The 57412-nt window shown below is 68.9% G+C and carries 53 protein-coding genes, 1 tRNA gene, 1 other RNA gene and 1 pseudogene (1 of these 56 only partly in view); 16 read left to right on the forward strand and 40 right to left on the reverse strand.

Annotation, left to right across the window (positions count from 1 at the left end):
• Positions 1-902, reverse strand: a 902-nt coding sequence (locus QSK31_RS41035) for a hypothetical protein (RefSeq protein WP_285690271.1), incomplete at its 3' end; no start/stop codon positions are given.
• A gap of 193 nt (positions 903-1095) precedes the next feature.
• Between QSK31_RS41035 and QSK31_RS41040 the strand changes: the two genes are divergently transcribed.
• On the forward strand, positions 1096-1737 hold the full coding sequence (locus tag QSK31_RS41040) for a response regulator transcription factor (RefSeq protein WP_285690273.1): 642 nt from the start codon (positions 1096-1098) through the stop codon (positions 1735-1737).
• Positions 1738-1754: 17 nt separating this feature from the next.
• Here the strand turns inward: QSK31_RS41040 and QSK31_RS41045 are convergent, their stop codons facing one another.
• The 7 genes from QSK31_RS41045 to QSK31_RS41075 form a co-directional block, all read right to left on the reverse strand.
• On the reverse strand, positions 1755-2162 hold the full coding sequence (locus QSK31_RS41045) for a hypothetical protein (RefSeq protein WP_285690274.1): 408 nt from the start codon (positions 2160-2162) through the stop codon (positions 1755-1757).
• 6 nt (positions 2163-2168) lie between these two features.
• Positions 2169-2993 (reverse strand): IS5 family transposase, encoded by an 825-nt coding sequence (locus QSK31_RS41050; RefSeq protein WP_352244547.1) that lies wholly within the window; start codon positions 2991-2993, stop codon positions 2169-2171.
• 165 nt (positions 2994-3158) lie between these two features.
• Positions 3159-4538, reverse strand: coding sequence for an EsaB/YukD family protein (locus QSK31_RS41055; protein ID WP_285690276.1), 1380 nt, complete (start codon positions 4536-4538; stop codon positions 3159-3161).
• A 30-nt stretch (positions 4539-4568) separates the two neighbouring features.
• Positions 4569-8585 carry a type VII secretion protein EccCb gene (eccCb, locus tag QSK31_RS41060; protein ID WP_285690277.1) on the reverse strand — a complete coding sequence of 1339 codons (4017 nt, stop codon included), beginning with the start codon at positions 8583-8585 and terminating at the stop codon, positions 4569-4571.
• An 8-nt stretch (positions 8586-8593) separates the two neighbouring features.
• Complete coding sequence (locus QSK31_RS41065; protein WP_285690278.1) at positions 8594-11377, reverse strand: right-handed parallel beta-helix repeat-containing protein; 2784 nt, start codon at positions 11375-11377, stop codon at positions 8594-8596.
• Positions 11370-12140 carry a hypothetical protein gene (locus tag QSK31_RS41070; RefSeq protein WP_285690279.1) on the reverse strand — a complete coding sequence of 257 codons (771 nt, stop codon included), beginning with the start codon at positions 12138-12140 and terminating at the stop codon, positions 11370-11372. Before QSK31_RS41070 ends, QSK31_RS41065 begins: the two co-directional genes overlap by 8 nt.
• Positions 12137-13876, reverse strand: coding sequence for a S8 family serine peptidase (locus QSK31_RS41075; RefSeq protein ID WP_285690280.1), 1740 nt, complete (start codon positions 13874-13876; stop codon positions 12137-12139). Before QSK31_RS41075 ends, QSK31_RS41070 begins: the two co-directional genes overlap by 4 nt.
• A 227-nt stretch (positions 13877-14103) precedes the next feature.
• Here QSK31_RS41075 and QSK31_RS41080 point away from each other — a divergent pair, with 227 nt between their 5' ends.
• A complete protein-coding gene (locus tag QSK31_RS41080) occupies positions 14104-14535 on the forward strand; it encodes a hypothetical protein (RefSeq protein ID WP_285690282.1) in 432 nt (143 codons plus the stop codon).
• Between the two features lie 46 nt (positions 14536-14581).
• On the opposite strand, the gene QSK31_RS41085 is transcribed toward QSK31_RS41080, so the two are convergent.
• From QSK31_RS41085 to QSK31_RS41100, 4 genes are all read right to left on the reverse strand, one after another.
• Positions 14582-15109 (reverse strand): hypothetical protein, encoded by a 528-nt coding sequence (locus QSK31_RS41085; protein WP_285690284.1) that lies wholly within the window; start codon positions 15107-15109, stop codon positions 14582-14584.
• 99 nt (positions 15110-15208) lie between these two features.
• Entirely contained in the window at positions 15209-15802 is a 594-nt protein-coding gene (locus QSK31_RS41090; RefSeq protein WP_285690285.1) for a sigma-70 family RNA polymerase sigma factor, read from the reverse strand.
• A gap of 1256 nt (positions 15803-17058) precedes the next feature.
• Positions 17059-17131, reverse strand: a tRNA-Ala gene (locus QSK31_RS41095).
• Positions 17132-17207: 76 nt separating this feature from the next.
• Positions 17208-17765 (reverse strand): YqgE/AlgH family protein, encoded by a 558-nt coding sequence (locus tag QSK31_RS41100; protein ID WP_285690286.1) that lies wholly within the window; start codon positions 17763-17765, stop codon positions 17208-17210.
• A 182-nt stretch (positions 17766-17947) separates the two neighbouring features.
• On the opposite strand from QSK31_RS41100, the gene QSK31_RS41105 reads away from it, so the two are divergent.
• On the forward strand, positions 17948-18754 hold the full coding sequence (locus QSK31_RS41105) for an S-methyl-5'-thioadenosine phosphorylase (RefSeq protein ID WP_285690287.1): 807 nt from the start codon (positions 17948-17950) through the stop codon (positions 18752-18754).
• Positions 18755-18954: 200 nt separating this feature from the next.
• Here the strand turns inward: QSK31_RS41105 and QSK31_RS41110 are convergent, their stop codons facing one another.
• Positions 18955-19911, reverse strand: a complete 957-nt coding sequence (locus QSK31_RS41110; protein ID WP_285690288.1) for a phosphotransferase family protein — start codon at positions 19909-19911, stop codon at positions 18955-18957.
• Between the two features lie 265 nt (positions 19912-20176).
• Here QSK31_RS41110 and QSK31_RS41115 point away from each other — a divergent pair, with 265 nt between their 5' ends.
• Positions 20177-21310, forward strand: coding sequence for an alpha/beta hydrolase (locus QSK31_RS41115; RefSeq protein ID WP_285690289.1), 1134 nt, complete (start codon positions 20177-20179; stop codon positions 21308-21310).
• A 129-nt stretch (positions 21311-21439) separates the two neighbouring features.
• Here the strand turns inward: QSK31_RS41115 and QSK31_RS41120 are convergent, their stop codons facing one another.
• The 3 genes from QSK31_RS41120 to QSK31_RS41130 are packed head-to-tail and all read right to left on the reverse strand — an operon-like array spanning position 21440 to position 24089.
• Positions 21440-22474 carry a hypothetical protein gene (locus QSK31_RS41120; protein ID WP_285690290.1) on the reverse strand — a complete coding sequence of 345 codons (1035 nt, stop codon included), beginning with the start codon at positions 22472-22474 and terminating at the stop codon, positions 21440-21442.
• Positions 22475-22499: 25 nt separating this feature from the next.
• Entirely contained in the window at positions 22500-22931 is a 432-nt protein-coding gene (locus QSK31_RS41125) for a hypothetical protein (RefSeq protein WP_285690291.1), read from the reverse strand.
• Positions 22932-22976: 45 nt separating this feature from the next.
• Positions 22977-24089 carry an NHL domain-containing protein gene (locus tag QSK31_RS41130; RefSeq protein ID WP_285690294.1) on the reverse strand — a complete coding sequence of 371 codons (1113 nt, stop codon included), beginning with the start codon at positions 24087-24089 and terminating at the stop codon, positions 22977-22979.
• Between the two features lie 116 nt (positions 24090-24205).
• On the opposite strand from QSK31_RS41130, the gene QSK31_RS41135 reads away from it, so the two are divergent.
• Entirely contained in the window at positions 24206-24775 is a 570-nt protein-coding gene (locus QSK31_RS41135) for a hypothetical protein (RefSeq protein ID WP_285690295.1), read from the forward strand.
• Here the strand turns inward: QSK31_RS41135 and QSK31_RS41140 are convergent.
• Complete coding sequence (locus QSK31_RS41140) at positions 24762-25280, reverse strand: CGNR zinc finger domain-containing protein (protein ID WP_285690298.1); 519 nt, start codon at positions 25278-25280, stop codon at positions 24762-24764. The genes QSK31_RS41135 and QSK31_RS41140 overlap by 14 nt on opposite strands.
• A 90-nt stretch (positions 25281-25370) precedes the next feature.
• Here QSK31_RS41140 and QSK31_RS41145 point away from each other — a divergent pair, with 90 nt between their 5' ends.
• Positions 25371-26495 (forward strand): epoxide hydrolase family protein, encoded by a 1125-nt coding sequence (locus QSK31_RS41145; RefSeq protein WP_285690299.1) that lies wholly within the window; start codon positions 25371-25373, stop codon positions 26493-26495.
• 212 nt (positions 26496-26707) lie between these two features.
• On the opposite strand, the gene QSK31_RS41150 is transcribed toward QSK31_RS41145, so the two are convergent.
• Entirely contained in the window at positions 26708-27091 is a 384-nt protein-coding gene (locus QSK31_RS41150; protein WP_285690300.1) for a DUF5615 family PIN-like protein, read from the reverse strand.
• A gap of 112 nt (positions 27092-27203) precedes the next feature.
• On the opposite strand from QSK31_RS41150, the gene QSK31_RS41155 reads away from it, so the two are divergent.
• Positions 27204-27443, forward strand: coding sequence for an MmyB family transcriptional regulator (locus QSK31_RS41155; RefSeq protein WP_285690354.1), 240 nt, complete (start codon positions 27204-27206; stop codon positions 27441-27443).
• Positions 27444-27753: 310 nt separating this feature from the next.
• On the opposite strand, the gene QSK31_RS41160 is transcribed toward QSK31_RS41155, so the two are convergent.
• The 3 genes and pseudogenes from QSK31_RS41160 to QSK31_RS41165 all read right to left on the reverse strand — a co-directional run bounded on the left by QSK31_RS41160 (position 27754) and on the right by QSK31_RS41165 (position 30223).
• Positions 27754-28782 (reverse strand): hypothetical protein, encoded by a 1029-nt coding sequence (locus tag QSK31_RS41160; protein ID WP_285690302.1) that lies wholly within the window; start codon positions 28780-28782, stop codon positions 27754-27756.
• 30 nt (positions 28783-28812) lie between these two features.
• A pseudogene (locus tag QSK31_RS48975) lies at positions 28813-28959 on the reverse strand (double zinc ribbon domain-containing protein); the annotation flags it as partial.
• A gap of 10 nt (positions 28960-28969) precedes the next feature.
• Entirely contained in the window at positions 28970-30223 is a 1254-nt protein-coding gene (locus QSK31_RS41165) for a M48 family metalloprotease (protein ID WP_285690303.1), read from the reverse strand.
• Positions 30224-30329: 106 nt separating this feature from the next.
• Here QSK31_RS41165 and QSK31_RS41170 point away from each other — a divergent pair, with 106 nt between their 5' ends.
• Positions 30330-30782 (forward strand): effector-associated constant component EACC1, encoded by a 453-nt coding sequence (locus QSK31_RS41170; RefSeq protein ID WP_285690304.1) that lies wholly within the window; start codon positions 30330-30332, stop codon positions 30780-30782.
• 631 nt (positions 30783-31413) lie between these two features.
• On the opposite strand, the gene QSK31_RS41175 is transcribed toward QSK31_RS41170, so the two are convergent.
• From QSK31_RS41175 to QSK31_RS41185, 3 genes are all read right to left on the reverse strand, one after another.
• The gene (locus tag QSK31_RS41175; protein WP_285690305.1) at positions 31414-32307 is read right to left on the reverse strand and encodes a pentapeptide repeat-containing protein; all 894 of its coding nucleotides are present in this window, start codon (positions 32305-32307) and stop codon (positions 31414-31416) included.
• A 781-nt stretch (positions 32308-33088) separates the two neighbouring features.
• Positions 33089-33340 (reverse strand): Txe/YoeB family addiction module toxin, encoded by a 252-nt coding sequence (locus tag QSK31_RS41180; RefSeq protein WP_285690306.1) that lies wholly within the window; start codon positions 33338-33340, stop codon positions 33089-33091.
• Positions 33337-33612 (reverse strand): type II toxin-antitoxin system Phd/YefM family antitoxin, encoded by a 276-nt coding sequence (locus QSK31_RS41185; RefSeq protein ID WP_285690307.1) that lies wholly within the window; start codon positions 33610-33612, stop codon positions 33337-33339. Before QSK31_RS41185 ends, QSK31_RS41180 begins: the two co-directional genes overlap by 4 nt.
• Positions 33613-33818: 206 nt before the next feature.
• Here QSK31_RS41185 and QSK31_RS41190 point away from each other — a divergent pair, with 206 nt between their 5' ends.
• Positions 33819-34235, forward strand: coding sequence for a hypothetical protein (locus QSK31_RS41190; protein WP_285690308.1), 417 nt, complete (start codon positions 33819-33821; stop codon positions 34233-34235).
• Positions 34236-34401: 166 nt separating this feature from the next.
• Here QSK31_RS41190 and QSK31_RS41195 read toward each other — a convergent pair whose 3' ends face one another.
• From QSK31_RS41195 to pruA, 10 genes are all read right to left on the reverse strand, one after another.
• On the reverse strand, positions 34402-35100 hold the full coding sequence (locus QSK31_RS41195) for an NADPH-dependent F420 reductase (RefSeq protein ID WP_285690355.1): 699 nt from the start codon (positions 35098-35100) through the stop codon (positions 34402-34404).
• A gap of 130 nt (positions 35101-35230) precedes the next feature.
• Positions 35231-35609: a transfer-messenger RNA gene (ssrA, locus tag QSK31_RS41200) on the reverse strand.
• Positions 35610-35680: 71 nt separating this feature from the next.
• Positions 35681-36304 carry a cellulose binding domain-containing protein gene (locus QSK31_RS41205; RefSeq protein WP_285690309.1) on the reverse strand — a complete coding sequence of 208 codons (624 nt, stop codon included), beginning with the start codon at positions 36302-36304 and terminating at the stop codon, positions 35681-35683.
• Positions 36305-36320: 16 nt separating this feature from the next.
• Positions 36321-36797: an SsrA-binding protein SmpB gene (gene smpB, locus QSK31_RS41210; RefSeq protein WP_285690310.1), complete on the reverse strand. Its 477-nt coding sequence runs from the start codon at positions 36795-36797 to the stop codon at positions 36321-36323.
• Between the two features lie 41 nt (positions 36798-36838).
• A complete protein-coding gene (locus QSK31_RS41215; protein ID WP_285690312.1) occupies positions 36839-38056 on the reverse strand; it encodes a M23 family metallopeptidase in 1218 nt (405 codons plus the stop codon).
• Between the two features lie 120 nt (positions 38057-38176).
• Entirely contained in the window at positions 38177-39052 is an 876-nt protein-coding gene (gene ftsX / locus QSK31_RS41220) for a permease-like cell division protein FtsX (RefSeq protein WP_285690313.1), read from the reverse strand.
• Positions 39053-39102: 50 nt separating this feature from the next.
• On the reverse strand, positions 39103-39783 hold the full coding sequence (ftsE, locus tag QSK31_RS41225) for a cell division ATP-binding protein FtsE (RefSeq protein ID WP_285690314.1): 681 nt from the start codon (positions 39781-39783) through the stop codon (positions 39103-39105).
• Between the two features lie 89 nt (positions 39784-39872).
• The gene (gene prfB, locus QSK31_RS41230) at positions 39873-40985 is read right to left on the reverse strand and encodes a peptide chain release factor 2 (RefSeq protein ID WP_285690315.1); all 1113 of its coding nucleotides are present in this window, start codon (positions 40983-40985) and stop codon (positions 39873-39875) included.
• Positions 40986-41039: 54 nt separating this feature from the next.
• The gene (locus tag QSK31_RS41235) at positions 41040-41555 is read right to left on the reverse strand and encodes a PadR family transcriptional regulator (protein WP_285690316.1); all 516 of its coding nucleotides are present in this window, start codon (positions 41553-41555) and stop codon (positions 41040-41042) included.
• A gap of 265 nt (positions 41556-41820) precedes the next feature.
• A complete protein-coding gene (pruA, locus tag QSK31_RS41240) occupies positions 41821-43449 on the reverse strand; it encodes an L-glutamate gamma-semialdehyde dehydrogenase (protein ID WP_285690317.1) in 1629 nt (542 codons plus the stop codon).
• An 85-nt stretch (positions 43450-43534) separates the two neighbouring features.
• On the opposite strand from pruA, the gene QSK31_RS41245 reads away from it, so the two are divergent.
• Together QSK31_RS41245 and QSK31_RS41250 are read left to right on the forward strand one after the other, a co-directional pair.
• Positions 43535-44515 (forward strand): hypothetical protein, encoded by a 981-nt coding sequence (locus QSK31_RS41245; RefSeq protein WP_285690318.1) that lies wholly within the window; start codon positions 43535-43537, stop codon positions 44513-44515.
• Positions 44512-45258: an alpha/beta fold hydrolase gene (locus QSK31_RS41250; protein ID WP_285690319.1), complete on the forward strand. Its 747-nt coding sequence runs from the start codon at positions 44512-44514 to the stop codon at positions 45256-45258. The genes QSK31_RS41245 and QSK31_RS41250 overlap by 4 nt, the downstream gene beginning before the upstream one ends.
• A gap of 142 nt (positions 45259-45400) precedes the next feature.
• Here the strand turns inward: QSK31_RS41250 and QSK31_RS41255 are convergent, their stop codons facing one another.
• Both QSK31_RS41255 and QSK31_RS41260 read right to left on the reverse strand, forming a co-directional pair.
• The gene (locus QSK31_RS41255; protein ID WP_285690357.1) at positions 45401-45904 is read right to left on the reverse strand and encodes a DUF6912 family protein; all 504 of its coding nucleotides are present in this window, start codon (positions 45902-45904) and stop codon (positions 45401-45403) included.
• 16 nt (positions 45905-45920) lie between these two features.
• Positions 45921-46304 carry a rhodanese-like domain-containing protein gene (locus QSK31_RS41260; RefSeq protein ID WP_285690320.1) on the reverse strand — a complete coding sequence of 128 codons (384 nt, stop codon included), beginning with the start codon at positions 46302-46304 and terminating at the stop codon, positions 45921-45923.
• Between the two features lie 93 nt (positions 46305-46397).
• Between QSK31_RS41260 and QSK31_RS41265 the strand changes: the two genes are divergently transcribed.
• From QSK31_RS41265 to QSK31_RS41275, 3 genes are all read left to right on the forward strand, one after another.
• Positions 46398-46838: an Lrp/AsnC family transcriptional regulator gene (locus tag QSK31_RS41265; protein WP_285690321.1), complete on the forward strand. Its 441-nt coding sequence runs from the start codon at positions 46398-46400 to the stop codon at positions 46836-46838.
• A gap of 99 nt (positions 46839-46937) precedes the next feature.
• Positions 46938-47150, forward strand: a complete 213-nt coding sequence (locus tag QSK31_RS41270) for a helix-turn-helix domain-containing protein (RefSeq protein ID WP_285690358.1) — start codon at positions 46938-46940, stop codon at positions 47148-47150.
• 612 nt (positions 47151-47762) lie between these two features.
• Complete coding sequence (locus QSK31_RS41275) at positions 47763-48539, forward strand: Rv3235 family protein (RefSeq protein ID WP_285690359.1); 777 nt, start codon at positions 47763-47765, stop codon at positions 48537-48539.
• A 994-nt stretch (positions 48540-49533) separates the two neighbouring features.
• Here the strand turns inward: QSK31_RS41275 and secA are convergent.
• Positions 49534-52434 (reverse strand): preprotein translocase subunit SecA, encoded by a 2901-nt coding sequence (gene secA, locus QSK31_RS41280; protein WP_285690322.1) that lies wholly within the window; start codon positions 52432-52434, stop codon positions 49534-49536.
• A 143-nt stretch (positions 52435-52577) separates the two neighbouring features.
• On the opposite strand from secA, the gene QSK31_RS41285 reads away from it, so the two are divergent.
• A complete protein-coding gene (locus QSK31_RS41285; RefSeq protein WP_285690323.1) occupies positions 52578-53663 on the forward strand; it encodes a GNAT family N-acetyltransferase in 1086 nt (361 codons plus the stop codon).
• On the forward strand, positions 53660-54772 hold the full coding sequence (locus tag QSK31_RS41290) for a GNAT family N-acetyltransferase (protein ID WP_285690324.1): 1113 nt from the start codon (positions 53660-53662) through the stop codon (positions 54770-54772). The genes QSK31_RS41285 and QSK31_RS41290 overlap by 4 nt, the downstream gene beginning before the upstream one ends.
• Before the next feature lie 125 nt (positions 54773-54897).
• Here QSK31_RS41290 and hpf read toward each other — a convergent pair whose 3' ends face one another.
• The 3 genes from hpf to QSK31_RS41305 form a co-directional block, all read right to left on the reverse strand.
• A complete protein-coding gene (gene hpf, locus QSK31_RS41295; RefSeq protein WP_285690325.1) occupies positions 54898-55521 on the reverse strand; it encodes a ribosome hibernation-promoting factor, HPF/YfiA family in 624 nt (207 codons plus the stop codon).
• A gap of 120 nt (positions 55522-55641) precedes the next feature.
• The gene (locus tag QSK31_RS41300) at positions 55642-56430 is read right to left on the reverse strand and encodes a ComF family protein (protein WP_285690326.1); all 789 of its coding nucleotides are present in this window, start codon (positions 56428-56430) and stop codon (positions 55642-55644) included.
• Positions 56427-57412: the 3' portion of an LpqB family beta-propeller domain-containing protein gene (locus QSK31_RS41305; protein ID WP_285690327.1), read on the reverse strand. Its footprint extends 832 nt past the window's final position; only the last 986 of its 1818 coding nucleotides appear in the window; its start codon lies off the right edge, out of view; the stop codon is at positions 56427-56429. The genes QSK31_RS41300 and QSK31_RS41305 overlap by 4 nt, the downstream gene beginning before the upstream one ends.

Below are 57412 nucleotides of genomic sequence, written 5' to 3' on the forward strand. Positions count from 1 at the left end.
TCCTGAGCAGGCTCACCATCCCGCCCCGCAACCACCCCATGCGCCGGCTTATCATCCGCAGTAAACCGATCAAAATCAGCATCACCCGAATGCATATGCGTCACATGACCATCAGCACCCCGATCAACCGTCGTACCATCCTTATACGACCACGTCGACCCACCACCATCATCATAGGAAATGGTCACCTCCTGAGCAGGCTCACCATCCCGCCCCGCAACCACCCCATGCGCCGGCTTATCATCCGCAGTAAACCGATCAAAATCAGCATCACCCGAATGCATATGCGTCACATGACCATCAGCACCCCGATCAACCCTCGTACCATCCGAATATGACCAGGTGCTGTTGTCACCCCGGTAGCTGATCTCGGCAGTGCCCGCGTGGTCGGGGAGGGTTGCGTGGGTGGGCCGATGGTCCGGGGAGAAGCGGTCGAAGACTGTGCCGTCGGCGGTCTGCTGGCGTAGGACGTCTCCGTCGCTTTCACGGACGATCGTGCTGCCGTCGCTGTACGCCCAGGTGCTCGTACCGTGCTGGTAGGTGATGTCGACCGTGCCCGCGTGGTCGGGCAAAATCGCGTGCGACGGGTTGCCGTCCTCGGTGAACCGGTCATAGACAGTGCCGTCGGAGGTCTCCTGGCGGATCACCGCGCCGTCGGCGTCTCGGGTCACTGTGGAGTCCGGGTAGTGCCAGGTGCTCTGCTTTCCCTCATACGTGATGTCGACCGACGTCTGCGGCTGGCCGTCGCGGCTCGGGAGGAGGGCGTGACCCGGGTTGCCCGCGCTGTCGAAGTCGTCGAAGACCGATCCGTCGGGTGTCCGCTGCCGGATCACGTGGCCGTCCTCGGCGTACGTGACGACCGAGCCATCCGGCCGGGTCCGAGTCATTTCACCTGCGGTCACAACGCCTCCTCGGGATGCACAGACTGCTGCGATCGAAGGCTAAGAAGCGTCCGGGCGGGGCTGCCAAGCCCTTCTTCGGGGGACGAGCTTGCGATTTCTTCGGGTTTCCGCGCCGGCCGTGAACCGGGGACTTCCCCTGCCCGTCGTTGTCGCTGACCTCTCCTGCACGCCGAGGAAAGCCATGGAGGAGCTCGTGTTCACAGTTGCCGTCGTCGCGGACCACCCGATCACCCGGGCGGGTCTGGAAAAGCTGGCTTCGGACGACGCCACCATGCGGGTCGTCGCCACCGTGGGTTCGGTGGCTGAGCTACACAAGACCACGGATCGGTACGACGTGGTCGTCCTCAGCATCCCGCAGATGGATGTGACCACCGTGGACGAAGTGGTCGAGGTGACCGAGCTGGGGCAGCCTTTGGTGATCTCCCAGTGGAGCGGCTCGCCCACAGTGCTCGCCACCGTCCGGGCCGGTGCCCGCGGCTGCATCAGCCGGTCGGCCGAGCAGCGGGACGTGCGGGACGCGATGCGGGTGATCGTGCGGGGCGGCTTCTATCTCTGCCCGCGAATGCTCGGGCAGTTCCAGATGGAGCTGGCCAACCGGGACACCGATGAGCAGAGCGGCCTGGCTCCGCGGGAGATCGAAACCCTGCGGTGGATCGCGTCGGGCTTCACCCACTCACAGATCGCCACCCGGATGGGCCTGTCACAGGCGACTGTCAACACGTACGCCAAACGGATCCGCGCCAAGCTCAACGTCAACAACAAGGCTGATCTGACCCGCATGGCCATCGAGCTGGGCCACTTCTCGCACAGCCGACGCCCGTCCTCAGCCGCCTGAGAGGGCGGTCCGGAAGGTTATGTCCGTTCCGGGTTGAGGGTGAATAGGCCGGGTTGACTCTCGGTCAGGATTTGCCGGTTGACCAGGCGTTTCAGCTTGGCCCGGATGCCTTCGGTGTCTTTGGGCTCGGTGCCGATGCCGAGTACACGGCACACGTCTTTGGCGCGCAGGCCACCGCGGTCGGGGGTGAACACGGCGAGGATCTGCTGGTAGGGCTCGCTGATGACGGCCGGCTCGGATGCGGTCACTTCATCTTCGAGGATCTTGGTCAGCGTCTGGCGGGTGGTGGCCAGGTCGGCCAGCTCTGCCTCGATGGCGGCCACCTCGGCGGCGAGCTTGGCCTGCTGCTGGAGTAACTCGTCGCGGGCAGCCGACGAGGCCGCCTCACGGGCGGCGATCAGGTCGAGAACGGTCGTGGTGTTCACGCCCGATCACCGCCAGGACGGTGTGCTCGTGCCGGTCAACCGGCGCACGAGGTTGGCCGCCGATGCCCACAGCGTGCGCGACACCGACGACTCCGGGCGGCTCTCGTACTCACGCACGAGACGCCGGTGCAGCATCAACGTGCCGTTGACCTGCTCGACCACCCACCGTTTCGCGATCGGCACGAACCCGGGCCTGGTGTCGGATCGCTTGACCACCTCGACGTCGACACCAAGCACAGCACCGTGGATGCCCAGGTCGTGCTTGAACCCGGCGTCCACCCACGCCCGGGTGACCGTCGGGGTGTGCTCGACGACCTTGTCGAGCAGGCGAACCCCGATCACGGTGTCGGTGACCGACGCCGCGGTCACCACCACCGCGATGATCAGCCCCAGAGCGTCGACGGCCAGCCCCCGCTTACGGCCTGGCACCTTCTTCCCGGCGTCCTTGCCGGTCGTGGCGGCCGGAACATGGTTCGCGGCGCGGATCGACTGGGTGTCCAAGATGATCGCGGACGGATCCTCCCGGCGGCCGGCTTTCTCCCTTGCCTGGCAGCGCAGCAGATCGTGAATGGCCTGGTCGGTGCCGTCGTCACGCCACAACGCGAAGTAGTAATAGGTTGCGGACTTCGGTGGCAAGTCATGCGGCAGATAAGCCCACTGACAGCCGGTCCGGTTCTGATAGAAGATCGAGTTCAGGATCTCCCGCAACGAGTAGCGGCCCTGATGCCCCGATACCGACGGATGCTTTGCCTTCCACGCGTCCAGAAACGGGCCCACCACCGCCCACTGCTCATCGGTGAGGTCGCTGGGATACGCCTTCCGCTCGCCCATGACCTGCTCAACCAGCACGCCCACCGATCCGACATCGGCGCAGCTCGAAGGTCACGACATCGAGCGATGACGAACTACGGAAAGCTCACAAACCGCCCTCTGAGAGCGAGGCCGCCGCAGAGCGAGGCCCCCTGAGGATGAAGCGGTCTTGAGTGTGAAGCAGCCTCAGAACAGTGTGCGCCCGAGCCAGATCAGGTCGCCGTAGACGCCGAAGACGCCGACCGTCAGCGGTGCCACCGCCACCGCGGTGATCCCGCCCATGACCTCGGCCCGGGTCCGTTTGCGCGGCTTGCGGGGCTGGTTCGGATCCGGCACCGGCTGGTCGGCCGGCGCAGCCAGCAGCAGGCTCATGCCGATCCCGATGGCCGCCACGGTCCCGCCTCCGACGAGCAGCAGCACCTCGCCCGCGGCCCCAGTCGCCCCGATCGCCGCCGAGATCGGGGTGAACAGGGAGAACAGGCCGGCCATGGCGACACCGCCGGACATCAGCAGCTCGTTGGTGAAGGCGGCCTGCCGCGCCCGTACCAGCATCGCCACCGTGAGCGTGGTCGCGACAGCGACCGCGAAGGCCTGGCCGGACAGAGCCAACACGGGCAGCGTGATGACCAGTGCGATCGTGGGCCCGGCCAGCACGACCGCGCACAGCCGTCCGGAGTACGCCACCAGGTTCGTCGTGGCCTCGGCGGCGGCGCGGCGGCCCTTCGGCATCCGCGTGCCCCACACGGTCAGCATCGCGGCGAGCCGGCGAGAGACGGCCGTCAGAGCGGCCGCGACCGCGGCGACCAGGGCTGCGGCTTCGATGTGGTCGGCCTCGAGACCGATCAGGAGTGGTACGAGGATCCCGGCGATGACCAGCTGCGCCTCCACGGCCAGCAGAACCACCCCGGGGGTGGCGGCGAGGGCCATCAGCGCGGCCAGGTTCGCGCCGGCGACGGCGCCCGCCCACCGGAGCCCAGCCCCGGCGATGTCATCGGCGATCAGCAGGCCGGACACCGCCAGGCAGGGCATGGCGAGCAGCACGACCACGGTCAGCAGCCAGTCGGGGACCGCGGAGGGGCGCTGGCGCAGGCCCCAGCCGACGCCCATCAGGGCCAGGCCGGTCAGCAACAGCGCGATCGCCGACCCGGTGCTTACCGAGACCCGCCAGCCGGCCAGGACGGCGGCGCTCAGCAGCCAGGCGAGGCCGAAACCGAGGACGACCGGCCCGGCGTGCATCCGCCGTCGCCGCATTCGTTCGGTCTCGTCGGCGACCACCTCGTCGACGTCCATGACGACGGGTGGGTCGCCCGGCTCGACCGCAGTGTCCCGCAGGTAGAGGACCTGGCCGTCGAGTACGCCGAGGTCGCCCAGGGTCGCCTCGATGGGGAACGCGGGTGCGTCGGCGGGGGCCAGGGACCAGGCCGGCGGCATCGTCGGTGATTCGTCGGCCCCGCACATCTCGGCCAGGCTAGGCGCGTACTCGCCGATGGGTGTGGTCGCCGGCACCGCGAGATCGACGCGCCGCTGGGGACCGACGACGGTGATCCGGCTCTGTTCCTTCGCCATGGGCGTTTTCCTTTCGTACGGATGAGTTCGTCAGCCGGTCGGTTCGGCGTCGGCGGTCGTCGCGACCTGGATGAGGCGGCTGGGACTGCCCCGGCGGACCAGGACACCACGGCCGGGTGGACGCTGGGCCGCGCGTTCATCGCCCAGGACGGGTCCTTCCCGGTGGTCGCCGGAGAGCACCAGCCCATGCGCCCCCATGTCCCGGACACGGGTCACCAACGTGTCGTTCATGGTCCGGGCGGCGCCGGCCACCCGGCGGCTCAGCACCAGGTGCAGACCGATTTCGCGGGACTGCGGGACGAACTGGGCCAGCGGGTACAGCGGTGACTGCGGCCCGGTGCCGATCATGTCGTAGTCGTCGGCGACCACGTAGATCTCGGTGCCCTCCCACCAGTCCCGGGCCCGGAGCTGCGCCTGGCTGATGCCGGGGGGTGGCATGCGTTCCTGCAACTTCTCGACGACCTGTTGCACATAGACCTGGGCGCTGTTGGCGTCGCCCGCGTAGGCGCCGAGGTGTTCCTCCGGAACCACGTCGAGCAGGGCATGCCGGTAGTCGAACAGCACCACCCGGACGTCGAACGGCGAGGTGCGCTCGGTGAGGCCGGTGAGGAATGTACGCAGCATTGTCGATTTCCCGGAGCCGGCGTCGCCGTACACCAGGAAGTGTGGGTCCTGGCCGGTAAGGTCGAGGCTGACGGTGGACATCTCCGGCTCGGCCAGGCCGATCGGCACCGCGACGCTGCCGGGCTCGGCCTCGAGCTCCGTGACCAGAAGATTTCTCGGCAACATGCGGATTTCGGGTGCATGGGCCCCGGTCCAGTGGCTGTTGATCTGCGCCAGGCTTTCGTTCTGGGCCTCTCGCAACCCCTCGGCCGTGTCCTGGCCGTCCAGCCGGGGCAGGACGATCTGGAAGAAGGCGCCGGGCGCGGTGATTCCCCGGCCGGCTACATTGGCCGGCACCCGGGCGGCGATCCGGCGGTTGATCTCCGAGTCGACCGGGTCGTTGAGGCGCAACTCGATCCGGGTGCCGATGCTGTCCCGCAGGGCGGGGCGGATCTCCTGCCAGCGGCTCGCGGTGAGGACCAGATGTACGCCGGCGCCGAGGCCCCGGGCGGCAACCTCGGCGATGATCGGTTCGGCGTGCTCGAGCTCGCCGCGCAGGGCGCCCCAGTTGTCGATGATCAGAAAGACGTCGGCGGCGCGTACGCCGGACGGCAGCTTGCCGGCCCGGCGCTGCTCTCGCAGGTCGCTGATGGAATCGAGGCCGAGTGAGCGCAGCAGTTGCTCGCGGACCAGGACCAGGTTTCTGATCTCGCTGAGCATGCGGTTGATCAGCTCGCCGTCGTGCCGTCCGGCGACGGTGCCGACGTGCGGCGCCTGGGCGAACGGGTGCAGGGTGCCGCCGCCGAAGTCGATGCAGTAGAACTGCGCCTCGTCCGGTGTGTGGGTGAGCATCGTGGAGAGCATGATGGTGCGCAACGCCGTGCTGCGCCCGGTGCGGGGGGCGCCGACCACGGCGATGTGACCGTGCGCCCCGCCGAAATCCATCACCAGGGTTTCCTGTTGTTGCCGGAGCGGCAGGTCGAGCAGTCCGAGCGGCACCGACAGCGTTCCGTTCATCGGCCACAGGCCGGCGGTGTAACCGCGGTTCTCCTGCGGCCCCGGCGGCCCGACGACGTGGTCGAGGGCGAGCGCACTGGGCAGCGGCGGCAGCCAGACCTGGTGCACCTGCGAGGTGACCGAACTGAGCCGGTCGACCAGGACGTTCAGCTCGGTGGGCCCGGTCCGTGCGCGCAGTTCGGCTTCACTGGGCTCGTGCTCGATCTGCTCGGTCGGGGTCCGGATGTCGAACGGCACCAGGGTGCGTCGCTCGGCGCCGCTGGCCGCGATCCGTTCGTCCACGCTGAGGTAGGGGGTGGAGATGTGCGCGACGCGCAGGCGTTCGTAGATCGACTCGTCGACCTTGAGGTAGGCCGAGCCGGGGATCGGCGGCAGCTTGTACGCGTCGGTGGTGCCGATCACCGCCCGGCTCTCGGCGGCGCTGAAGGTGCGCAGGCAGATCCGGTACGACAGGTGCGAGTCGAGCCCGCGCAGCTTGCCTTCCTCGAGCCGCTGGGTGGCCATCAGCAGGTGCATGCCGAGCGAGCGGCCGACCCGGCCGATCTGGGTGAACAGGTCGGCGAAGTCGGGCCGTCCGGAGAGCAGTTCGCTGAACTCATCGACGATGATCAGCAGGTACGGCAGGGGCGGAAGCTCTTGACCGTCGGGGTCCTTGGCGCCGGAGGCCCGCCGGATCTGGTATTCGCGGATGGTGTCGACGTTCCCGGCGTCGCGCAGGGCCTGCTGGCGCCGTTGTTGCTCGCCCAGCAGCGCCGCGAGCACCCGGTCGACCATGGCCGCGTCGTCGACCAGGTTGGTGATCAGGCCGGCGACGTGCGGCAGGTTGGCCAGCGGCGCGAAGGCGGCGCCGCCCTTGAAGTCGATGAGGACGAAACTGAGCAGTTCCGGTGGGTGCGTCAGGGCCAGACCCGTGACGAGGGTACGCAACAGCTCGCTCTTGCCAGAACCGGTGGCGCCGACGATCAGGCCGTGCGGCCCGGATCCGCCCTGGGCGGATTCCTTCAGGTCCAGGACGACGACCTCGCCGTCACCGTTGGTGCCGATCGGGGTTCGCATCAGGTTCGGATCGGTCGGCCCGACCCAGCGACCATCGACTGGCACGTTGAACGGGTCGGGTCCCAGAACCATCTCGCTCAGCGAGCCGATCCGGGCGAGCACCTGCTCGCGTTCGTCACTGAGCCGTAGCGGGGCCAGGCGGCGGGCGATCAGCTCGGCGAAGTCGGGCGTGACCGCGTCCGGTGCACAGGCCAGTGCGGGGGCCGTGACCAGGCCGAGGTTGCCTTCGGTGACCAGTTCTCCGCGGCCGTCCACCCGGATCCGCAGGTCGACCCGGCTGGGCTCATCGGCGTCCCGGTCGGCGAGGAAGATCAACGTGATGCCGTAGTTCGGTCCCGCGGTGTTGAGCAAGGCGCGCATCAGGTCGGAGCGGCCCCATTCGGATACCGGGGCGAACTCGGTGAACACCACGATGAGGCGCCGCATGCGCGGGGCCGAGCTGCCGGGGGCCTGCAGCCGGTTGCGGTTCTGGGCATCGGACCGCTGAGCCAGCTCGCCGGCGAGGAACGGAACCAGCAGTTCGGGCTCGGGCGTCACCAGGGACACGGTGCCGGCCTCACCGCGTACCCGCGGCTCGAAGGTGTGCGGCAGCCACTTCGCCCAGTCCCATTCCGGGGACTTGCCTGTCTCGACGGCGATCGTGACGTCGTCCGGGGCATGCAGCACGGCGATATGGCAGAGCAGGGCGCGCAGCAGCGGCTGGGTCCGCGCGCTTCCGCCGACCAGGCTCATCACCCCGGCGCTGCCCACGTCGACGACCATCGGCTGGTTGTCCACCCGGCCCATCCGGTCGATGAGCTTGGTGGCCGACTCCAGCGACTCCCAGTCGTAGTCGGTGAGCGGGTCGAGCCTGTCGTCGATCTGCATCGGCGTGGCCAGTTGGACGGCGCCGCTACCCAGCCGTACATGCAGAAAGTCGTTGTCCTCCTGGCGACGCTCCCAGACCCGGTGCCGGGTGGTGGCGATCGACCAGAGCCGGGCCGGTTCGGGATTCGCGAGTGCGGCCACCATGCGCTGGCTGGCCGCCACCACGCGCGCGCTGTCCCGGGACAACTTGAGGTGGGCGCGGTAGCGTGCCCTCTGCTTGCGGGCCGTCTTGCCGACCACACTGCGCTGATTGAACCGCATCGCGATCACCGCGCCGGCCGAAGTCACGAAAAACAGCACCCCGATGATGATCATGGCCGGCCGGCCGAAGGTGACCATGTAGGCGGCCATGCCGACGCTGCTGAGCAACGGCAGAACGAGTGACCAGGCGTTGTTCTGCGGATGCTCCTGAGGCTCCTCGGGCGGGGTCGGCAGGACCACCCGATCGGTCGGCAGGTCGGGCAGGAGAAACCGAGCAGGGCGGTGGAATGCCAGGCGGGACATGGTTCTCCTCAGCCTCGAGTGTCGACGTCGAAGTCGGCGAGATCGCTCGGTTCCAGGGTGCTCAGTTGCTCGTTGGTCGGATCGGGCAGCTCGGTGACGCGACCGGCATGCTGCTCGGTCATCTGCTGAAAGGCCTTGCGGGCAAACCGCCCGTTACCGAAGCCCTCGGCTCGGTCCACCGCGACGAACTTGTCCCACAGAGCCGTCCGGGCCGCCTCGGACAGGCGGTAATCGTGTTCGCGAGCCTGCGTCTCGACGATTTCCACCAGCTCACCGGCGGAGTAGTCGTCGAAGGTCAGCGTGCGGGAAAACCGTGAGGACAGGCCCGGGTTCGCGGCGATGAAGTGCTTCATGTGCTCCGGGTATCCGGCCACGATCACCACGACTTCCTCCCGGTGGTCTTCCATCAGTTTCACCAGGGTGGAAATGGCCTCGTGCCCGAAGTCGTTCCCATGTCCCTCCGGCACCAGCGCGTACGCCTCGTCGATGAACAGCACCCCACCCATGGCCCGGCGGAACGCCGCCTGGGTCTTGGGTGCGGTGTGTCCCACGTACTCGCCGACCAGGGTTCCCCGGTCGACCTCGACCAGATGGCCGCTGGACAGCATGCCCAGTTCGGCCAGGAGTTGGCCGTAGAGCCGGGCCACAGTGGTCTTGCCGGTTCCCGGATTGCCGGCGAAGACGAGATGGCGCGACATCGGTGGCGGCGACAACCCCGCCTCACGGCGCCGCTTGACCATCTGCACCAGCTTGACCATCGTGCCCACGTCCCGTTTCACCCGGGTCAACCCGACCAGGCCGTTGAGCTGGGCCAGCAGCCGATCCAGGTCGACCGCCCCGGGCGCCGTCCCGGTGACCGAGCCTTCAGGCGCGGCCGGCTCCGCGGTTGCGGCCGGCGGGACCGGCCCGGGCAACGTGCGGGCAGATGGGTCGGCGGAAGCGGGGAAGGTCGCGGACGCGACGCCGGCGCTCCAGCATTGCTCGAAGGTCGCGTCGGCGTCGTCGGCCGCGCTGATGTCCTCGGCGGCGTCCCGCACGTGGCAGCGCACCAGCACCGGATCCGCCTTCGAACCGAGGTAGACGGCCGGGTATTCGGTGTTCGAGATCTCGACGTCGGTCAGCGTCCCGTGCGCGCCGGCGCCGAAATAGATTCCGTTCTTCGCGCACTTCGACACGCGTGTCGCCGAGATCGTCGGCCGGGCCCCGGACCAGATCGCAATGCCGCTGCCTCCGGCTCCGGTCACAGTGCAGTTCTCCAGCCTCGGCTCGGCTCCCTCGTCGAGGAAGATCCCGGCCGCGCCGCTGTTCGAGACTCGTACATTGACCGCGGTGGGCGCGGCGCCGGCGGCGACCTCGATACCGGTTTGAGTGACATCGCGGATCTCACAGTCGCGGAGCAGAGGCCGGTGCGGAGTGTCGACGCGCACGCCCACGTTGCCGCCGGTGATGGTCAGTCCTTCGAGCACCGCGTCGGCGGTCGCACTGATCTGTACGCCTTGAAGCTCGGCGCCCTCGACGGCACCGCCTTGCACGCGCAGTAGTGCCCGGTCAATCGCCCGGATGCCGATCTCCGGGGTTCCGGCGACAACGCAACCGGCCATCGTGACTGATGCGTTGCCCAGGACGTGGACCGCGGTCAGGCCGGACCGCCGCAGTTCACAGTCCTGGAGCATCAGCCGGCCACCAGCTACGTACACGGCGTTGGCCGCGGAATCGAGGATCTTGCCGCTGATGACGTGGACCTGGGCATCGTCCTGAACCGCCAGCGCGGTCTGCACGCTGTTGGTGATCCGGGTGTCGACCACCGCGGTCCGTGAATCGCCTGTGGCGATCAGAGCCACCGTTCCGGTTCGTTCGAGGTCGGTGTCGGTCATCACCATCTGGGCGGCTTCGCTGAGCTGGACACCCGCACCCTCGGTCCGGCTGACCCGGCACCGTTCCAGCCGCACCCCGCCCTCGGTACCCGGATCGCCCGGACCGGACTCGGGCAGCCGCAGCAGCGGCAGGTCGGACCACCAGCCGGCCGGGAAGGGCGCGCCGCCACGAATCCGGACGCCGTCGCCGCGTACGTCATGGATGGCGGTGTCCCGCAACCACACCTGCCCGGCTCCGGTCAGCTCGACGGCTGCCGATCCGACGCGTCCGATGTCGCAATGGTCGAGTACGCCGACCGCGGTATTCGCGATGCGGACGCCGATCCCCGCCACTTCGTTGAGTGTGGTCTTCAGCAGCTCGATCCGGGAGGCTCCGACGGCCACGACCCCTGAGCCCTCCGCCCGCTCCAGCCTCAGGTCGGTTGCCTTCACCTCCGCGCCGTCGAGCACGGCGAGGCCGATCGCCGCGGTGTCCTCGATCGCGGACGACCGCAGGGCCAGCGTCGCCGCACCGCTGGCCTCGACCGAACCTCCGATGACGGTCGCGCCGTCCAGGGTCAGGTGGCCTCCGGTCACCGTCACCGCCGCCTGGTCCGGTTGGAGACCGCGTACCGTCAGTCCCCGCACCACCGCCGTGCCGGCCCGCACCGCCAGCACCGGGCCTTCCGTCGAGGTCAGCTCGACCGCACCGCCGCCCTCCTCGGCGACGATCGTGACGGACCGGTCGAGCACCAGCCGTTCCCGATAGACGCCGGGCGCCACCGATACGACGGAACCAGCCTTGGCCGCCCGCACCGCCGACCCGATCGTCCGATGCCGGCTCCAAGCGCGGGTGCTGACCCGTTCCATCCGGCCGGTCGCGGTGATGCCCGACTCCACACTGCCCGGTACCGGCGTACCGGCTCGGCTGTCAGGCATGACAATCCGCCTTCATCTGCCCCAGCAACAGGCGGCCGTCCGATCGGCCCCGGCTCTTCGCGGCGTCCAGACTCACTGTCAGCTCGTTCTGGACCGGGAAGGAGCCGGCCTCGACCCAGGCTCCCGCCTGGCGGGAGACATCGATGGTGAAGCTGGCGTACACCGCACCCCCGGACCCGGACACCGAATAGCCGACCGTCCCGGTCGGTACGATGCCCGGCGCCGCCGGTACGTGCACCGCGATGCGGCAGGTTCTCGCTTCCTTGGGGGGCTTGAACCACCAGAGAGCCGACCGGCGGGATCCCTTCTCGCGCATCACTTCCAGCGGCACGACGGCATAGGTTCCGTGGCAGCCGTCCTGGGTCCAACCGCCGGTACTCGCGGTACGCCAGTCACCGTCCCGCCCTTCCGCGGTGAACCCCCGGTCCGCGGCGGCCGCGCAGTCCCAGCCGGCCACACTCGCCCAGTTGACGACCTTCGGCGCCGGAGGCTTCACCTTCTGTCCCTGCGGACCCTGCTCCCCTGGCCGCAGCGGGTGGATCAAGCTCCAGAACACACCCACCACGACCGCACCGACCGCGACCAGCGCCGTGACCGTCATGAGCGTCGGCCAGCGCACTGTCAGCCGTTCACTGGCCGGCACCTCGGCGGCGTACTCGACGAACGCGCGCACGAAGCTGTTGCGCTGCTCCAGATCGGCGGACGGATTGCCGGTATCCCTCGGCGGCATCACCACCGGCGGCCCCGGGCGGCTGGCAGTCATGGCGTTTCGGGACGCTGCTGAGACGACCTGCCTCCGACCGATGCCTTCGGCGCGGCCTCGGCCTCATCGTCCCGGGGCTGACCGGCCGGTACCGTCACCGGAGCGCCATTGTCCGGCTCGTCCTCGACCGGCGGCGCTTCATGTTCCGGTTTGCGGGAAACCGTCGGAGCCAGGGGTGCGGCGGCCGGTGGCAGGTGGCCGGCGTAGGCCGGCGGTGCGGTGGCTACCGGACCGGGGCCGCCGCCGTCGTCATCGTCCTCATCGGATTGGTCCCGCAGCAGACGGCGGATCCGGAAGACCAGCAGCAGGGCGGCGGCCAGGGCGACCAGCGTGACGACGGCCAGCAGCGTGGAACGCGTGCCGGACGAGCCGGAAATCAGCTTCCCGGCATGCTCACGCGGCGCGCCATCGGTGTTCGCGACCTCCTGCGGCAACACCTTCGTCACCGCGGCAGCCGGATTGATCATGCCCCAGCCGAACCGGCCATCCGGCGGCGGACTGTCACTCAGCTTGTCGGATGTCAGCTTCAGGCGCTGCGCGACCTGCTGCGCGGTCAGGTCAGGGTAGGCGGCACGGACGAGCGCGGCGACGCCGGCGGTGAGGGCGACCGCATACTCGGTGCCGCTGCCGGCGACCGACCCCACGCCGGTGATTCCGATGCTGCTCACATTGATCCCGGGCGCCACCACGTCGATGCCACCGCTGCGGTAGTCCGCGGCACGCTGGCTGTCCATGCCGACCCCGGCCACCCGCAACACCCCGGCGCCGATCTTCGCATCCGGGTTGATCGGCACGGAGCCCAGCGAGGCACCGCTGACGACGACGACGTCCCGGTCCACGGCCGCCATCATGGCCTTGGCCACCTCGGGTTTGGCGGTATCGACGTACTTGCCCAAGGCGATGACAGTCGCACCAGCACCGACCGCGGCCTCGATGGCTGACGCGCCGTCGGCCGGCTGCGCCTTGGCGTCAGCGCCGGTGACCCGGACCGGCATGACGATGCAATCCGGCGCGACGCCCTTGACTCCGGCGCCCCCGCCCTGCTGGCCCACGATCAACCCGGCCATCGCGGTGCCCGACCCGAGGCAGTCGGTGTCGCCACGGCCGCTGCCGTTGACGATGTCCATGCCGACCGCGACGTGCCCGCTCAGTGGCGCGAGGCTACCGTCCACACCGGAATCGATCACTGCGACCCGCTGTCCTTTGCCGCGGCTCTGCGGCCAAGCCCGTTCGGCCGCCAGGCGCAGGCTCGCCCAATCCGAGCGGCCGCCCGACCCCCCGGTCGCGCAAGGCCCCTTCTTCGACGCTCGTGGCTGCTTCGGTGGTTTGCTCGGCACCTTGGAAGCGGCGCCCACCTGCGCCTGCGGCACCTTCGGAGGCGACTTGGGCGCGGACTTCTCCCGGTCGTTCTTCGGCTTGGGCTTGGTCGGCGCCGACGGCACTTTGTCGGGGAGTACGCCGTACTTCACTTCATCGCCGTATCCGTCCCACGGCAGCGACAGCACCCAGCCGGCACGCAGGCTCGACGCATCGGTCAGCCGCCCGCCATCCGGTTGTTTGCGCCCGCTGTTGAGGTTGAAGATCTCCACCGAACGGGCGCCGTCACCCAGGAACCGGCCGGCTATCTCGGTGAGGTTTTCCGGTTTGCCCTGGTAAGACGAATTGACCACGTAGTACTTCACGTAGTCGTCGCCGGCCGACGCCGGTGCGGCCGCTCCGCCGATCACCGCCGCCATAACGCCCACCGCGAGGCAGGCCCCACCCACCGACCGAGTAATCCAGGACATTCGCCACTTCCCCTTATCGTCGTCCAAGGCGGGTTCTGGTGCCGGTTGCGCTCGGCTCATCAGTTGGCCGGACGGTGCAGGTAGACCGTCACCACCGGTGGGCCGCCGACTGTTCGGATCCGCACCAGGTCGAGGTCGGCCAGCTTGCCCGGCACCTCGCCGTCCACTCGTGCCCGGTGACGGCCACCGTCATCAGCCCCGGTGAGCCGGCACCGGTCAGCGGGCCCACCACGAACAAGGTGCCGAACCCGGCGAACAGCAAGACGGACAGCGCCAGGGCGGTCCGCATGAGTGCGATCCGCTGGGTCCGGCCGCGGTGGCCCGGACCGCGGGATGCCGACGGCCCGGGCGGGCGCAACCGAACGGAGCCGGGCCGGCCCCGCCTCTTGGCGGGACCAGCCGAGATGCCCGTCCCGTCCGATCCTGGTGCGCTGTCGGCATCGAGCAGTGCGAGGGCGGCCAAGACCTCGCACACCTCCACGTCGGCGGCCCGGCAGACCGCGCAGGTGCCTGTCTACCGCATCGCTCTCCACCAAGCTCAGGGCACCCAGATGATGCGGACCGAGCAGTTCGGTCACGTGTCCGTCCCGGCCGGGAGGGTCGGATAGGCCCGGCACGCCGATCAGCGTCCCCGCCCGCCGGACCCGGCAGGCGTCACTGCTTCACGAATCGCCACTTCTGATCCCTCTGGTTGTCGTGTCGGTTCGTCTGCTCGACCCAGTAGCCGTTCCAGCTCGTACCGTCTTCCTTCTTGATTCCGGCCTGCTCGGCCGCGACAGCGGCCGGCCACAGGTCGCCGTCGAGCTTGGCGGCACGGAGACGTCCCACGTTCGCGCAGGTGCGGTGACCGAGCGCCAGGATGTTGGCCCGCCGGTCGCCGCGGCTGGCGTCGGTTGACGGCCGCCATTCGCCCCAGGCGTCGTTGTCGAGGCCGACGACCTGCTTGGCTGTGGCCGAGAAGGCAGAGGCGGCCATCACCTGGGCGGCCACCTTGGGCGGGTTGAGCGCCGGGCAGGAGAGTGCCGCCTCGACCACGGCGGCGACGTCGGCGGCGGGCACCGGCTTGCCTTCCAGCTTGTCCGGGTCCGCCGTTGCGGCCGCATCGAGTCCGGCCCCGGCGCAACCGATGATGATCAGGACGAGTGCCATGACTTCGAGGCGCTGACGGCCGGTCTTCGGCATGACTCGTCGCCACGGGCAGCCACGGACGATGGCTAGTGCGTTCATCGGCTCACTCTTGGTCTCGTCGTTCCGGGTGTGGTTCGTCGCGAACTTGACGGCTCAGAGAGACCGCCGGTTCAAGGACGTCAAGTTTTTTGACCCGCCGTCCGATGTATCGCCCCGCGGCCGCGGGTTGAACTCGAATCCCCGGCTGACGAGTGCTGCCCGGAGTGCCCGCACGGCGTGGAAGGTACGTGACTTGATCGTTCCCTCCGGGACCTCGAGGGCGTGGGCCGCCTCGGCCACCGAATGATCGCGGAAGTGGAGCTCGACGAGGGTGCTTCGCCACCGCTCGGGCAGTGAGTCGAGAGCGGCCTGCACCTCGCGCGCGTCGAGCATGCGTTCGACGGCGTCGTCCGGGTCGGGTTGCGCCTCGATGAACGTGATCGGAAGTTCCGCCGGCCGGACGTCGGCCGACCGCCGCTGGTCGATGAGGAGGCGCTTGGCCACAGTGAACAGCCATGGCCGGTTCCAGTGCCCATCCGCGTTCCGCACGTCCGGGTGCTGCCAGGCCCTCAGCAACGTCTCCTGCGCGATGTCCTCGGCCCGCTGAACGTCGCCCCGGGTCAGCCGGGTCAAAAAGCTGAGCAGGACCGATGCGTGCACCTGCTGAAAGTGACGCAGGGCGGCGACATCCGCCTCCGTCTCCGCCACGTACGGACCATCTTCGCTCTCACCCGAGATGAATCGCCCATGAATGGACGCCGCATCGGAGACGTCTTCAGGCGCGTTGCCGGACGTGGGTGAGGGCGACACGACGCCATTGTGTGGACTGGCCTGGCCCTCGATCCACGGCTGACCCGGCCGGAGGGCCGAACGCACCACCGCGCAGAGAACCAGGGCCAGCCGGATGCCACCCTGAGCGATCGCAGCATCGGCCCCACCAGGCAAACTGTTCCATCGCCAGTGCGCAGCATCGCATGCGACACCTGACCGGCCGGCACCGGTGTGAATCACATGCGGATTCGCTGCCTTACACGGCTTGGTGAGCGGCCCGGTTCACCGCTGCCGGAATCTTCCGCGGAACTATCCTTGCAGGTAGGCCGGGACGGCCCAGACCCGGCGATGCTGCTCGTCGTCCTGGTACAGGCCGAGCTTGGTTGGGACGAGAGGAGCCTTGCTCCCATCTGCACGGATGGGAATCACAGAGCAGCCCGCATCGAACCATGCCATTGCTTTCGAGAGGGTTTCTGGTGTGCTATTCACTTAGTCCCCATTGAGTTACTGCGCGCCATAGAAGATTCAGAACTGTCGGGCCGCTGGCGGCGTAGTCGCCGCTGGGATAGAGTCCTTGAGAGCCAGGCCGCAGTTTTATTGCAGCCAGGGAGGGGCGACCCCCACAGAAATTGTTGTGGGAGTCAGGCGCTTCCCGATGCTGGTCATTCGCGTAATTGGAGTTAGTCGTATGAACGCCCCGCGGTGCAGCCATAGGCCGGCCGTGGGGCTGCGCACCGTTACGAAGGTGTCTGCGGTTGCCAGTCGGAGCCTTGAGGAAGGTTGCTGCTGGCTCTTCCGAGCCTTGCCGACGCGAGAGGCCAGAGACAGGCGCGGAGGCCCTAACTGCGGCTGCCCGAGGCTGTCTCGTTGAAGATGAGCGGCCGGCCCCCGAGGCGGCCAGCAACGCCGGCGGGAGGCCTCCCAGGCTGAAGTTCCCGCAGGACCCAGATGTGATTTGGGCCACTGCCGCCCAGCATTCAGACAGCCCGCCTGGAGGCTCACACGACGGCCAAGGTTCCTGATCCTGGGACGTTTCCGCAGCTCAGAGCCTGTTCAAGCACTACAGTACGGCTCTTCGGCGGCAAGGCGCCTACCGCACCTCAAGATCATGAGGTGTGCACATGTGTGCGCAAAAAAATTGGCACCACCCAACTTGGAGAGTTGGATGGTGCGTTTTCCCTGCTCAAACGGGGTGGAGCTGAGGGGACTCGAACCCCTGACCCCCACACTGCCAGTGTGGTGCGCTACCAGCTGCGCCACAGCCCCTTGCTAAGCGCCTCAGGTCTCCCTGGGCACTTCCGGAATAGTACACACCTCCCCGAGCCCCGCGGGCGGGAGGGGTTCAGTTCAGGCTCGGATCGGGCGGGAAGTGGGCCACCGCGGCCAGGATGTCGCCCTGCCTGCGCAGGACCATGCCCCACAGGTCGTCCGGGCGGGTGACGAACGGGTCGCCGGGGAGGGCGTCGAAGACGAACCAGGACCCGGACGAGATCTCGTCCTCGAGCTGGCCGGGCGACCAGCCGGAATAGCCGGCGAAGACGCGGATGCCGGCCACGCTGTCGCGGAGGCGGTCGGGGTCGGCGGACAGGTCGACCGTGCCGAGCGCGCCGCTGACCTGATGGAAACCGGTCAGCCGCTTCTTGACCTCGGGACGGGTGCGGGCCAGGCAGATGGCCGACTCGGGCTGCACCGGGCCGCCCTCGAACAGGACCGCCGGGTCACCGGCCAGCTCGCCCCAGGCACCGAGCACCTCGGCGACCGGCACCTCGGTGGCTCGGTTGAGGACCACGCCCAGCGCGCCGCCGGTCTCGTGGGCGACGAGCAGCACGACCGTACGGTCGAAGTTGGGGTCCTTGAGCGTCGGAGTCGCAACCAGTAACTGGCCGGTCATCGACTCCATCGACCGACCTCCGATTCGCTGACCCTCGCTATGCACGATGCCTCCGGTGCGCACCCGCCACGGCATTGGTGGCAGGCGGCGGCGCGCCTGCCACGTCGCGCGGGGCAGGAGGCGGAGTGAGTGAGAGCAACGCCATGCATCGCACGATAGCCGCTGCTGTCGGCCACCGATAAGGTCTGCGCATGAACCATCCACCCTCAGCGGCAGAGATCGGCGTGATCGGCGGTTCCGGCCTTTACGCACTGCTCGACGACGCTCACGAGGTGGAGGTGTCCACGCCCTACGGTGCTCCGTCGGACCGGATCACCCTGGCCGAGGTGGGCGGGCGTCGTGTCGCCTTTCTGCCACGGCATGGCAAGGATCATCGGTTTCCGCCGCATCGGATTCCCTATCGGGCGAATCTGTGGGCGCTGCGGTCGCTCGGCGTGCGCCAGGTGGTCGCTCCCTGTGCGGTCGGCGGCCTGCGGCCGGAGCTGGGTCCGGGCACGTTCGTGGTTCCCGACCAGTTGATCGACCGTACGAGCGGGCGCGTGCAGACGTATTTCGACGAGGGCGCGGTGCACGTGTCGTTCGCGGACCCGTACTGCCCCGCGGGGCGGGCGGCGGTGCTGGCCGCCGCCGAGCCGGTCGCCGCGGTCGACGGCGGCACGATGGTGGTCGTGGAGGGTCCGCGGTTCTCGTCGCGGGCGGAGTCCCGCTGGTTCACCTCGATCGGCGGCACGATCGTGAACATGACCGGACACCCGGAGGCGGTGCTGGCCCGCGAGCTGGCCCTCTGTTACACCGCGATCGCCCTGGTGACAGACCTGGACGCGGGGGTCGAGGGTGATCACGGGGTGACGATGGACGAGGTGTTCAAGGTGTTCGCCGACAACACCGCCCGGCTGCGTGACGTACTGCTTGACGCGGTGACCCGGCTGCCCGCCGAGCGCACCTGCCCGTGCGGGCACGCCCTGGACGGCATCAAGGTGTCGCTGGAACTCCCCTGACCAGGTTCAGGCCGAGGTAGTCGGCTTCACTCCTCCGTGTCGCCGCCCCGTCGACCGACCGGATGATCCCCGGGCCGTCGGACGAGTTCGGCGACGAGCCGTTGAAGATCCGCGTTGTCCTCGGCGACACTCCGCCATTCCCTACCCGAGCAATTGCCGGTGGCAGGCATTCGGCAATCCGGCGGCCCCCGGCCCGGCCGCTATTCCTCGAGGGCCTCCGTCAGCCGGCTGCGGGCCCAGTCGTAGTGGTCGGCGCCGAAGCCGCGGTACGCCGTCTCGATGACCAGGATCAGCCCGAGGTGCACGTTGTACAGGCGGCGGCGCCGGCGTTCGTCCGCGGTGAGCTCGTTCTTGCCGTAGCCGCGCAGGTACGCCGACGGGTCGCCGAAGGCGGGCAGCTCCGTGCCGACGAAGATCGCCTCCATCAGCGGGTCGCCGTAGAACGCCCGCTCATGGTCGATGATGCTGACGATCCGGCCGCCCGAGATCATCACGTTGTTGGGATAGAGGTCCCACTCGACGAACCGCGGCTCGGTCACCGCGTCCAGGCAGTCGCTCCGCCCGGCCACGTGCGCGCGGATCCGGTCGTACTCGAATCCCAGATCGACCCCACGCCGCTCGCCGTCGCGCAGCAGGTCCTCGACCATCGCGGTGAAGCAGGCACGCCAGCTGTCCGTGCCCGGCCCGCCGAGCCGGCCGAACCTCTCGCCGCGGATCTCGTTGAGCTGCCGGGTCGCGCCGCCGAGGGCAACGTCGTAGGCGTCGTGCTCGTCCCGCGGAAGGTCGTCCCGGATCATGCCGTAGTTGTCGGCGTGGACGAACTCCATCATGAACCAGTCGGCGTCGCACAGCTCCCGGCTGAGGTCGGCGAAGTAGACCTCCGGCACGGGAACGCTCGAGTTCTTCCGGATCAGGTCGAGCGCGGCCAGCTCGGTGGCCATCGCGCCGCGCTCGTACGTCATCACCTCGACGGCCGCCGGCGGCGCGATCTTGAGCGCCGCCTCCCGGCCGTCCCGCAGGCGCAGCCGGTACGCCACGTTGAACCAGCCGTGGCCCAGCTCGGAGATCTCGTCGGGGCCCCGCTCCGGGCCGAAGGCCCGCTCGGTCATCGCCCGGAGCACGTCTGGCGTCTGCCGGTTCTTGGTCAGGCTCTCCACCCGCACATCATGACGCGTACGTGATGTCGCCGAACCGCGCCACGTCGCCGAGGTTGCTGTTCAGTCAGGTGGCGAATGGCGATGAGGCGTCTGTTCATGTCTGGTTGTGGACCCGGCGTCACCGGATGTTGCTTTACGGACGATCAATTTTGATTCGTGATCGTGGGTTGACCGAGCGTTGCCCCCTATGGAACCCTGCGTTGCGGCTTGATCACCATTCGTTGACGGGGGTTCTCCTTTGTCCGATACGCGGCGCAGTCCGCTGGTGGCGCGACTGCTGGAGGACCCGGACCGGTTCTGGGCCGAGTCCGGCAATCGGAGTCCCCTCGTCGAGCCGTGGGACGACGACCACGTGCTGGTCACGTTCCTCTGGCGCGGTGAGGCCGAGAGCACCAAGGCATGGTGGAACATCGACGTGCCGCTGGACCGGATCCCCGGCACCGACGTCTGGCACGGCTCCCAGGTCTTCCCGCGGGACCTGCGCACCACCTACTGCCTCACGCACGACGAGGCCGCTGGGGCGCCGCCGGCGCGGACGTACCAGGGTCCGTCGCATCTGGACCCCGGCAACGACCGGGTCATCGCATTCCCCGCGGACCCGTACGACCCCAGCGACTCCGACGGCTACCTGTCACTGCTGGAGCTGCCGGACGCGCCCGCCGACGCCTGGTACACGCCGCGCCCGGGGGTGACCGCCGGAACGCTGACCACCGAACGACTCCCCGGGGACGAGCTGCCGATCACCGTCTACCGGCCGGACGGAGCCGACCCGGCCGGCCTTCCGACGCTGGTGGCGTTCGACGGCTGGCTGGCGCAGGCGGTCATGCACATGCCCACCGCGCTGGACAACCTGATCGCCGCCGGCCGCGTCCCGCCGATGACCGCCCTCTTCGTGCACGCCCGCGAGGAGAGCCGCGACGACGACCTGATGCCCGGCCCGCGAATCCAGAGCCTGATCGCCGACCGGTTGCTGCCGTGGGCCCGCGACAGGTGGCGGATCGGTTCGCCGACCGGCGGCAACGTGGTGGCCGGCATGTCCCGCGGTGGCCTCGTCGCCGCGTACATCGGATTGTGCCGTCCCGATCTTTTCTCCGGTGTCATCGCGCACTCGGGCAGCTTCTGGTGGCCGGCGCCCGGCGACGGCGAGCCACGGCAGCTGATCCGCGACGTGCCCGGCCTCCCCCGGGCCGACGTGCGCATCTTCCTCGACGTCGGCCGGATGGAGACGATGGCCGGCCCCGGCGGGTCACCCTCGCAGCTGAGCGTCTGCCGGGAGATGAGAGACGCGCTCCGCGCCCGGGGGTACGCGGTGAGCTACACCGAGTTCTCCGGCGGCCACGACTACGTCAACTGGCGGCACACCTTCCCGGACGCCCTCATGGCGGTCACACACGGGTGAACTGGCGTACGGCATGCGTACCGTCCGGGTCCGCGTGACCGGCTCGGGCTGTGTCGGCGTCGACCGGGCGGAGGTCACGACGGCCGATCAGGACCCTCACCGCGAACGGTCTCTCAGCGCGCGACGGGGTCAGGTCGCCGGACGGAACGAACCCCCGGTGATCTGGCCCGGCGTCGCCTCGTTGAGCTTGGGTTCGGCGACCGAGAAGGCGCCCGGCGTGTTGGCCTTGATGGACGTCGCGCGGTTGTCCTCGAGCATCGCGCCCAGGGCGTTGAGCGCGTCGGCGACCATGCGCTCCTGCTCGTAGGTGTCGGCGTCCAGCTTGTTCAACGCCTCGCTGATCTTGACCGCGACCTCCGCGGCAGTCGGGGCGCTGAGGTCGTTGGTGGGCGGCGGGTCGGGCAGCAGTCCCTGGGCCAGGGTGCCGCCCGCGTCCAGCAGCACGGCGGTCGCGGCCAGGCCCCAGCCGCCGGTCACCGCGCCGAGGGCGGTGCCGATCGCGCAGGCGACGAGCGTGCCCCACAGCTCCGACTTGGGGTCGCGGGCGTTGTTGAGCATCTGGACCGCGTCGATGCTCTTCTTGAGGAGCTCGACGACGGCCTTGCGGTAACGCACGTAAATGATCTTGTTGCACTCGAGCTGGCCGCGGACCACGCTGAGCAGCTTGCGCTGGTTGGGCACCACGCTCTGCAGCGGCGTGAGGAAGTTGTCGATGAAGTTGTCCTTGAACGTGCCCTCCCACCCGGCCATCTCGACGCGGACGTCGTTGATGCGGCCGAGCGCGGCACTGGCGCCGGTGAAGTTCCCGGCGGTGTCCGCGCTGCCCTCGAACATGCCCTCGATGGTGCGCATGGTGTCGATGACCGGGTCGAGGTCGTCCGGGTCGGGCTTCAGCCGCTGCTCAAAAGCCGGGATGACCCACTCGAAGTACTCGTTCTGAACTTTGACCCGGTAGCCCTGGACCTCCTCGGGTGGGATGGGCGGACCCATCTGCTCACCGGGATGCGCCTGGGCCCACTCGTTCTCCACGGCCTTCATCCAGGACTCCATGTCCTCGATGGTCTGCTTGATCAGCTCGTCGTGGAGTTTCTTCGCCTGCTGGCGGACGGTGCCCTCGTAGGCGCCGCCGGCCAGGTCGGCGGGCGTGGTGACTTCGCCGGACATGAGATTCCCCGTTCTGGTACGGCTGTTACTCCGGCACCGGCTTGCCCGGGTCGTCGGCGGAACCGGCGACCGGCGGATTCGAGTTCGCGTCCGAGGGGTCGTGGTTGGCCGGGTTCTTCAGGTAGGCGTCGAACTTCGCGGCGTTCGCGGTGTCCACGTCGAGGTAGGCCTGCCGTGCCTCGCGGACACCTTGGGCCGCGTCGAGCACGGTGCTGCCGAGCTGCTCGGTCATGGCCTGGATGCCGGCTCGCACGCCCTCCCACGCCGCCCCGACGGAGCTGGTCATGACCGACGCGCCCGGGTAGGCGGGCGTGTTGCCGCGGAACGAGTCGCCGCTGTTCCTCCCCGGCCCGCCGATCAGGCGGTTGGCGTCGTAGAACACGTCCGCGACCCGCGGCAGGTGCACCTCGGACACCCGCCACAGGTGATAGAGGTCGCCCCCCGTCACATCCGCCACCACGGTCTCCTCCCCCTCAGGCCCGCCACCACGGTCTCCTCCCCCTCAGGCCCGCCGCCGGGCGACAACCACGATCAAGAGCACGATCAGGAGTACGAGCACCGCGCCGCCGACGAGCCACGGCCAGAGCGGCGCCTCGTCGGTGCCGCCGGGCGGCGTACCCGGATCTGCCGTGACCCGGACGCTGAGCACCCGGTGCCCGCCGGTGTCGACGATGTAGACCGGGCCGTCGGCCCCCGGGCCGACCGCCAGGTGAATCGTGCCGCGCGTGTCGGTCAGGGACGCCACGGTCGTGATCGTCCCGCCGGGCCCGAGCCGCAGCACTGCCCTCTGCTTACGGTCGAAGACGTACGGCCCGTCCTTGCCGGCGCCCACCGCCTCCACGTCGTTCAGCGGCTGGTCGGCCGGCGGCCACTGCGCGCCGTCGGCGGTCGCCCACGTGCCCGAACCCGGCGCCGTGACGGTCGCGATCCGCTGCGCGCGCAGCCGACGCAGCAGCAGGCCGCCGGAGATCCACACGTCACCGTCGCCGGACGCCGCCAGCGAGTTGGGCGCACCCACCGGGACCTCGGTCGCCGGACCGCCGGCCGCACTCGCGGTCACCACGCCGTTGCCGGCGGCCACGCTCGCCTTGCCGTCGGGGGTCACCGCCAGAACGCGGTTGTTCTCCTGGTCACCGACGTAGACCGTGCCGTCGCTGCCCGCGGCGAGCCCGGTCGGCGCCCCCATCGGGCGGGTCAGAGACGACGTACCGGCGGCATCCGCCCGGACAGTCAGCGTGCCGTCCTTCGCCAGGGCGTACACCCGGATGGCGCCGGCGTCGGCGATGAAGACCGTGCCGTCCCCGCCGACCGCGACGGCCGCCGGAGCGATGAGGGCGACGTCGGTCGCCTTGGCGCCGGCCGCGACGGTGGGTGCCTGCGTCGCCGCTTCACCCGAGCCCGCCACGGTGCTGATCGTCCCGTCCGGTGCGACCGCGCGAACCTTCCGGTTGCCGGTGTCCGCGATGTAGAGCGTCCCGTCCGCGCCCGCCGCCGCGCCCAGCGGGGCGTTCAATGTGGACTGTGCCGCCGGCCCGCCGTCACCGGTCGCTCCCGGCGAACCGGTCCCGGCCACCGCGGCCGGCGATTCCGGCGCGGCCGAGGCGGGCGTCGCCACTCCCAGGATCGCAAGGAGCGCCGCCGCTGATGCCGCTGTCGGTCGAGTCCACACGGCGCCTGTGTATCACACCAGCTCGCGGCTAGGCTGCCCCGAGACCAGCCGGAGGAGGCGGAATGACTATCGGTGACCATCTACGCACGATGACGGTCCAGGCCGAGTCGCCCGACGGCAACATCTGGTCCCGCGTCCACGACTACACCCGCCTCGACGTCGGTTTCCGACCTTTCGCGTACGAGCGGTACGACGAGCCGAGCCTCTCCTACCAGCTGGCCCGCCTCGGCCTGCTGACCTGGGTCGCCTGGTCCCGCGAGCGCACCGAGATCTACCGCCGCACGGTGAACCTCACCACCGACGAGGCCGGACGTGCCACCTGGACCGAGGACCCGGCCCGCCTGCGCTACGAGGCCGAGCTCAACGCCATCGAGGCCGCCGGCGTCTCCACCCACGGCGCCGTCCGCGTGCGCACGGTCGGCATGATGCAGTGGCAGGTCGACGTCGAGCCCGGCACGCTGCGCCGCCTCGTCGAGCCCACCTTCGCCGGCGAGATCCACGCCGCCTTCGACGCCCTGATGTCGGACCGCCAACGCCAGATCATCATGCTGAAGAGCGAGTACTTCGACCTGGGCCTCCCCCGCCGCTGGCAGGACATCATGACCGAGGCCCGCCGCCTCAACCGGTCTTAGCCCGGCGCTCCCGGTAGGTGCGGGTCTTGTGACGGTTGCCGCAGACCTCCATGTCGCACCAGCGCCCGCGGCCGCTGCGTGAGGTGTCGTAGAACGCCCACCGGCAGTCCACCGCATCGCACAGCTTGATCCGCTTCCAGTCGTCCCGGGCCACGCTCTCGGCCACCGTCTCGAGAACAACGTCCAGCCACGGCCGGCCGGAGCTTGCGGCGATCCGCAGCCCACCCGACGCATCCGGTGCGAGCCGCAGCGCATAACCCTCGAGAGCCGCCCCGGACTCCCCGCCGAGCGCCTGCCGCAGTGCGGTGCGCAGGGCGGTGGTGGCGCTCAGGTCAGCCGCCCGCAGCGTTGTCCCCGCAGCCGCCAGTTCGTGGGCGACCAACCAGTCCGCCAGCGCCTGCGGCGAGGTCAGTTGCTCACCGGCGACGTGCCTCTCCCCGTTCCGGACGAACGTTCTCTCGTCGACCGTGTTGAGGAACTCCTCGATCAGCTGCAGCGTGCTCACGACACCAGCATATCCCAATACTGGTGTTTGACGAACCGCCGACACTGGTATTAGCGTTCAATGGTGTCGCAACGATCTGAGGAGGAACCGATGTCAGTTCTCAACGTCCCCGAAGCCGACCTCGACGACCTGCGGGCACGCCTGCGCAACACCCGGTGGGCGACCTCATGGCCGATCGGCGCCTGGGAGGCCGGCACCGACGGCACGTTGCTGCGCCGCCTGGTCGACCACTGGGCGACGGCGTACGACTGGCGCAAGCACGAGGCGGACATCAACGCCCTGCCGTCCCACATCGCCGACATCGACGGCACGACCGTCCACTACCTGCGCTTCGACGCCGAACGCGCGGACGCCAGGCCGATCCTGCTGGCGAACGGCTGGCCCAGCACGTTCCTGGAGCTGACCGGCCTCGCCGACCGCCTGTCGTCCCCGTCCCGTTACGGCGGCAGCCCGGACGACGCGTTCACCGTGATCGTCCCGTCGCTGCCCGGCTACGGCCTGTCCCCGCAACGGCCGGCCATGGGCGGTCCCGTGCACACCCACGACCTCTGGCACCGCCTGATGCACGACGAACTGGGCTTCACCCGTTACGGCGCCCACGGTTCCGACATCGGCGCCGGCGACACGAGCCGCCTGGCACAGGCCTACCCCGAGTCGGTGATCGGCCTGCACCTGACGGATGTGGCCCCTCCGCCGGCGTACGACCCGGCCGACCTGACCGACGAGGAGCAAGCTTTCGTCGACGCGGAGGCGGCGTGGGCGGTGGCCGAGCGCGGCTACTCCCACGAGCAGATGACCCGTCCCCTGACCTTGGCCCAGGGCTTGTCCGACTCCCCGTCGGGCCTGCTCGCCTGGATCCTCGAGAAGTACCGGGCGTGGAGCGACTGCGACGGCGACGTGTCCACCCGCTTCAGCGACGACTTCCTGCTGACCCAGGCGTCCTTCTACTGGTTCACCAACGCCATCTCAACGTCGTTCCGCCCGTACTACGAGCGCCACAACAAGCTGGCCACCACCATCACCCGCGTAGAGGTCCCCACCGCCCTGGCCCTCTTCCCCGCCGACCTGGGCCCCCGCCACCCCAAAACCTGGGCCGAGCGCACCTACAACCTGACCCGCTACACCCCCATGCCCCGAGGAGGCCACTTCGCCGCCCACGAGGAGCCGGCCCTCCTGGCAGCCGACATCACAGAGTTCTTCCGAGCCCTCAGCTAAATCCTGAGATAGGTGCCGACAGGCCACCCCCGAGCGCCCCCACCGAGCGACCCACCACCGAGCGCAACCGAAAGACACCGTGGGGGTTTCCGGGGGCTCGGCCCCCGGAGAAGGAATGACGAGAGGCCCCGGTCCGCGCTTTTGCGGACAGGGGCCTACTTGAACCTCGGATCGAGCTGAGATGCCCGTGGGGATGCTCCGAACAGCATCGTTCAGACCTGGTGCAGCCAATCTTCAATGATCGGCAGTTCGGGCGGCCCTTTCGTCAGCCACTCGTTGAGCGCCTCAACCAGAGGACCGACCTGCCGCCGAGAACGCGGGACGGTTCGGCTGCTCGTGAACAGCAACCCAGCAATCGGCGCGCTCACTTGCAGGGCACGCAACTTTATCGGCTGAAAATCCTTGACATTCTCAGTCAGCAGCCAGCAACGCTGCGCAGCGGCCCACGCGAAGACTTCCTCGTCCGGCATGGCACGCATTTCTGGCTTCTCGACCAAGGCACCAACTCGATGCCCGTGCGCACGCAACGCCTCAGCGACCGTCGGCGAAAACATCTCATCCAGCAGCAACTGAACCAGTTCCACTGGTTCAGTCACGCGATCAACTTACTCTGAACAGCCCACGCACGCTCGGCACGCATCGAGGCCTCCTCGGCTGCCTCAATTTCTCTTGCGATCTCTACGCTGTAATCGCTGTAGTAGCTGACGGCTGAGGTTATCCGGCCGACATCACCCGCGCGTGACCCGGCTAGTGGCCGAGCTGTCGGAGGCCAGCCCGGAGGTACACGAGTGGTGGCCGCAGTACGACATCCAGTTCAGCCACGCGGGCCGCAAGCGCCTACGGCATCCCCGGCTGGGCGTGATCACCGTGTCCCACGTCGCCGAACGAACCGAGCAGACACTAGTGGTCTACCACCTCCCGGGCAGTACCGCCCCACGCGCTCACTGATGGGACAGCCCCAAAACAACGCATTGCTTAGGTAAATCTCACCCCGCGAGCCTTCTGGGGGTCAATCCGACCGGGCACTGCCCGGTCAGGGCGAGGCTCTCCACGGGGCAGGCTCGTCGCTGCCGACAATCTTTGGGAGCGGGAGTCAGGCAGACAAAGGCGGCGGCCCTGGGTAGGGCCGCCGCCTTTGATCTTGCGGTGGACGTGATGTCCGCCTACTTGAACCCGACCAGGCAGGTACGAAGCCTTCGTGCTGCCCTCCCCGACGCCTCACACACCTACTGACCAACAGGACTGGATCAACGGGCACCTAGCCATCTCCGGGCAGGTAGGTGATCGTCCCGCCCGATGCGGCGATTGTGCCGGTGACGGGAAACGAGACGCTGTCACTGAACGGGTACGTGCCGCCGAAGCCGGACACCGTTCCCCCGCTGACCTTGGCCGAGCCGTACCCCGTGGTGTCCAGGAGCAACTTCCCCTCGGCCCTTACCAGTTCGTACCGCGGGTACTCGGTGATCTTCCAGCGGATGCCGCGTACGTCGGCGTACGAGTAGGAGGAGAAGGGGCAGCCGGCTGGGGCGAGGACGGTCTTTTTTGCGCAGGCGTCCAGGTGGGCACGGATCCGCTTGTCGGCCGCCTCCCGCACACCGCTCTTGACGCTGGGTGCCAGCAAGACGAGGGCGGGGGAAACGCCATCCTCCGTGCCTCCCCCGACGTGAGCCTCAACGTCGGGCGCCTCCCACAGCGGTTGCTCGGGCAGACCGACCAGGTACGTCCCGGGGTATGCCGCCAACGTCACCGTTCCGTAGTCCGCGTTTCCCATGGAGGTCGGGACTCCCGCCACCGATATCGTGTCAAAACCATTGGCCCCCACGTCGAGCGGGAAGATGCCCTGCTCGATCCGCCAGCGATAGAAGACCCCGGCCGTCGCTGACGTGTCACGTATGAGCTGGAACACCTGTTGATACTGGTGGTCGCCGAGCCGGAAGTCGGCCTCGACTGTCGCCTTGTCGTCGGCGACTTCGGCCGTCCGCACCCGTACGCCGCTCGGCGGCGTGTAGCCGCCGGATCGGAGCACAGGTGTCTTGAGCAGAGGCCCATTGTCCGTTGCCGGAAGGGACAGCAGTGCACCTGCCGCCACCGCGTCCCGGTCGGCGAGTGCCTCGAAGAAGGCGACGACCGTGTTCCCCGGCCGGAAGTACCGCAGATCTACGATCTTGAGAGTTGTCACGAGCAGGACGAGCACTCCCAGGATCACTAGGAAGGCGGTCAGTCGCCGGGGAAAAGGCGGCGATTCCGGTACGACAGGCGGGATCGCGGGCGCCTCCCGGATCTCCATCGGGGCGTTCAGCGATCGACCGCAGCGTGAGCAGAACCGGTCTTGCCCGTCGTGCGGGTGTCCGCAGCCAGCGCAAACGTCCGTATGCGCTTCGACGGAAAGCCCGCAGTGCAGGCACGACGCTTGGCCGGGCAGGACGACAGTCCGGCAGTGCGGGCAGGCGGTCACTTTGGGCATCCGACCCTCCTCACTCCACGCGCGTCGCGTCGCTCAACAGCACAGGCAACGGCAGCGCCGGCGCATCCTCGTCCGGTAGCGGATAGTCGCGATCCGGCTCCTCCAGGCATTCCAGGCGTAACTCGTTCGGCGGATGCGAGGCGCAGATCGCCGCGACCCAACCGTTGCGCCCACCCTCGAAGGAACGGCGGAAGCGGGCGAGCACCCGCCGCATCCCCACCCGGTGCCCGGCCAGGACGGCGCCCTCGTCGGCGCGATACTCGGCCTGCCGGGAGTCGGCCGCCTGCATCGGCACCACGAAGTACCGCACGGTGAGGAAGACCGGCCAGAATGCCAGCCACACAAGGAACCGCAGAACGGAGCTGCGGGCGCGGGCGTGCAGCCAGCCACCGCCCGCCTGCACGAGATAGAGCGGCAGCGCCACGCCACGGACGAAGGCCGAGGAGAGCGGATCGCCGTTACGCCAGTGGACCAACTCGTGCGCGAGCACCGCGGCGATCGGCTCCCGCTCGTAGTTGAACTCATCGAGCAGGCCCTGGCTGATCACGAGGTGCCGCGTGTAGGCGAACGCGTTGGGATCCCGGCTGTCGTCGATGAGAACCGGCGGGTAGTTCCGGAGCCCGAGCCGTTCCGCCGCGGCCAGGACGAGCGGCATCACGTATTCGGTCTCCCTACGGCTCAGCCGCCGAGCACCGGTGATGGACAGGATGCGCCGCTCGAAGACCACCCGGTAGACCGTGTAGAGCAGCCCGACGACGATGCCCAAGACGACGGCACCGAGAACCGTGGCCGCCCCGTCCAGAAGTCCGTCCTGAAAGGGCCCCAGAAAGACCCAAAGTATCCCGATGACGAAACCAAGCAGGGCACCGATGAGCACACCGAGCACAGCCGCTTGGACGCCACTGGACCGCAGCAACAGATTCTCCATCGCGTCGCCGAGCAGGGGCACATCCCTCAAGTCCTGCGGCAACGTCCGCTCACCTCGGACTCCACTGAAGACATAGGCGGAACCGCCTGCCAGAAGCGCGAACACCGCAGCCGAGGCCAGCGCGGCCGGAACGTAGAGCCACGCCGCGACGAAGGCCGCACACACGCCGCGCGCATTGCGGAGAATGCCGTATCGAAACCATATGAGCGCACTGGGAAAGTTGCTCGGCCGTCCCGCAGCGAGCCGCTCCGTCAATCCCTCCGCTTTCCGCGCCTCACCAGGTGTGACCTCGTCTCCCATGCCGGCACCATCCTCCGGAGACTCCTGCGGCGCCATGATCGCTCCCACCCTGCATCGAGACGGTGAATAGTGACCCGTGCGAGTATGGTGCAAAGAAGGGCGGCGTCAACGCCCCGTCTCTCATTTGGACAAAGGAGCGCTGGTGCGAGTCACCGTGCGGTTGGACGGCGGCAGCAACACTCCCAACCCGCAGGAGAACGACCTGTCTGCCGCGCTGAACAACCATCCCCTGCTGAGGGGACGCGTTCGCCTGACCACCGAGCGGCATGACGCCTCGGGCCTCAATCCGTCCCTGGCCGCTCTGCTCGTGGACCTCAGCCCGGCCGCCCTCGGCGCCTTCGCCAGCATCCTGCTCACCTGGCTGCGGCACCGCACCGGTAGCACCCGCTTGACCCTGCGCCGCCCCGACGGCGCACGCCTGGAACTCTCGGCCCAACGAGTCCGCAATCTCAACGCCGCCGAGCTGACCACGCTGGCGACCCAACTGACCGAAGCTCTAGCCGGTCACTCGCAGCTGCCCGGGACAGACGAGCCCTCGACAGCTGGGCAGATCGCGGCGATAGGCGAGAAACCTGAGCCCAGCAAACCCGCCTGATCAACCCTGCTCGAGCGCTCGTCGGGCACCGCCGGTGGAAGCACCTAGCCTCCACGCTTCCCTACCGACCCGGCCCGCACGACACCCGGAAGACGTGATGCCTCGACCGATCGGCCGAGGCATCACCTGATCTTGCAGTGGAGGTCTCGTCCGCTTACTTGAATCTCGGCGGTCGGGCTCAGCAGCTGCGGGTGGCCCTTGCCAAGCTCTCCAGACCTGATGCGACGGCCGATGAGCCCGATCTCGGCAGGGCATGACCTGATCGACTTCCGTTAGTGCGCCGGACGGGTCCGGGAAGAGACAGCCTGGAACACGTCAGACAGGGCGCGATCAGGAACGAGCACGACGGCCTGAGGCCACTCATCAGCGTCGAAACAGCCTCACTCACGGGCTATCGAACGCCGCAAGCTGTGTTGAGCGGGTGGATTTGACGCCGAATGGGCCCGGCCGTGTCTGACTGCTGTCCGTACGGCGGGCTGCCATCCCCCGCGGTCCAGAGGAATGTCAGGCTCACGGCGACCCGGCGTCGGCCCACGATGACTGCAACGCTGGTGGAGGGCGTGTGGGGCCCCGGGCCGACTGCCAACCATGATCGTCTCGGAGTCAAGTCGCAAGCCGATGGCCTGGGCTCCTACTCCTGGCACATTGGGCTTTCAAGAGCTGCTGGGAGTGGGTGTGCCACCCCGGGCGGCAGCTTCGCAAGGCTGTCCATCTCCGTACACCTCAGATCTACATTGGCCAGGTTCGCGCTGCCCAGATCCACGGTGGTCAGGTCCGCGGCGTACAGGTCCGCTCCGGTCAGATCCGCGCCGCGCAAGTCCGCGCCGTACAGATTCGCGCGGCCCAGGTTAGTGGCGCGCAGGGACGCGTCGGTCAGATTCGCGTGGAACAGGTCTGCGCCGACCAGGTTCGCGCCGCGCAGGTTCCCAAAGGCCAGGTACGCGCCAAGCAGGTCCGCCCCACTCAAGTCCGCGCCGGTCAGGTCCGCGCCGCTCAGTTGCGTGTCCCTCAGGTACGCGTTGCTAAGGTTCGCGCCGGTCAGGTCCGCGTCGTTGAAGTTCGCGCCGGTCAAGTTCGCATCACGCAGGTCCATGCCGTCGAGGCCGAGCAAAGTGTTGCTGAAGTCAAGGTATGTGTGACCGCCCGGGTCGGGACGGCGGCTGAGGACTGCGAGAGCTGCCCGGACGTCAATTGGGGACCTGGGAACGTCTTTGGGGATGATCTTCGGGAGGGGGGCGTGGGTACGGACGAACGCGCACAGCACCTCGATGATTGTGTTCTCGTCGTTGGGGACGTCCCGCATGAGCGTTTCCAAGGCGTAGATTCCGCCGAGGCGGATGCCCAGCTGACTGTTGCCTTCCCGGCCAAGTTGGTCGATGGCCTTGGTGAACCGCTCGGCTCGCTGACCCTTGAGCGCTAGGTCCTGCTGCTGCAGCGCCAGGCTCTGCTGCTGCCGGGCGCGTTCCTGCTCAAGGCGAAATTGATCCCAGTTGAAGTTATTCGTTAGATACAGCCCGACCCCCACGAGGAGCACCGAGACGAGGCCCCCTATGGCAGTGCCGCGCTGCCATCTGTCGGGAGCAGTTGCCTTCGTGCGAGGCCGAAGCCGGCGCCCCTTCGAAGTTCTCGACCTTGCTGGCCGTGGCCGTCGCCCTGGCAGCATGCTTCCGGCGGTGTCCCACGCAACACGGGCGGCCCGATGACGGACCCAAAGACTCGACATGACTCATTGGACATGATTGCCGCAACTCAGGCCAGAGGCCGCCGACGGTGCAAAGAATCGACTGGATTACCCGCCAAGTGCCGGCGCACTGCGGCCCAGGCGGCCCGAAGTAGAAACGCAGCCCAAGTGCGGTGCTCTGCCACTGTCAGCCAGACAGGCTCCCAAGTTGCCCAGTTCCGGATCTCGACCATTGGTGAATCGTCCTTCAACGACCTGGCCGTGCCCGACAAACGAGTCTGCAACTCCATCGACCATTCGACACTTGACCTCTGACCAGATTGCTGCTGCCAGCAGCAACGCCTCGGCCGCCCACCCCGAGAGCGACTCGAATCCGGCCGTCTTCCCCTTCGAGCATCGGGCGGCTGCGACCCCCGTCCATCGCGTGTGCCGCGCCACGGGATCTGGCACGAAATGAAGCCCCGGTCAACGACCGGAGCATCATTTGATCTTGCAGTGAGGGTGCTGTCCGCTTACTTGAACCCGGCCGGAGACGTCAGATTGCTCCGCTCCGCCTCCCTTGGAGCCGCAATCCGGCACTCCAGAGCCTCCAGTTGCGGCCATCGACCGCGATGCTCGATTTTGCTCAGTAGTGAAAGCGTGCCTGAACGATGATCAGGTTCTCACCGCGGACGGTGTAGACGAGCCGATGCTCGTCGGTGATCCGCCGCGACCAGTATCCGCTGAGGTTCTCGGTCAGTCGCTCCGGTTTCCCAATCCCCTGCCCCGGGTCGCGCAACGCTTCCTCGATCATCCGATTGATGCGGCGAAGCATCTTGGGCTCACCTGCCCAGGATGTGTAGTCCTCCCAGCCGGTCTTGTCGAATGCGACGTTCACGACACTCGACGCTCCGTCTCCTCCGCGTCAGAGATCAGATCGTGCCGTTGGAACTCACCAGCCTCGACCCTGGCTACGCTGTCTAGCAGCCGCCGCGCGTTTGCCGGCGATCTGAGCAGATACCGCGTCTCCACCAATGACCGCCACAATTGCTCAGGCACAAGAAAGGCTGTGCCCGACTTCGAGACGATCTCGACTGCCTCTTCGTCGTCGTTGACCTGCTCGATCAACGGAAAGAGTCGCTTGCGCGCCTCACTCGCAGACAGCGCCATCGCCAGACTCCCCATGGTTGTACCAACACGTGGTACCACCTTATCCCTCCTCTGCAGCCCTCGCCATTCAGTCTCCAGAATCCCGCTGCTCACTATAGCGAACAGCGGCTTGCTATAGTGAGTCGGTGGCGAGTCGGGGCCTGCGGCGGCTCGCCGACCACTGCTGGCCAGGCCAACGCGAGCAAGCACCGACACGAGGAGGCCAGTTGAAGATCATCGAGGTTAGCGACGAAGCATTCGAAAAGATCTCGTTCGTCGCGAACGTAGCCGGGATCAGCGTGGCCGTGGCCGTCGACCGGCTGATCGCGAAGGCGAGCGAGCCACCGAGACAGACCCCGGATCCCGAGAGAACCTCCGAGGTAGACATGGAAGAGATCCCCGTCTCCGCGAGCTATCGCGGTCACGAGGTGTCAGGTTTCCTGAACTTGGAGACGGAACGACTCCGCATCACCGAAGCACCCAAGGCAGAACTGATCAGTTCTTACCGGTCACCGAGCAACGCCGCAGTCGAAGTAGTGCGCGCACTCAATCCCGCCCGGCAGCGCCCCGAGACGAACGGGTGGCGCTTCTTCAACGGTCCCGACGGACAGTCGATCGACCGACACCGTCGACACCGGCCCTAACGCCGCTGCACATAGACGTGGCGCCGACCCTCTGTCGGCGCCACGTCTATGATCTTGCAGTGGAGGTGCTCGCCGCCTACTTGATCCCGGTGGATCAGATACAGCAGCTGCGAGCCGAGCTGGCCGAAGTACGCATGCCCGGCGGTCCCTGAGCCGGAGGAAGGCTTCAGGCGGCGGTGCGCTTCGCCGCTGCCAGCGCCTCGCGTACGACCTGCGTGCTCGCCGGCGTACCGGGAAGCTCCCCGTAAACACCGTAGGGAGTCACGTAGACCGGGGTGTCCCGCTGGGCGCGCCAGTTCTCGGCGAGCGGGCCAGAGTCCACGGCGTCGAAGCCGAGGCTGTCGAAGAGCTCGCTGACCGCCTGCTTGGCGGCGTCGTCGTCACCGGCGATCGGCAGTGCCGACCGGTCCGTGCTACCCGCCGGCCGCGCCAGGGACCGCAGATGCCCGAACCAGATGTTGTTGAATCCCTTCACCACGCGGCTTTCCGGTAGGTGCTTCTGCAGCAGCTCACCAGTAGTACTGGAGCCGTCTTCCAACTCGTCGAAGACGCCGTCGCGCTCCGGGTAGTAGTTGTTGGTGTCGATGACCACCTTGCCCGCCAAGGGTTCCACCGGAACGTCCCGGTACGCCCGCAGCGGCACGGTCACCACCACGACGTCGCCAGCCGCGGCCGCCTCCGCAGGGGTTGCGGCGCGCGCCTTCGGCCCCAGCTCGGACACCAGGTCCTCGATGGTCTGCGGACCCCGTGAGTTGCTCAGCACCACGTCGTAGCCGGCGGCGACCGCCAGCCACGCCACTGTGCTGCCGATGTTGCCACTGCCGATGAGTCCGATCGTCGTCATGTCAGCGGGAACCTCGGCGATCCTCGACCGATTCCTCCTGGCGGCACACCGTGACAGGTGGCACACCGGCCGAACGGGTGGAGCGCGACCGGGCACGGCACGATGCGACCGAAGGCGCCACCTGTGAGAGGCGACGCCTTCGGTGATCTTGCAGTGGAGGTGCCGGGAATCGAACCCGGGTCCTTCGTTGTTTTGTCAGGGCTTCTCCGAGCGCAGCTCACTGTGCCTCTACTCGGCCCCACCAATCACGTGAGCAAGTTGGTGTGACGGGCCCAGTCGCTGATTAATCTCGCCGCGCGGACCCCGCGACCGGGTCCGGTTGGCCAACCTCCTAGCTGATGGTGGTTACTGGGCCGGAGGTACTCCCAGACCACCAGACTCCGCTACTCGCCTCAGGCGGCGAGAGCGTAAGAGTCAGCGCTATCGTTCTTGGCGCTTATTGTTTTCCGACGACCGATTCTCGAGACGACGTCGGCTTCCTCGGCTCGCTTCCCCTGTCTCCACGGACGAAGTCGAAACCAGTCACCCCCTAGAAGTGCCGCTCCCACGATGGGCGCGGACCCCAAGCTTAACGCCTCGACCACAGCGGATCATCCCGGTATCAGCGGCGTCCGCCGCCCGAGCAGCTCCGGCCGTTGATGCTGCAGCTCACGGGCCGGACGGAGGCGCCGTTGCGGGCGTCGCCGCCGAAGGAGAACATCGCGGTCTTGTCCGCTCCGAGGGAGCTGCCGTGGAAGACGGCCACGCTGCCGCTGGAGGACAGGGTCGCTCCGGAGGCCTGGGTGATGGAGACCCCGGATTCGAAGGTGAGGGTCATCGTCCAGCTCCCGGCGCCCTCGCCGGTGTTGGTGACCATGGCTCCGCCGCGTACGCCCTGGCGGGTCCGCTGCACCGAGTAGCGCGCGTAGATCGACGACGCGGGCTTGGGGGTGGCCGGCTTGGCCGACGGTGTCTTCGACGGCGACTTGGACGGCTTGGCCGATGGGGACTTGGACGCCGATTTCGACGCCACGGGGGTCTTGGGCAGCACCGACGGCGGCGCGGCGGCCCCGATGGGCGGCGCGTCCGACAAAGCCGGTGGGGGTGACGACAGTGCGGGGGAGATCATCAGGGGCGGACCGAGCGGGGGCTCGCGGGTCAGGCGGACGACCAGACCGGACACCCCGATACTGGCCATCACCAAGGCCACGACCAGTACATATCGATGCCGGGCGAGGAATGACACGCTGGCACCTTATCGGTCAGGCCATGCCTTTGCCACGTCGGCCCATCGCCTTGTCGATCTCTTTCTGGGCGTCCCGTTTCGCCAGGTCCTGACGCTTGTCGTACGCCTTCTTACCCTTGGCCAGCCCGAGCTCGACCTTCGCGTACCCGTTGTCGAAGAAAACCGAGAGTGGCACCAGGGTAACGCCGTCGTCGCGGAGCTTGCCCTGCATCTTCTGGATCTCGGCGCGGTTGAGCAGCAGCTTGCGCACCCGGCGCGGCTCGTGGTTGGTCCAGGTGCCCTGCGTGTACTCGGGAATGTGCATCCCGTGCAGGAACATTTCGCCGTTGTTCTCGTGGCCGAACGCGTCGACCAGGGAGGCACGGCCGGCGCGGAGCGATTTCACCTCGGTGCCGGTGAGGACCATCCCGGCCTCGTAGGTCTCGATGATGGCGTAGTCGTGCCGCGCTTTGCGGTTCGAGGCCACGACCTTGCGCCCCTGTTCGCGCGGCATGCCAATCACTCCTGGGAAAGAACGGGATTCGACCGCTCAATCTAACAGAGGCAGGACGGCAGGTATTTCAGCGGATTCTTCGGTTCGCCGTTGATCCGGGTCTCGAAGTGGAGGTGGTTGCCGGTGGACGCGCCGGTGGTGCCGACCCGGCCGATGATCTCGCCGCGGCGGACGTGCTGGCCGACGTACACCTGGATCTCGGACTGGTGGCCGTAGCAGGTGGAGAGCTTGTCCCCGTGGAAGACGCAGGTGTACTGGCCGTAGCCGCCGTACCAGCCGGCGCGGATGACCCGCCCGTCGGCCGCGGCCCGGATGGGTGAGCCGCCACCGGCCGCGATGTCCACCCCGGCGTGGAGCTGCCAGACGCGGTAGTAGGGGTCGAACCGGGAGCCGAACTCGCTGGATTTCCAGCCGTGCACAGGCATCAGCAGCATCCCGCCGTGGTACGACCCGCTGTAGCTGCCGCCGTTCTTGCTTTCCCAGTCCTGCAGCGCGGCCACGACCCGCTGTTCCTCGGCCTGGGCGGCGCGGTATTTGGCGAGCACCGCGGTCCGCTGCGAGTTGGCCACGCTGAGGGCTTCGCGCCGGCTTTCGGCGAGGGCGACGACGGCGGCCTGGGCGGCTTCGGCGGCGTCCTCCGCGCGGCGGGCGTCCTGCAGCTTGCCGGTGGCGTCCTGCTCGGCGGCCTCGGCGGCACGCTGGGCGAGCCCGGCCTGGTCCTGTTCGGTACGCACGTCGCGCCGCGCCGTGACCACAAGGTCGACGGTCTTCTGCTGTTTGCGCATGACCTGGCCGACCATGCCGAGCCGGTCCATCGCGTCCTGCGGTCCGGTCGCGCCGACGAGCACGTTGATCACGGCGATGTCCCCGCCCATGTAGCTCGCCGACGCGATCTCGTCGACCCCGTCCCGCGCCCGATCCACGCGACTCTGCGCGGCGGCGAAACGACCTTTGATCTTCTGGTACGCGGCCCGCGCCGCGTCCGCCTTCCGTCGCGCCGTGTTGGCCTGCGCCCGGGCGGCGGCGACGACGCCTCGCGTGGTGGCGACCTTCTGCTGGGCGACGGGCAGGGCGGCCGCGGTGGCTTCGAGGCGCTGGGCGGCGGTCCGCGCCTGTTCGGTGGCGGCCTCGAGCACCGCTTCGGCCCGGTCGGCGGCTCGGGCGGCGCGTTTGGCGTCGCCGCGCGGGTCGGCGGTCGCCGGTGCCGGCGCCACGAGCATGGACCCGGCCACGCAGAGCACGGCCAACACTCTGGTCACCCGGCTATGTCGACTGGACCCCACATCCGCACCGTACTCCGCCTAACAGCCCTTATGGCCTAAAACGCCCAATAGCCGCATCCCAGGCGGGATGCGGCTATCGAACAGGCTCGGCGAGCGCTAGACGCGCAGGTAGAACCGCAGCGTGACCCAGGCGGTGACCGCGCTTACCAGGGCCCCGACCCCGGCGAGCAGCGGCAGCATCAGCCAGACGTTGCCGTTCGGGATGGGTGTCAGCACGTTGGTGAGCGCCTGGAGCCGGCCGTCCAGCAGCACCACCTTGCTGATGAACAGGAAGACGAAGCCGAGGATCGCGCCGACCAGCCCGGCCGCGACCGCCTCCAGCACGAACGGCGCCTGGATGAACCAGTTGGAGGCGCCGACGAGTTTCATCACCGCGACCTCGCGCCGCTTGCTGTACGCCGCCACTTGGATGGTGTTACCCACCAGCAGCAACGCGGCCAAGGCCATCACCCCCGCCACGACCAGCGCCATCAACTGGATCGAGTTGAAGATGTCGAACACCTTCTTGAGGAGTTCGCGCTGGTCGACGATGTCCTGGATGCCCTGCATGCCGCGCATCTGGTCGGCGAAGGCACCGTACTGCTCCGGGTCCTTCAGCTTCACCCGGTACGACTCGGGGAGGCTGTCCGGAGTGACGGACTTGATGAAGTCGGGCGAATCGCGCCAGATGACCTGGAACTTCTTGAACGCGTCCTGTTTGCTCTCGTACTGCCGGGACTCGGTCAGCGCGTTGTTGGCGATCGCCTGGTCGATCGCCGACTTCTGAGCGTCCGTGACGTCGTCGCGGAGGAAGATCGAGACCTCGATCTCGCCGTAGTAGAAGTTCTTCATCTGATCGACCTGCATGTAGAGCAGGACGCTCGCGCCGAGCATCGTCAACGAGACCGACATGGTGATGATCATGGCGACGGTCATGGTGACGTTGCGCCAGAGACCGACCAGGACCTCGTTGAGGACGTATTTCAACCGCATCGGGGGTTTCCTTCAGTGGGAGAACGGGGCGGGCACGGGTAGGTGCTGGGTCAGCCGTAGACGCCGCGCGCCTGGTCGCGGACGATCCGCCCGCTCTCGATCTCGATGACCCGGCGGCGCATCTGGTTCACGATGTTGGAGTCGTGGGTGACCATGACGACCGTGGTGCCGGTGCGGTTGATCCGGTCGAGCAGCCGCATGATCTCGATCGACGTGTCCGGGTCGAGGTTACCGGTGGGCTCGTCGGCGAGCAGGATCAGCGGCCGGTTGACGAACGCCCGCGCCACGGCGACACGCTGCTGCTCACCGCCGGACAACTCGTGGGGGTAGCGGTGCTCCTTGCCGCCGAGGCCGACGAGTTCCAGGACCTCGGGGACGACGCGCCGCGCCACCGCCTTGGTCTTGCCGATGACCTCCAGAGCGAAGGCCACGTTCTCGTACGCCGTGCGGTTGGGGAGCAGTCGGAAGTCCTGGAACACGCAGCCGATCGAGCGCCGGAAGTGGGGGATCTTCCACGAGCGCAGCGTCGTCACGTCCTTGGCGTTCACCACCACCTTGCCGTTGCTCGGCGACACCTCGTGCAGCAGCAACTTGATGATGGTGGACTTGCCGGAACCGGAGGGGCCGATGAAGAAGACGAACTCGCCCTTCTCGATCCCGACGCTGACGTTGTCCAGCGACGGGCGAGACGCCTTGGGATACGTCTTCGTCACGTTCTCGAGCTGAATCACGGGAGCAGAGTCTACGCGGTGTAACGAAAACGCCAAGTCGGCTGGTCGGCGCGATGTGCATGGCTTCACCAGCCCCGCGCGGACCGGACTTACTCGGCCATCTGGCTCTGCTTGCGCCACCGGATGCCGGCCTGGATGAACTGGTCGAGGTCGCCGTCGAAGACCGAAGAGGGGTTGCCGACCTCGTACTCGGTGCGCAGATCCTTGACCATCTGGTAGGGATGCAGCACGTAGGAGCGCATTTGATCACCCCAGGAGCCGGTCGTGTCGTGCTTGAGGCCGGCCATCTTGGCCTCCTCCTCCTGGCGCTTGCGCTCGAGCAGCCGGGCCTGCAGGACCCGCAGTGCGGAGGCCTTGTTCTGCAGCTGCGACTTCTCGTTCTGGCACGTTACGACGATGCCTGTCGGAATGTGCGTGAGCCGGACCGCGGAGTCGGTCGTGTTAACGCTCTGTCCACCAGGCCCCGACGAGCGGTACACGTCGACGCGCATTTCGTTCTCCGGAATGTCGATGTGGTCGGTCTGCGCGACGACCGGCATCACCTCGACCCCGGCGAAGCTGGTCTGCCGCCGGCCCTGGTTGTCGAACGGGCTGATCCGGACCAGCCGGTGCGTTCCGGACTCGACGCTGAGCGTCCCGTACGCGTAGGGCACCTTCACCGCGAAGGTCGCCGACTTGAGGCCGGCCTCTTCCGCGTACGAGGTCTCGAAGACCTCGGTCGGGTAGCCGTGGCGCTCGGCCCAGCGCAGGTACATCCGCATCAGCATCTCGGCGAAGTCGGCGGCGTCCACGCCACCGGCGCCGGCCCGGATGGCCACCACGGCCTCGCGGGAGTCGTACTCGCCGGAGAGCAGGGTGCGGACCTCCATCTCCTCGACGGCCTTGTGCAGCGCGACGAGCTCCTGGCCGACCTCCGCCACGGAGTCCTCGTCGGCCTCGTCCTGGGCCATCTCGAGCAGCAGCCCGGCGTCATCGAGGCGGGTGCGCAGCTTCTCCATCCGGCTGATCTCGCCGGAGAGGTACGCCAGACGTGAATTGACCTCCTGGGCCCGGGCCTGGTCGTCCCACAGATCGGGGGCCGAGGCCTGCTCCTCGAGGACTGCCTTGTCCTTGCGCAGCTTGTCGAGGTCCAGGACGTTCTCGATGTTGCGCAGGGTGGCGTCGAGGGACTTGAGCTGTTCGGGGAAATCGGCTGAACTCACAACAGGTAAGACTACGCCGCCCGGCCAGCTACCTGGCCGGGCGGCTCTGGACCATCACTCTGCGGGCGCTACCTTCAGCCAGCTCAGGGCGGCCTTGTGGTAGGCGACGGCGAACTCGAGGGCGGCGGCGCCGTACTGGTCGCCGGCCTTCTTCGCCTCCTTGGCCTGTTCGCGGGCCATCGCGAGCGCCTCCGAGTGGTACTCGTTGGCACCGGTGTAGAGCGACTTCAGCTGGTTGCCGGAGTGCTGCTGGCCGAAGGCGACCCGCAGGGCGACCGGGTTACGGATCGCGTCACGGCCGGGCGACTCGGCGAGCCACCGGCTGAACGCACGCTTGCCGGAGGCGGTGATGGCATAGGGCTGGCTGGACCTTGGTCCCGGCTTGCCTAGTCGGACGAATCCCATCTCGGCGAGCACGGGTAGTTCGCGGTAGACCTGGCTCCGCGTCATCGACCAGTACGGCCCGAGACGGCGTTCGGCAGCCGCCATAAGCTGACCGCCGGTCATCGGGCCCTCGTGTAGCAGGCCCAAGAGGGCAGCAGCTGTTGGGTTGATCTGAGTGTCGGGCATGGCTTCTAAGCTGCCACTTTGTTCGCCCGGCGTCCAGGATATCGCCCGATCCGTCCATTTTGCGTCTCCACAAGCGACTGTCCCGCACAGACAGTCCGACCACGAGGGTCGTGACCGGGCGTTTTACCCATGTGGATCAGTGTCACGCGATAAGATGGCACAGTGATTCGCCCAGACGGCGATCGCAGTGAGTAATCGGGCATATGAGGCACGCCGCCGCGTCAACCATTCGTGGATTGACGCAGCGGCGCCTAAACTGGGGCAATCACCCCATGTGCGGGTATCGCCAGTCGACCGGGGGCTCGAAGGTCTCCTTGATGGTTCTCGGCGAGACCCACCGGTAGAGGTTCAAAACGGACCCGGCCTTGTCGTTCGTGCCGCTGCCCCGGGCGCCGCCGAACGGCTGCTGCCCCACCACCGCACCGGTCGGCTTGTCGTTGAGATAGAAGTTGCCGGCCGCGAACCGCAAAGCCCCCGCGGCGGCGTCCAGCACCCTCCGGTCGGTGGCGAAGATCGACCCGGTCAGCGCGTACGGCGACACCGCTTCCGCCTGAGCCACCACAGTGTCGAAGTCACCGTCCTCATACACGTACACACCGAGAATGGGTCCGAAGAACTCGGTCGTGAAGATCTCGTGTGTCGGGTCGGTCGACTCCACCAGCGTCGGCGCGACGAACCAGCCCTCCCGGTCGTCGGCCGTGCCACCAGCCAGGACGGTGCACGAGGCGCTGTTCTTGATCCGGTCCAGGGCGGACGCGTGCTTGGCGAAGGCCCGGCCGTCGATCACCGCGCCGCCGAAGATGGACAGATCGGTCACGTCGCCGTACCGGATGCTCGCGACCGTGGCCGCCAGCCGATCCCGCAGCCCGCCCTCCCAGATGGACCGCGGGATGTAGGCGCGCGAAGCGGCGCTGCACTTCTGACCCTGGTACTCGTAGGCGCCGCGAACCATCGCCGTGTGCAGAGCGTCCACGTCGGCGCTCGGGTGCGCGAAGATGAAGTCCTTGCCGCCGGTCTCGCCGACCAGCCGCGGGTACGACCGGTACCGCTCGATGTTCTCCCCCACCGTCCGCCACAGGTGCCGGAACGTCGCCGTCGAGCCGGTGAAGTGGATGCCGGCCAGGTCCGGGTCGCTGAGCACCACGTCGGACACCGCCAGCCCGTCGCCGGTGACCATGTTGATCACGCCCGGGGGCAGCCCCGCCGCCTCGAACAGCCGCATCGTGAAGTGCGCCGACAGCTGCTGCGTCGGCGACGGCTTCCAGATCACCGTGTTGCCCATCAGCGCCGGCGCCGACGGCAGGTTGCCCGCGATCGCGGTGAAGTTGAACGGCGTGATCGCGTAGACGAACCCCTCCAGCGGCCGGTGGTCGAACCTGTTCCACACGCCCACCGACGACTGCGGCTGCTCGCCCAGGATCTGCTGGCCGAACGCGACGTTGAAGCGCAGGAAGTCGATCAGTTCGCAGGCCGCGTCGATCTCCGCCTGCTGCGCCGACTTCGACTGACCGAGGACGGTCGCCGCGTTCAGCGTGTCCCGCCAGCCGCCGGAGAGCAGCTCGGCGGCGCGCAGGAAGACCGCGGCCCGCTCGCTGTACGGCAGCGCCCGCCACTCCGGCGCGGCCTTGCGAGCCGCCTCCACGGCCGCCGCGGCGTCCGCCTTGGTGGCGTTGCCGGTCTGACCGAGCACGTCGTGCCGGCGGTGCGGCTGAACCACGTCGATCCGCTCGCCGCCGCCCATCGTCTGCTTGCCGCCGATGGTCATCGTCAGGTCGAGCCGGTCGCCCTTCATCGCGTCCACCCGCGCTTGCAGCGAGGCTCGCTCCGGGCTGCCCGGGGCGTAGCCGCGCACCGGTTCGTTGTGCGGCACCGGCACGGAGATCTGGGCGTCCATCTCTTCGGTCTCCTATCTAGCTCCTTGTGGGATCGGCCTAATCCTCGCACCGGAGCGCGTCCGGCGGCGCGTACCCTGAGGCCTCATGAGCGCGCAGGAGGAGACAACCGTCACGACCGAGGGTGCCTCGTTCCGCGGGCTGGCGCTCGCCATCGCCGGATTGCTGTGGATGGCGGGGCTGCTGTGGTCGGCCCGGGCCACCATCACCGGCCGGTCGGACGTCTACATGGAGGTCACCTCCACGGCGTACGCGCTGCCCGGCGCCCTCTCGGCCAGCCTGATCGCGGGCGCGGCCGTCGCCCTGGCGGTGGTCGGCCTGATCGGTCGCCGGCGGCCCCTCGGCGCCACGACCCGCTTCGCGGTCGCGATCGGTGCGGGATTGCTGCTGGGCGTGCTGGGCGCGCTGGTCATGCTCACGATCAACACCGAGGGCTGGGTGTACGCCGTGGTCGCCGGCTCGATCGCCGCGGCCGCCACGATCGGCGGGGCGCTCGGCGGGATCCGCCCTCCTCGGGTCATCGCGGCGGTGTGCTGGGCCGGCATCCTGGTCTTCGTGGTCGGGGTGCTCCTGACCTTCGCGCAGGGCGTGGTGTTCGGCATGTTCGGCGCCGGCGACTCGCCCGCCTCGCAGGTCGGCGCGGCCAACGGCTACTCGCTCACCCAGGCGGTGCTCAGCGGGGTGGCGGCCGGGATTCTGGTCTACCGGCTGCTCCGCACCTCCGGGCTGCGGTGGACGTGGTTCGCGGCGGCCGGCGCCGGGCCCGGCTTGCTGCTGGTCGTCGGCGAGGTGCTGACGCGTACGGCCGGGGCCCGCGTGCTCGACCTGGCCGGCCGCGTCTCCGAACTGGAGAAGACCGTCCAGCAGATGCTCAGCGGCGCCCGCCTCAACAGCGCCATGATCATCCTCTTCGTCGGCGCGATCACGGCGACGATCGCGGTCGGCCGCACCCTCAAGCCCGCCGCCCCGGCCCTGTCGCCGCCTTCCTCTCCCGCATCCGATCCTGCCTCGCCTGCTCCCTCCGCTTCCCCCGCGGGCGAGGCCTCCCCCGAGGTGGTCCCGGAATGAGCCTTTACAGCCAGGTCCACGGGTCAGCGGTCGCCGGGACGGTGCCGTTGCTGCTGATCCACGGCGGCGGGTCGACGATCGAGACCAACTGGTCCGCGCTGCTGCCCGAGCTCACCAAGACCCGCCAGGTGGTCGCGGTCGAACTCCAGGGCCACGGCCGCTCCCCGTGGACCGGCGGCACGGTCACCTTCGAGAACTCCGCCGACGACGTCGCCGAGGTGCTCCGCGAGCTCGACCTGGGCCCGGTGGACGTGCTCGGCTTCAGCAACGGCGGCAACGTCGCCCTGCGTCTCGCCATGCGCCACCCCGGGCTGATCCGCCGCCAGATCGTGGCGTCCGCCTTCTACCGCCGCGACGGCCTCGTGGACGGATTCTGGGACGGCATGGCCCAGGCCACGCTGGAGTCGATGCCCCAGCTCTACCGGGACGCCGACGCCGCCCTCAACCCCGACCCCGCCCACCAGCAGCAGCTGTTCGACCTGGACAGCGGCCAGATGAAAAACTTCGTCGACTGGCCACCGAACGACCTGGCGTCGATCACCACACCCACGCTGATCCTGGCCGCCGACCGCGACGTGGCCACCAACGCCCACACGGTGGAGATGGCCGCCCTGATCCCCGGCGCCCGCCTGATGATCGTCCCCGGCACCCACGGCGACTACCTGGGTGAGGCGATGGCCGCCGCGGGCGACCTGACCGCCATGCACGCCACCCTGCCCTGGCTGCTCCGCTTCCTGGCGTGACCACGCCTGTGGACAGCCGCCCGAAATTGTCGTAGCCGACCCCTACGTTCGACCCGCCCAGTACAGGGGTGGGGGAGGTGGCGGTGCGCGCGCGAAACGCCAAGATCAACTCAGCGCGGAAAATCGGAAATCGGAAGCGAACTCAGAGCAGGTCGTCGAGCTCGCCGACCACGTACCAGGCGAGCTCGTGATCCTCCGCCCCGTCCACGGTGAACTGGGCGTCCTCGTCCCCCGCCTGGGCCTCCTCGACCACATCCACCGCCGCCGCGATGTCCTCGGCCGCCTCCGGGGCGTCGACGTGGATCGCGGCGACCTCCTTCAGCGAGACCGGCTGAGGCAGGCCCACCGTGCTCGAGCCCAGCTCGCCGCCCTCCCGCACCAGGGCGGTCGCGGGCACGTCGGCCGAGACCACGACCCGGCGGCGCGGGGCGTCCGGGTCGGCCCGGAGCAGCGACAGCGAGGCCTGGGCGGCACGGGTGAACGCGACGTACTCGAGCTCCTCCTCGTCACCCTCGGCGTACCACTCACGCAGCCCCGGTGTGACCGCGTGCGCGACCGACGCGCCGTCGCCGAGCCGCCCCGCGGCCTTCAGCTCCGCCAGCATGGGCAGGGTGGCCGGCAGGTAGACACGAACCAGGTCGGTGATCGGCACGCAGCCATTATCAGCAACCGCAGGCGGGCGCGGTGAGCGGGTCCGGCGAACGACGCGATTCGCCGTCCGCGGAGTCCACCGGGAAGCCCTCCCGGATCCAGTACTCGATACCGCCGAGCATCTCCCGCACCTGGTAACCCCGCTGGGCGAGAGCCAGCGCGGCTTTGGTCGCTCCGTTACAACCCGGACCCCAGCAGTACGTGACCACGGGCGTCCCGTCATCGTCGGGCAGATCGGCCAGCCGGATCGCGCCCGGGATGCGCCCCTGGTCCCAGGCCTGCGGGCTGCGGCTGTCGACGACCCGGATGTGTTCCCGCTGCTGCAGGGCCGCCCGCACATCGGCGACATCGGTTTGGAAGGCGAGGCGGGCTTCGAAGAATTCGGTCGCTTTCATGCGTACCAAATTATGGGGTTGATCTGCGTTTTCACATGCTCGGACGACGGCTTGGGGGTGCATTGACGGGGGAATCAACGGTAGTTTGGCGGCGTGACCGTGGATCGGACGGACTGGGCCTTGCTCGCCGCGCTGCAGGAGGACGGGCGGGCGAGCTTCGCCGACCTGGCGCGCACCGTGTCGATGTCGCCCAGCGCGGTGGCCGAGCGCGTGCGGCGGCTGGAGGAGGCGGGCGTCATCGCCGGCTACCGGGCGGTCGTCTCGCCGGAACAGGTCGGGCTGGGCGTGATGGCGTTCGTGCGGCTGCGCTATCCCACCGGCAACTACCGGCCGTTCCACGCACTGCTCGACACCACGCCGGAGATCATCGAGGCGCACCACGTGACCGGCGAGGACTGCTTCGTGCTCAAGGTGCTGGCCCGGTCGATGCGGCACCTCGAGGAGGTCAACGGCCGGATCGCCGGTCTGGGCTCGGTCACGACGAGCGTGGTCTACTCGAGCCCCCTCGCCGGGCGCGCCATCGCCGTGGACTAGTCTTGCGTCAAGGTTGGCACGGCCACCGGAGGCAAACGGTGGCAAACTGAGGTTTCGAGGCTGCTGCGCGAGGAGACGGGTTCGGTGGAGTCCAGGTTCATGCTGCTGTCCGATGTGGCGGCCGAGCTGAACGTCTCCGACTCGCAGGTCTACCACATGGTCCGCAGCGGCGAACTTCCCGCGATCAAGATCGGTGGTCGCGGTCAGTGGCGCGTCGAGCGCGCCAAGCTTGAGGACTACATCGAGCAGAGGTACGCGGAAACGGCCGACTGGGTGGCCAACAATCCGCTCTCCACTCCCGAGCCGGAGTAGCGTCCTCGCCGCTCATCCCCGCCCTGCTCCACCGAACCCCGCGTCGCGCTCCCCCAGCCCGCCGCGCCCTCGCCGCGCTTTTCCGGCTCGCCGCACCCCTCCCACTTTGCCGCACCCCGCACCGCGCTTTCGCCGCGCCCACTCCATTCCCGCGTTCGCGCCCTCCGCCTTGCCGCACGCTCCGGGATGGTCGGCGCCTCCTCGTCTGCTGCCATTTCGCACCTTTTGCCGCTTCCGGCCGAGCCGAACCAGGGTTATCCACAGGCATTGACCCGTGTCTCCGTCCGAGAAAAGCTTGGTTCTCGAAGGCAAACGTAGGCAAACGAAGGGTTTGATGCCGTCATGACGACCGTGGAGATCGCTCCGCACGGACCGCGACCCCCGATTCAGGTGCGGCCGCTGCCGAGTGTCGATCCGCCCTACGACGACGAGCTCGAACCCGGGGCCTGGGCAACGGCGAACCAGTTGGCCCTCGACTGGCCGACCCCGGGCCGCACGTGGCAACCACCCCCAACCCCAGCTGCCGAACAGTTGGCACGTCAGGTCGCCTCAGCCCGCATGGCCGCGGGCACAGCCGGCGACGCGAAGCTGGCCGTCCGAGTGTTCGTGCAGATGTTCGTGGAGGTGCTCAACGGCTACCGCCCGGCCGGCCACCTGGCCAAACTCACCGTCCCGAAACAAGCCGCCAACGTCGTCTCCGAAGCGGTAGCAGGCACCGCCCGAGTAGCCGAGATCCGCAAGGGATCGGGCCCCGGCGGCCTACGCCAGCGCCGGCCACCCCCCACCTCCGGCAGACCCCACCAAGGCAGCACCGGCGCGCGGCCCGGCCCGAGCGCGCAACCGGCCGCTACGCCGCAAGTGCCGGGGCCGCAAGTGCCGGGGCCGCAAGTGCCGGGGCCGCAAGTGCCGGGGCCGCAAGTGCCGGGGCCGCAAGTGCCGGGGCCGCAAGTGCCGGGGCCGCAAGTGCCGGGGCCGCAAGTGCCGGGGCCGCGAGCCGGCGGCGCACCACGAGTGCCAGGGCAGCGGGCCGGCGGCACTCCTCCCGCCCACTCGGTGCCGCAAGGTCGCGGCGCGGGGCAAGGCGAGGGGCGAGGCGAGGGGCGAGGCGAGGGGCGAGGCGGGTTCGTGCAGCGGGGTGGTTGCACGCAGCCTGCCGACGGCACCTCCAAGGGCCCGGTCGCTCACCGATCCGGCCGGGGTGAGGCCTCGCTCCGGCAGTTTCCGCGGCGGGGTGCGGTGGACGTGATGAAGTTCCACTTCTGCGAGCCGCGCCCAGGCGCCGTCGAGTCGACGATCCTCCTGCTCACCGGCGAGCGCACCTGGGCCATGGCGCTGCGCATGGAGTTGCAGGGCCGGAGATGGATGGCCGCCGCCATGCGACTGCTCTGACAGCCCACCGCAGGGTGGCCGCGTGGCCACCGGGCGGCGGCGACGAAGCCGAGCTGCGCGACTGCTCTGACCAACCCCCAGGGCTGCCGGCTCTGACAACCCCAGGGGGCCAGCCACACGCCTCTGACCAACCCCCAGGACGGCCAGCGACACGCCGCTCTCTGACCGACTCTCGGGGCGGCCGCGCCACACGGCTGCTCTGACCGACTCTCGGGGCGGCCGCGCCACACGGCTGCTCTGACCGACTCCCGGGGCGGCCGCGCCACACGGCTGCTCTGACCGACTCTCGGGGCCGCCGCCACGGGCGGCCGCTCTGACCGACCCCCGGGGCGGCCGCCGTGCACAGGGGCGGCGGACGTCCTGGGCCACACGACCGCCCGGCGCAGCACGTGCCCGTGGGCTGCGGCGGTGCGGGGTGTCGGGTGGCCCGTAGCGGTTCTTTACGGCGAGGGGACCGCCGGGCCGGCGCGCGCGAGGATGCAGGCCGCACCGCGCGACACCGACGCCGCAAGGCAGCAGCGCCCGGCCGATACCGGCCGGGCGCTGCTGTCACTCATGCGAACGGCCCGCCCGGAACAAGACCGGACGGGCCGCGTGGAGCAAGAACCAGACGCGCGGCCGGAGCAAAGCCGGACCCGCACCCGAGGGCAGCCCCCTGGTGCACCTGTTCCGGGGTCACGACCCGACGCGCGCCTCAACCAAGGCCGCGGACACCCGCTTCAAGGCCGAGACAGGCGCCCCAAGCAAGCCAGAACACGCGCCCAAGCAAGGCCCCCGGACACGCGCCCCGCGCGAGGCCCAGGCACGCGGCCCCGCGCAAGACCCGGACGCGCCTCAAACGACGTTTGGACCGACCGCCCGGGAAGGCCCGCCGGAGCGGGAGCCGCCCGGGCGGGCAGCGTCGGCGTCTGTCAGGCGGGAACGACGTTTGGACCCACCGCCCGGGAAGACCCGCCGGAGCGGGAGCCGCCCGGGCGGGCAGCGTCGGCGTCTGTCAGGCGGGTCCGCCGGGGGCGCCGTGGCAGCGCTTGTACTTCTTGCCCGAGCCGCAGTAGCAAGGCGCGTTGCGGGACGGGCCGTTCGACTCGGCCTGGGCCGGGTTGTTGCGGGCCGTCCGTGCGCGAGCGGCGCTGGTGTGGGCGGGGCTGGCCGGGACCGGTGAGCCCCCGGCGCCGATGCCCAGGGCGGGTGCCGACGGCTGTTGCTGGATGACGGGTGCGCCGTCGCCCGCTTCGCCGTCGATGGCGGGTGCCGTGTACTGCAGGTTCTGCGGGCGGCGGTCGCCACCGAGGCCCTTGGCGCGGACGCCGACCTCGGGGGCCTGGGCCGCCGAGCCGGGGAGTGCGACCGCCTGGCTGGGGTCGACGGTGACGGTGGGCTGCTCCTCGACCTGCACCTCGAGGTTGAAGAGGAAGCCGACCGCCTCCTCCTTGATGCCCTCCATCATCTGGTTGAACATGTCGAAGCCCTCGCGCTGGTACTCGACCACCGGGTCGCGCTGGGCGTACGCCCGCAGGCTGATGCCTTCCTGCAGGTAGTCCATCTCGTACAGGTGCTCGCGCCACTTGCGGTCGATCACCGCGAGCAGGACCTGCCGCTCGAGTTCGCGGATGCCCTCCTCGCCGAGTTCTTCCTCGCGCGTGCGGTAGGCCGCCTGGGCGTCCTGCTTCAGCTGCTCGATGAGGAAGTCGCGGTCGATGCTGCTGCGTTCGCCGCCGCTCTCCTCGACGATGTCGTCGATGGTGATCGTGACGGGGTAGAGCCGCTTGAGGGCGGTCCACAGCTGGTCGAGGTCCCACTCCTCGGCGTAGCCATCGGCGGTGGCGGCGGACACGATGTCGGTGACCACGTCGTCGATCATGTGGCCGGCCTGGTCGTGCATGTCCTCGCCGTCGAGGACGCGCTTGCGCTCGGCGTAGATCACCTGGCGCTGCTTGTTCATGACCTCGTCGTACTTGAGGACATTTTTGCGGATCTCGGCGTTCTGGCCCTCGATCTGGGTCTGCGCGCTGCGGATCTGCCGGGTGACCATCTTCGACTCGATGGGCACGTCGTCGGGGATGTTGAAGCGCTCCATGACCGCCTCGACCGCACCGGCGCGGAACCGCTTCATCAGGTCGTCCTGGAGGGACAGGTAGAAGCGGGACTCGCCGGGGTCGCCCTGCCGGCCGGAACGACCGCGGAGCTGGTTGTCGATGCGGCGGGAGTCGTGGCGTTCGGTGCCCAGGACGTACAGGCCGCCGGCGGAGATCACCTCGGCGCCCTCGGCGTCGCAGGCCTCCTTCCAGGCCGGCAATACCTCCTCGAGTGCCTTCGCGTACTCGTCGGGCGACTCGACCGGGTCGAGGCCGCGCTGGGCGAGCTCGGACGAGGCGAGGAACTCGGGGTTGCCGCCGAGCAGGATGTCGGTGCCGCGGCCGGCCATGTTGGTGGCCACCGTGACCCCGCCCTTGCGACCCGCCTGGGCGATGATCGTCGCCTCCTGCGCGTGGAACTTCGCGTTCAGCACGCTGTGCGGGATGCCCCGGCGGCGCAGCAGGGTGGAGAGGATCTCCGAGTTCGAGACGCTGACCGTGCCGACGAGCACCGGCTGGCCGGTGGCGTGGCGTTCGGCGATGTCCTCGATGACGGCCTCGAACTTGGCCTTCTCGGTCTTGTAGATGACGTCGGGGTGGTCGATGCGGATCATCGGCCGGTGCGTCGGGATGCTGACGACGCCGACGTCGTAGACCTTGTTGAACTCGCCGGCCTCGGTCTGCGCCGTACCGGTCATGCCGCCGAGCTTGTCGTACAGGCGGAAGTAGTTCTGCAGGGTGATGGTCGCCAAGGTCTGGTTCTCCTGCTTGACCTCCACCCCTTCCTTCGCCTCGATGGCCTGGTGCATGCCCTCGTTGTACCGCCGGCCGTGCAGAATGCGGCCGGTGAACTCGTCGACGATGAGGACCTCGCCGTCCTCGTTGACGATGTAGTCCTTGTCCTTCTTGTACAGCTCCTTGGCCTTGATGGCGTTGTTCAGGTAGCCGACCAGCGGAGTGTTCACCGACTCGTACAGGTTGTCGATGCCGAGCCGGTCCTCGACCCGGGCGACGCCGCGCTCGGTGATGGCGACGGTGCGCTTGGCCTCGTCGACCTCGTAGTCGAGCTCGCCGTCCTTGCCCTTCTGCAGGCGGCTGACGATCGCGGCGAACTCGCCGTACCACCGCTGCGAGTGCTCGGCGGGACCGGAGATGATCAGCGGGGTCCGCGCCTCGTCGATGAGGATCGAGTCCACCTCGTCGACGATGGCGAAGTTGTGGCCGCGCTGGACGAGCTCGGCGGCCGACCACGCCATGTTGTCGCGCAGGTAGTCGAAGCCGAACTCGTTGTTCGTGCCGTACGTGATGTCGCACTCGTATGCCGCACGGTGCTCGGCCGAGGGCCGGTTGGGCAGGATCACCCCGACCGTGAGGCCGAGGAAGACGTGCACCCGGCCCACCCACTCGGCGTCGCGCTGGGCGAGGTAGTCGTTGACCGTGATGATGTGCACGCCCTTGCCGCTCAACGCGTTGAGGTAGGCGGGGAACACACCGGTCAGGGTTTTGCCCTCACCGGTTTTCATCTCGGGGATGTTGCCGAAGTGCAGCGCGGCGCCGCCCATCAGCTGGACGTCGTAGGCACGCTGACCCAGCACTCGCCGGGCCCCCTCGCGGGCGGTGGCGAACGCCTCCGGCAGCAGTGAGTCGAGCGACTCGCCGTCGGCAATGCGCTCCTTGTACTGCTGCGTGAGGTCCCGCAGCTCGTCGTCGGTCAGATCGACGTAGTCATCCTCAATCGAGTTGACCGCGTCAGCGATCGCCTTGAGCTTGCGCACCATGCGGCCTTCGCCGGCGCGCAGGACCTTTTCAAATATCGACACGGGTCAGCGCTCCCCTAAACAGTCTGCCGAACCATGGTAGGCGTCTCATGGTGCCAGGCGTGAGCCGAGCCCCTTGTTAACCGCGCAAATGGCACCAAACGACACTGGCAGTTCGCTGAGAGCGGAGCGGGCATGATGGCCGCGTGGATTCCTTGGAGATCCCGGCCGGCGATCTGCTGCTGCGCTCGTGGCGCCCGGCGGACGCCGCCGACGTGCATCGTGCCTGCCAGGACCCGGTGCTGGCGCACTGGTCCCGGTTGCACCGGCCGTTCCCGCGGGCTGACGCCGAGAAGTTCGTGGCCGACATGATCGATTTGAACGGGCGGGACCGGGCGGTCGCCGTCGCCGTGGTGAACGCCACCGACGGCGCGTTTCTCGGGAGTGTCGACCTCCGTGGGCTGGATCTCGAACGTGGCGTCGCCGAGCTCGGTTACTGGTCGGCACCGTGGGCGCGCGGCCGGCGAGTCTCCGAGCATGCCTCGCGAGCGCTGCTGACCTGGGGTTTCGGGCATCTGGGGCTGGCCCGGGTGGATTGGCGGGCGACCGTCGGCAACCACGCGTCCCGGCTGGTCGGGCTGCGGCTGGGCTTCGCCATGATCGGGATACGTCCCGGGCGCGTCGAGGAGTGGATCGCTGCGCTCGTACCCTCGGAACTCACCGGGGCCGGGCACGAACCGGACCCGGCGGTGCGCCGCCAAGCGAGGATCTTCGGCGCGGAGCAGCCGACCCTGGACGCCGGGCCGGTGCGGCTGCGTCCCCCGGCGGAGCGGGACCGGGCGGCGATCGACGTGGCCTACGCCGACGCGGGCAGCAGGCGGTGGTACGGCGCCGGTCAGCCGGTGGACGACGCGCCGCTGGAGTGGGCGCGCGGACGTGAGGCGATCTTCGCGGTGACGGATCGTGACGACGCCTGGGTGGGCACCGCCGATCTCCGCGTGGACGGCAAGGACCCGGCGATCGGCGAGGTGGGATTTCTGGTCGCGCCGCGGGCCAGGCGCCAGGGGTACGCCTCGGCCGCGCTCCGTGAGCTCGCCCGGTGGGGCTTCGCCGAGCTGGGGCTGGTGCGCGTCCAGTGGCGCGCGGAGGTCGGCAACGAGGGATCCCGGCGGGTCGCGGAGCAGGCGGGCTTCACCGTGGAAGGCTTGCTGAGGCAGTCGCTCGCCGAGGACGGCCGCCGTTATGACTGCTGGGTGGGTTCGATGCTGAGCACAGACAAGGCGGCCGCGTGAGCGTTCCGGAGATCAACGGCAGTGAGATCAACGGCACGGGGGTACGCCTCCGTCCGCTCGCCGAGGCCGAGCTCGCCGAGCTGGCCGGCCTGGCGGACGGCCCGTTCCCGCCACCGGCCGACCGGGCCGGCGCGGCGGCGTTCAAGGAGGCCGCGCCGGGCATGTTCGGCGCCGGCGGCGGACTGTGGGCGATCGCCGACCCGGCCACCGACCGGCTCCTGGGCAGCATCGCGCTGGATCACCCGGACCGGGGACGCGGGCAGGCCGAGACGGGCTTCTGGGTGCTGCCGGAGGCCCGCCGCAGGGGTGTCGCCACCGCCGCGCTGATCGCGCTGAGCGGCTGGGCGTTCGACGAGGGCGGCTGGGCTCGGCTGGAGCTGATCACCCGGTGGGACAACTCGGTGGCGCAGCGGGTCGCGATCGCGGCCGGCTACCAGCGCGAGGGCGTACGCCGCGCCGCTCTCCCCGACGGCGACGAGCGGGTGGACGCGGTCGTCTGGACCAGGCTGGCCGGCGACCCGCCCGGTGCCACGCCGCGGTTGCTGCCGGACCTCCCGGGCGGCGAACTGACCGACGGCGTGGTGACGCTGCGTTCACTCGGCCCGGCGGACTACGACTTCTACGCGGCCCTGCACAACGTGCGCGACGTGATCGAGACGAGCGTGCCACCGGTGGCGCCGTCGGCCGCCGCGATGCGGCACCGATGCGACTCGGCGGAGGCCCACTGGCTCGCCGGCATCCGCGCCGACCTGGTCATCGTCGACGCCGCGACGGGCACGCCGACGGGTGGGATCGGCCTGTTCTACATGGAGCCGCCGACCGGCCAGGCGATGATCGGTTACAGCCAGCTGCCCGAGTGGCGAGGCCGTGGCTACACGACCCGGGCGGCCAAGCTGCTCTCACTGTGGGTGTTCGCGGAGACCGGCATCGCCCGCCTGATCGCGGGGACCCTGCCGACCAATCTGGGTTCCCAGCGGGTGCTGGAGCGGGCCGGTTTCCACCGGGAGGCCTTCATGCGTTCCCGGCTGCCCAACGCCGACGGCACCCGCCAGGACGACCTCCAGTACGTCCTCCTTCCCGAGGACGTACTGAAAGAGGTGGGGATTTAGCCGCCGGTGCGATGGCCCGCGGTTTTCCGCCGTCCGCCGGGTTTGCGGACGACGGAAAACCGCGAGTCATCGCACCGGCTACAAGGCGAAATCCGCGGAGCGAAGCGGAGCCGGTCAGCTCAGCGTCAGCCGGTCTGTTCCAGGGAGAGGATGCCGTAGTCGTAGCCGCGGCGCCGGTAGACGACGCTGGGCCGGCCGCTCTCCTTGTCGTGGAACAGGTAGAAGTCGTGGCCGACAAGCTCCATCTGGAAGAGGGCGTCGTCCACCGTCATGGGGTCCGCGGGGTGTTCCTTCTCGCGGACGATGCGCCACGGCTGTGCGTCGTCGTGTTCCGCGAGCGCGGCGGGAACCTGCTCCGCTTCTTGGGCGGGCGGTTCGAAGTCGGGCAGATCGGTCGGCAGCCCAGCGGTGGCCTCTGCCACCGACACTGGGGCGTGGCGCCCGCGGTGGACGCGCCTGCGATCGGCGGCGCGGCGCAGCCGGGCGTCCAGCTTGCTGATGGCGGCGTCCAGGGCGGAGTAGAAATCCTTGGCGCAGGCCTCGGCGCGAACCACGGGGCCCCTGGTGGCAACCGTGATCTCGACGCGCTGGCACTTGTCGGCCTGCCGCGGGTTGCGTTCGTGGAAGAGCTCCACGTCGGCTCTGATCAGCTTCTGGTCGTACCGCTCGACTTTGCTCAGCTTGTCGGCGACATGTTCCCGGTAATGCTCGGGAACCTCTACGTTGCGGCCCTTGACGACAATGTCCACTCGTGACCTCCCCCAACGTTGGTGCAGAGACGCGACTGCGGAAGAACCTCGTTCCGGGTGGCGGGTAGGAACTCGTGCCTACCCTCGTCATCAAGACGCTAACCTGCCGACGCTCCCGCGTCACCCCTCGTTGGGAGAACCACCCGCATGGCGAGAGTGTCCGGGCACCCGACGGGACGCCCGGCCGGCGGGCGGCTGCGGCACTGTCTTCCGCAGCCGGGTGGCGGCAATGACCGCGGCGCCTGCGACCTGCATGTTCGCCTCCTCAAGCCGGCTCGCCGCTGAGGCGAGCGTGGCCCCGGTGGTGACGATGTCATCCACCACCACCAGCGTGCTCCTCATCGTGTTCCGGCGGGCCGGAACACCGATTCGGCTTTGCCGGATTCGCAGCGAATTCTCAGCCGCAACCCGCCGTGCGGATGCGTCCAGTGACGCGGAGTCCGGACGGGCTTCCGCGCGCAATGGTTGCGCGACCGAAGCCTCCCAGCCCGCTGCGCGGAGACGACGGACAGCGTGGGTGGCCAGTCGCGCCATGTGGTCACCGAAACGCTCACGCCGCGCTGCGGCGGTGGACGGCACGGGCACGAGGAGCAACGGCCGGCCGCGCTCCGGGGCGATCTCGGCCACCGCGCCGGCCAGCACGGCGCCCAGCGGACGCGCCAGGCCGTGCCGGCCGCGTTCCTTGTACGCCAGCAACATCCCGCGCACCGCGCCACCGTAGGCACCGGCCGTCACGCAGTACGGCATCCCGGGCGGCGGCGGGACCGGCGCCGTCGCATAAGGCCGCAGCCCCTCCACCTCTGCCACGCACGTCGCACACACCCCGTGACGCAACGGCACCCGTTGCGCGTCACACCCTGCACACGAACCCGGCAGGACCAGGTCGGCAAGCTCGCGCAGCAGGCTCAATTGAGGAAGAACGGCGAGGTCGGCAGCTTGTCCTTCGGCGGGTTCGCGATCTTCTCGGCGAGGTCGTCGACCGCCATCCGGGCCGTCTTCTGCTCGTCGTACGCGGCGCTGCCGATCATGTAGGCGACCGCGCCGGAGTTCTCGTCGCTGCGGGCCGCGTTGGCCGGCCGCGAGGTCAGGTTGGTCACCGGGTTGGAGCCGAGGTCGTCCTGGCGGTAGCTGTACTCGGAGCCGTCGATCGGGACGTCCATGATCGCGTACCGGTCGGCGTCGGGCTTGAGACCGGACAGCGTGAGCCACTCCTGGCTGCTCCAGGTGACCGCGGTCAGGTTTCGCAGCTCGGTACGGATGGCGCGCGGCGTGATCACCTGGAGGACGCCGTCGCCCAGGCCGAGCCCGGCCACGTAGAGCCGGCCCCCGGCGATCAGCGCGATCCGGTGCGCGTCGGGTGCGACGGCCACCGCGGTGACCGCGGCGAGCGGGCCGTCCGGCCACTGCACGGCGGTGAGGCCGGGCCGGCGCGAGGAGAAGCCGCCCGCCGGGAAGCTGAAGAGTTTGCCGCCCATCGTGATCAGCCCGTTGGTCCCCGGATCGGTGCCGTTCGGGGACCTGGCCCAGACCGGGCGCCCGGGCGTGCCGGAGAGTCTGGCCCGGGTCAGCGTCACCTGATCGCCGGTGCCGGCCGCGCCGACCTTGAGCGACTGCTTGCCGTCCCGCTCGCTGACCACCAGCGCCGCATAGGAGCGGCTGCCGGAGACCACCAGCGCGGCCGACACGATGCCACGGTTGTCCTGCGGGCGGATGATCGGCACCGGCTCACCCGAGCGGTACGACTGCGCCAGCCGCACGATCTGCCCGTTGTAGACGGCGAAGCGTTCCGGCTCGGTCTGCTGGTACGCCGGGTTGACGTTGAGGTAGTCGCTGTCGGTGTAGGTGTACGTCTGGTGCTCGATGGAGAGCGCCAGCGTGGCCGCCGGCATCG

Source organism: Actinoplanes sp. NBRC 103695, from assembly GCF_030269485.1.
Classification (GTDB): Bacteria; Actinomycetota; Actinomycetes; order Mycobacteriales; family Micromonosporaceae; genus Actinoplanes.

Excerpts from the sequence above, each read along its gene's own strand:
- QSK31_RS41050 (WP_352244547.1), bottom strand. The coding sequence starts at position 2,993 with ATGGGCGAGCGGAAGGCGTATCCCAGCGACCTCACCGATGAGCAGTGG.
- smpB (WP_285690310.1), bottom strand. The coding sequence starts at position 36,797 with ATGCCGCGCGAACAGGGGCGCAAGGTCGTGGCCTCGAACCGCAAAGCG.
- QSK31_RS41065 (WP_285690278.1), bottom strand. The coding sequence starts at position 11,377 with ATGCCTGACAGCCGAGCCGGTACGCCGGTACCGGGCAGTGTGGAGTCG.
- QSK31_RS41055 (WP_285690276.1), bottom strand. The coding sequence starts at position 4,538 with ATGGCGAAGGAACAGAGCCGGATCACCGTCGTCGGTCCCCAGCGGCGC.
- QSK31_RS41105 (WP_285690287.1), top strand. The coding sequence starts at position 17,948 with ATGAACCATCCACCCTCAGCGGCAGAGATCGGCGTGATCGGCGGTTCC.
- QSK31_RS41250 (WP_285690319.1), top strand. The coding sequence starts at position 44,512 with ATGAGCCTTTACAGCCAGGTCCACGGGTCAGCGGTCGCCGGGACGGTG.
- pruA (WP_285690317.1), bottom strand. The coding sequence starts at position 43,449 with ATGGACGCCCAGATCTCCGTGCCGGTGCCGCACAACGAACCGGTGCGC.
- QSK31_RS41085 (WP_285690284.1), bottom strand. The coding sequence starts at position 15,109 with ATGCCGAAGACCGGCCGTCAGCGCCTCGAAGTCATGGCACTCGTCCTG.
- QSK31_RS41270 (WP_285690358.1), top strand. The coding sequence starts at position 46,938 with ATGCTGCTGTCCGATGTGGCGGCCGAGCTGAACGTCTCCGACTCGCAG.
- QSK31_RS41185 (WP_285690307.1), bottom strand. The coding sequence starts at position 33,612 with ATGGCGCTGTCTGCGAGTGAGGCGCGCAAGCGACTCTTTCCGTTGATC.
- QSK31_RS41135 (WP_285690295.1), top strand. The coding sequence starts at position 24,206 with ATGACTATCGGTGACCATCTACGCACGATGACGGTCCAGGCCGAGTCG.
- QSK31_RS41165 (WP_285690303.1), bottom strand. The coding sequence starts at position 30,223 with ATGGCGCCGCAGGAGTCTCCGGAGGATGGTGCCGGCATGGGAGACGAG.
- QSK31_RS41070 (WP_285690279.1), bottom strand. The coding sequence starts at position 12,140 with ATGACTGCCAGCCGCCCGGGGCCGCCGGTGGTGATGCCGCCGAGGGAT.
- QSK31_RS41275 (WP_285690359.1), top strand. The coding sequence starts at position 47,763 with ATGTTCGTGGAGGTGCTCAACGGCTACCGCCCGGCCGGCCACCTGGCC.
- QSK31_RS41160 (WP_285690302.1), bottom strand. The coding sequence starts at position 28,782 with ATGGAGATCCGGGAGGCGCCCGCGATCCCGCCTGTCGTACCGGAATCG.
- QSK31_RS41260 (WP_285690320.1), bottom strand. The coding sequence starts at position 46,304 with ATGAAAGCGACCGAATTCTTCGAAGCCCGCCTCGCCTTCCAAACCGAT.
- QSK31_RS41145 (WP_285690299.1), top strand. The coding sequence starts at position 25,371 with ATGTCAGTTCTCAACGTCCCCGAAGCCGACCTCGACGACCTGCGGGCA.
- QSK31_RS41100 (WP_285690286.1), bottom strand. The coding sequence starts at position 17,765 with ATGGAGTCGATGACCGGCCAGTTACTGGTTGCGACTCCGACGCTCAAG.
- ftsX (WP_285690313.1), bottom strand. The coding sequence starts at position 39,052 with ATGCGGTTGAAATACGTCCTCAACGAGGTCCTGGTCGGTCTCTGGCGC.
- QSK31_RS41120 (WP_285690290.1), bottom strand. The coding sequence starts at position 22,474 with ATGTCCGGCGAAGTCACCACGCCCGCCGACCTGGCCGGCGGCGCCTAC.
- QSK31_RS41235 (WP_285690316.1), bottom strand. The coding sequence starts at position 41,555 with ATGCCCGACACTCAGATCAACCCAACAGCTGCTGCCCTCTTGGGCCTG.
- QSK31_RS41245 (WP_285690318.1), top strand. The coding sequence starts at position 43,535 with ATGAGCGCGCAGGAGGAGACAACCGTCACGACCGAGGGTGCCTCGTTC.
- QSK31_RS41075 (WP_285690280.1), bottom strand. The coding sequence starts at position 13,876 with ATGGCGGCGGTGATCGGCGGAGCGGCCGCACCGGCGTCGGCCGGCGAC.
- eccCb (WP_285690277.1), bottom strand. The coding sequence starts at position 8,585 with ATGTCCCGCCTGGCATTCCACCGCCCTGCTCGGTTTCTCCTGCCCGAC.